This is a genomic window from Xanthomonas euvesicatoria (genome assembly GCF_013112235.1).
Classification (GTDB): domain Bacteria; phylum Pseudomonadota; class Gammaproteobacteria; order Xanthomonadales; family Xanthomonadaceae; genus Xanthomonas; species Xanthomonas euvesicatoria.
Map to the genome: position 1 here is coordinate 4762560 of NZ_JABFFS010000001.1, position 57671 is coordinate 4820230.

The following is a 57671-nucleotide window of genomic DNA, read 5'->3' on the forward strand; positions in this document are numbered from 1 at the left end:
GTAGCCTTGATATATAGGCAAAGCTACTGCGGCCAGTATTCCAATGACTGCGATGACGACCATCAACTCTATTAATGTAAAGCCTTTAGACGTGCTCATGATCGCCTCTCCCCCAGGGACATGCCACTCAACAGCCAATCACAATTAAAAAAGCCCCGATATACGGGGCTTTCTCTACATGATTTTCTATATCAGCTGCAGCCAGCCGGCTTGTACTTCGCGTCAACACTGCTGCTGCAAGCCCAAGTTCCCGTGCTAGCGGTACGCGTCAGTGTCACGTTCTTATCCTTGACCTTTGCCGCGTTTCCTTTAAGGTTGCAAACAATGGTAGTAGCGGAAACCGTGATGCCACAACGCGTGGTGGACGAGCTTAGACCAATCTGCGCGGGGGTGCTCATCGTGCTGCCTTCGTTGGTCTTAACTTCGAACTGAGTCTTGCCCGGGGTGATTTCGGCCAGACCAGCAGTCACCTGCGACTTGGCGACATAGTCCTGATACATCGGCAGCGCGATGGCGGCCAGGATGGCAATGATCGCGACCACGATCATCAGTTCGATCAGCGTAAAGCCTTGCTGCTTCTTCATAGGTATCCCCTAGAGTTGGTGAAGTTGTCCGCCCGCGGGCCACTCCCTTTGGGCGCCGCGCGGCGGGTGCCACGTGCAGGATTTGTAAAGCAAAATGCGTGCCAACGTCGCGGCGGCGCTGCCATTCAACTCCTGAGTCACAATATTGCCCTACTCTTGCGACGCAAGCATGCGGGTTGCTCTGATTTGAGACGGAGTTGCGCCAAGGCCCGCATGGGTCAATAAGTGACGCGGGGGGTCAGCCGCCTGCTCCCACTGGGAGCAGAGCGCCCATAGAGATGCCATAAGATGAAGAACCCGTTACCATCGCCTGGGTATCCGCCTGGGGATGGCGGATGGGGATCAGACATGTCGGCAGTCCGTAGCACCATCAAGAGCAAGCCAGCGGCCATTAGCGCCGATCAACAGATGAGCCCGTTCGTCTGGGAGGGGACAGACAAGCGGGGGGTAAAAATGAAGGGCGAACAGATCGCCCGCAACGCCAATATGTTACGGGCAGAACTTCGTCGCCAAGGCATCACGCCCAGCGTCGTCAAGCCCAAGCCCAAGCCATTGTTTGGCGCGGCAGGCAAGAAGATCACGCCTAAGGAAATTGCGTTCTTCAGTCGCCAGATGGCCACCATGATGAAATCTGGCGTGCCTATCGTTGGGTCGCTGGAGATCATCGGCAATGGTCACAAAAACCCTCGCATGAAACAGATGGTCGGACAAATCCGTACCGACATCGAGGGCGGTTCTTCTCTGCACGAAGCGGTAAGCAAGCATCCAGTGCAGTTCGACGAGCTGTATCGCAACCTCGTCAAGGCCGGCGAAGGCGCTGGTGTGCTGGAAACCGTCCTGGACACAATCGCGTCGTATAAAGAGAATCTGGAAGCCCTAAAGGGCAAGATCAAGAAGGCGCTGTTCTATCCCGCGATGGTCGTGGCGGTTGCCCTGCTCGTCAGCTCGATCTTGTTGATCTGGGTCGTGCCGCAGTTCGAGGATGTGTTCAAGGGGTTCGGCGCAGAACTGCCAGCCTTCACCCAGCTGATCGTCAATGCGTCCCGATTCATGGTCTCGTATTGGTGGCTACTGCTGCTTGTGATCGTTGGCTCGATCGTGGGCTTCATCTTTGCCTACAAGCGCTCGTTTGCGATGCAGCATGGAATGGATCGCTTGGTGCTCAAGGTGCCGATCATTGGCCAGATCATGCATAACAGCTCGATTGCGCGCTTTGCGCGCACTACCGCAGTGACCTTCAAGGCGGGCGTGCCACTGGTGGAGGCACTCGGCATTGTTGCTGGCGCCACCGGTAACTCAGTCTATGAGAAGGCCGTACTGCGTATGCGCGAGGACGTATCGGTGGGTTATCCGGTCAACGTGTCTATGAAACAGGTCAATCTGTTCCCTCACATGGTGATCCAGATGACAGCGATCGGCGAGGAAGCGGGCGCACTGGATGCCATGCTGTTCAAGGTAGCCGAGTACTACGAGCAGGAAGTAAACAATGCGGTAGATGCACTTAGCAGCCTCATCGAACCCTTGATCATGGTGTTCATTGGTACAGTAGTCGGCGGCATGGTCATCGGCATGTACCTGCCCATCTTCAAGCTCGCTTCGGTGGTTGGATAAGACGTAATGGCATTTCTCGACCAGCATCCCGGTCTCGGCTTTCCTGCCGCGGCCGGACTGGGACTGCTGATCGGCAGCTTCCTGAATGTGGTGATCCTGCGCTTGCCCAAGCGCATGGAGTGGCAGTGGCGGCGGGATGCGCGCGAGATTTTGGAGCTGCCGGACATCTACGAGCCGCCGCCGCCGGGGATCGTGGTGGAGCCCTCGCACGACCCGGTGACAGGCGACAAGCTCAAGTGGTGGGAGAATATTCCGGTCCTGAGCTGGGTCATGCTGCGCGGCAAGTCGCGCTACAGCGGCAAGCCGATCTCGATTCAATATCCATTGGTCGAGTTGCTCACCTCGATCCTGTGCGTCGCCAGCGTGTGGCGCTTCGGCTTTGGCTGGCAGGGCTTCGGCGCGATCGTGTTGAGCTGCTTCCTGGTGGCGATGTCCGGCATCGACCTACGGCACAAGCTGCTGCCTGACCAGCTGACTCTGCCGCTGATGTGGCTGGGCCTGGTCGGCTCGATGGACAACCTCTACATGCCGGCCAAGCCCGCCCTATTGGGCGCGGCGGTTGGCTATGTGTCGCTATGGACGGTCTGGTGGTTGTTCAAGCAGCTCACCGGCAAGGAAGGCATGGGCCATGGCGATTTCAAGCTACTGGCCGCGCTCGGCGCCTGGTGCGGGCTGAAAGGCATCCTGCCCATCATCCTGATCTCCTCGCTGGTCGGCGCCATCCTCGGCTCGATCTGGCTGGTCGCCAAGGGCCGCGACCGCGCCACCCCAATCCCGTTTGGCCCCTATCTGGCCATCGCTGGTTGGGTGGTGTTCTTCTGGGGCAACGACCTAGTGGACGGCTACCTGCACTTCGCGGGTCTGCGTTGACCCTGGCAGGACGATGAGTGATTTCATCGTCGGTCTTACGGGCGGCATCGCGTCAGGCAAGAGCGCGCTGGCGGTGGAGTTCGAGAAGCTGGGTGTACCGGTCATCGATGCCGATGTGGTTGCGCGGCAGGTCGTCATGCCGGGTCCTGTTCTCGATTGCATCATCGACTACTTTGGACCAGGCATCCTGCTGCCGGATGGCACGCTGGACCGCTCCGCGCTGCGCAAAATTGTTTTCGCAGATCTGACGCAACGCAAAGCGCTCGAAGCAATTACGCATCCGGCTATCCGTGCAGAGTTGCAGCGCGCGGCACAGGCGGCTGAAGGTCCTTATGCCATCGTCGCGATCCCTTTGCTCACCGAGGCGGGTGGCCGCGCAGCCTATCCCTGGTTAAATCGCGTGCTGGTGATCGATGCGCCAGTCGAACTGCAACATGCAAGATTGATGCGCCGCGATGGAAGCACGCCGGAATTGGCGGATCAGATGATCGCTGCGCAGGCGTCCCGCGAGCAGCGTCTTGCGCTGGCGGACGATGTCGTGGTCAACGATGGCCAGCCGGCACATCTGATTCGAGCGGCGCACGAGCTCGACGCGCGCTATCGCCAGCGTACGAATTAGCGCGTCCTTCCTGTAATTCCGCGCACCCACCGACGGGAGCACAAAACATGACAGGTCGCAATGCCGAACTAGCGATGAAACGCCAATGTCGCAATCACGCCCCGCTCCTGCCCTGGCCGTACGCTGACCCGCCAGCCGTAGAGGTCGCATAGCCGGCTGACGATCGACAAGCCGATGCCGCCGCCTTGCGAGTGGCCGGCATGGGTCCCGCGGTAGCCGCGTTGGAATAGTTTGGCGGCGTCTTCTTCGCTCAGGCCGGGGCCCGAATCGATCACTTCCACTGCATCGCCCAGCACGCGCACGCGCACCTGGCCATCCTGGGTGTATTTGACGGCGTTGCCGATCAGGTTGCCGAGCGCGACCGACAGGGCCGATTCCGGGGCATCGATGACCAGGTCACGCACGCCTTCCAGCACGAGCTCCAGGGGTTTTCCACCGAGCTGCGCGCGGTGCGAGTCGATCAGTTGTTCGGCCACCTTGGCGACGTTGCTACTGCCCTGCCCGCGCTCGTTGCGCGAGAGCAACAGCAACGAGCCGATCAAATCGCTGCATTGCTGCTCGGCGCGCTGGATGCGTTGCAGCCGCTGCAATACCTTTTCGTCCAGGTTCGGTTTGGTCAGCAGCAGCTCGGTAGCGCCGCGGATCACCGCCAGCGGCGTGCGCAGTTCGTGGCTCACGTCCGCGTTGAATTCGCGGTCGCGCTGCACCACTTCGGTCAGACGCGCCGAGTAGTCGTCCAGCGCTTCGGCCAGCTGGCCGACTTCGTCGTCCGGAAAATGCGCCGCCAGCGGTTTGGGTTGGCTAGTGCCGCCACGATAGGCACGCAGGCGCGCGGCCAGATCGGAGACCGGGCGCATCACCTTGGACGCGGACCACCAGCCGATCAGCAGCGAAAACCCGCTGAATACCAACACCGACAAGATTAGAGTGCGCTTGAGCTGGATCTCGCCCTTCAGCGCCTGGGTCATGTCATAAGCGAGGAAGAACCATTCGCTCGGTGTCTTGCGCACCGCAAGCTTGTACGAATAGGTATTGCCGCTTTCGTCCACGCCGGTGATGGTGTGGATGCCGTCGGGCAGCTGATACCACTCCGGTTGTTCGCGGCGTAGCGCTTCGAACTTGTCGCTTTTGACCACGCGCCCGCGCATCTGCTGCAACGGCAGATCGGGGTTGCGCATTGGATCGGAATAGAAGCGTTGCGCGAAGGCGTCGATGTTGCGATTCATCACGTCTTCCACCAACTGGTTTTCCACGCGCGAGCGCGCCCAGTTGGTGGCGAAGGCGAACAGCGTTGTCAGGCAGAAGCCCAGCAACACGAACGACAAGATGATGCGGCTGCGCAGGCGCCGCCGATAGCGGCCGCGCCGGCGCGCCGGCCGCGTCTCGCTCGTACTTTCAGGCATCGGGCGAGGCGATGCGGTAGCCGATGCCGTGACGGGTCTGGATCATCGGCACATCGAACGGCTTGTCGACCACGGCGCGCAGGCCGTGGATATGCACGCGCAACGAATCGGAGTCGGGCAGTTCTTCGCCCCACACGCGGGTTTCCAGTTCCTGGCGCGTAACCACCGCCGGCGAGGCTTCCATCAGCGCCTGCAGGATCTTCAGCGCAGTCGGGTTGAGTTGCAGCAGCTTGCCGCGGCGACGCACTTCCAGCGTATCCAGGTTGTATTCCAGATCGCCGGTTTCCAGCACGCGGGTGTGCACACCCTTGCCGCGACGCGACAGCGCGTTGAGGCGTACCTCCACTTCCTGCAGCGCGAACGGCTTGATCAGATAGTCGTCGGCGCCGGAGTCGAAGCCGGCCAGCTTGTTGTCCAGCGAGTCGCGCGCGGTCAGCATCAACACCGGGGTCTGCTTGCGCGCCTCGTTACGCAGCTTGCGGCAGACTTCGATGCCATCCATGCCAGGCAGGTTGAGGTCGAGCACGATGGCGTCGAACTCGTGCACCACGGCAAGGTGGAGGCCAGTCACCCCGTCGGCGGCGAAGTCCACCGTATGACCCCGGTCTTCGAGGTAATCGCCGAGATTTGCGGCGATATCGCTGTTGTCTTCAATTACTAGAATTCGCACTGGAACCTCGTTCGTTAAGCTGTTTTTAGCGCTGGCGCCGAGAAATTTCGTCTTGACTCACCGTGGTCTGACGGCGCCGCTGGGCAGCCGTCATGCACTGTTTCGTACTCATCTGCGACCCAGTCGCGCGCTCGCGCCGACAAATCAGCCGGCTATCTTCGCGTGCCTTGGTCAAAATTCGGGTGACGAGCTCCTGATCGTTGCGAACCGCTGCCAATTGCTCTGGCTGCAGTGCCTGGATATCTGGCTGCGTCTGGAATGCTGCTTCGATCCGATCCAGCGCAGCGTTCACCTTAGCGCGCTCATCCTGACTGATCTCGGAGTACTTCTCGCCGTCGGCAAGGTCGGTGCGGACCTGCGCCGCCTGAGGCTTGAACGGCTTGTCCAGATCGAGCACCACCGCCAATGCATGACCGCTCATCAGGCCCGTCGCGAGCAGCAGTCCCGTAACACTCCACCGTTTTGCCATGCGACGCCTCCTTGCCCGACCGATTTAACATTGGCGAATGTAGACGCGAACCCCTACAGCGGCAAGCCGTCCATAAAAAGGCCCAAGTGCGACACCGCACTTGGGCCAAAAGTTCATCCCGATCACCGTCACTGCCGAGAGCGGAGCTACGGTCGGGAGAGGCTAGCGAGGCCGTAATTAGATTTTCGTTAATTTTTTGGTAAAGCCGTTAGCCGGCCGATCGGCGGACGGACTGCTCAAGGTGCTGGACAATCGCCGCGGCGACGTCCACGCCGCACACGCCTTCCACTCCTTCCAAACCTGGGGTGGAGTTGACCTCCAGTACCAGTGGGCCGCGTTTTGACCGGATCAGGTCGACCCCTGCCACTGCCAGGCCCAAGGCGCGTGCCGAGCGCACCGCCACCTCCTGCTCCTGCTCGGTTGCCTCGGCCACGGCTGCAGTGCCACCCAGGTGCAGATTGGACCGGAAATCGCCTTCGGCCGCCTGGCGGCGCATTGCTGCGACGACCTTGTCGCCGACCACGAAGCAGCGCAGGTCGGCCCCTTCGGCTTCACCGATGAACTCCTGCACGATGAAATTGGCGTACAGCCCCCGCAGCGCTTCGACCACCCCGCGCGAAGCGCTGGCCTTTTCGGTCAGGATCACCCCGGCGCCTTGCGCCCCCTCGTTCAACTTCACCACATGCGGCGGCGGGCCGAGCATGGAGAGCAGGTCCTGGGTGTCGTCGGGGTTGTCGCCGAAGACGGTGACCGGCATGTCGATACCCTGCGCGGCCAACAATTGGTGCGCGCGCAGTTTGTCGCGCGAGCGCAGGATGGCGTCCGACGGGTTGGGCGTGTAGGTGCCCATGAACTCGAGCTGGCGCAGCACTGCGGTGGCATAGCGGGTGACCGAGGCGCCGATGCGCGGGATCACCGCATCGAAGCCGGTGATCGGCTTGCCCTTGTAGTGCAGGCTGAAGCCGTCGGCGGCGATGCGCATGTAGCAGCGCAACGGGTCGAGGATGCGCACGGTGTGCCCGCGCTTGCGTCCGGCTTCGATCAGCCGCCGGGTCGAATATAGCTTGCTGTTGCGGGAAAGGATGGCGATTTTCATCGCGGCAGGTACGCGGCGCGGCTTGGACATGGGCAGAGTCTGATGACGAAGTGACCCAAGTCCGTACAGTGCAGGCCGATTGCGCGTTCGCGGCAGGCCCGCGATGTACGCTGCGATCAGGCCGACTGCGACGGCCCCGAGAATGAAAGAGCGAAGTACCGCGACCAGTCCAACAACGCTGTGGCTGCACGGCCTCAACCGGATCGATGCTAGCAGGGCGTTGGCGCGTCGCTCAAGCAACGCAGACGCGTGTCGCGCAACGCACTTCGCGCGTGCCTTATCCAGATCGCAACCCGTCGGTGGCCTTGCCCGATTGCTTGCGCATGGCCGCACTGTGGCGCGCGTGCGCGCCGACGGGACGTTGCGAGGGCACGCCACGTCAACGGTTCCGACGGCCGCCCTCACGCCACACCCCTGTTGCCGTAACGCGTTTTGCACAGCTGTAGACGCAATGCTTGAGGCCCCTCAATGCCGGCGTGCCGGCGCATCCGAGACTCTCCATGCGACGTCCAGCAAGCGCGGCCTATGCCAATCCCTCCCGCATCCGTCAGGGGCGCCCGTTCCCACGCGGTGCCGTCTTCGACGGCAAGGGCACCAATTTCGCGCTGTTTTCCGCGCATGCCACGCGTGTCGAGCTGTGCCTGTTCGACGAACAGGGCAACGAAACCCGCGTCGACCTGCCGGAGTACACCAACGAAATCTGGCACGGGTATCTTCCCGATGCCAAGCCGGGCCAGCGCTATGGCTATCGCGTACATGGTCCCTATGCGCCGACCGAAGGTCATCGCTTCAATCACAACAAGCTGTTGCTGGACCCGTATGCGCGCGAGCTGGATGGCGACCTGATCTGGTCCGACGAGCTCTACGGCTACACGGTGGGTCATCCCGATGGCGACCTGAGCTTCGACGAGCGCGATAGCGCACCCTTCATGCCCAAGTGCGTGGTGGTCGAAGACACCTACGACTGGGGAGACGACACGCGCCTGCTCAAGCCGTGGAATGAGACGGTCATCTACGAAACCCATGTGCGCGGCTACACGATGCGCAATCCGCAGGTACCCGAGGCGGTGCGCGGCACCTTCGCCGGCCTGGCCCAGCCGCAGGTACTCCAGTACATCAAGGACCTGGGCATCACCGCGGTGGAGCTGTTGCCGGTACACGCCTACCTGGACGACCAGCATCTGCTCGACAAGGGGCTACGTAATTACTGGGGCTACAACACCATCGGCTTTTTTGCGCTGAAGTCGCGTTACCTGTCCAGCGGCCATCGCGATGAATTCCGCGACATGGTCAAGGCCATGCACAAGCAGGGGCTGGAAGTGATTCTGGACGTGGTCTACAACCACACCGCCGAAGGCAGCGAGCTGGGGCCAACCTTGTCGTTCAAGGGCATCGACAACGCCAGCTATTACCGCCTGGCCGACGACAAGCGCTACTACATCAACGATACCGGCACCGGAAATACGCTGAATCTGAGCAATTCGCGGGTGATCCAGTTCGTCAACGATTCGCTGCGCTACTGGGCCGGCGAGATGCATGTAGATGGCTTCCGCTTCGATCTGGCCACCATTCTTGGCCGCGAGCCGAGCGGCTTCGATCAACGCGGCGGCTTCCTGGATGCCTGCAACCAGGACCCGCTGCTGTCAGAGGTCAAGCTGATCGCCGAGCCGTGGGACTGCGGCCCGGGTGGTTATCAGGTGGGTCACTTCCCGCCGGGTTGGTCGGAGTGGAACGACAAGTTCCGCGACAATGCGCGCGAATTCTGGAAAGGCGAAGACGGCAAGCTGGCGGAATTTGCGACCCGCTTCACCGGTTCGGCCGATCTGTTCGATCGCCGCGGCCGGCGCCCGTGGGCGTCGGTGAACTTCATCACCGCGCACGATGGCTTCACCCTGCGCGATCTGGTCAGCTACAACGAAAAGCACAACATCGATAACGGCGAGGACAATCGCGACGGTTCGTCCAACGATGGCTCATGCAACTACGGCGAAGAAGGCGACACCGATAACGCCGAGGTGTTGCAGATCCGCGAGCGGCAGATGAAGAACCTGCTTGCCACGCTGCTGCTATCGCAAGGCACGCCGATGATGCTCAGCGGCGACGAGCGCGCGCAGACCCAGGGAGGCAACAACAATACCTATTGCCAGGACAACGAGATCACCTGGCTGGATTGGGAAAACGATCCCACCGACGGCCGCCTGACCGAGTTCGTGAAATCACTGACCCGTCTGCGCAAGCGCTACCCGATCCTGTCGCGGGGCCGCTTTCTCAACGGCCAATACAAAGAAGAAGCCAGTCTGCGCGATCTCACCTGGCTCAATCCGGGCGGCATCGAAATGGACGATGCGCATTGGACCGACCCCGCCGCACGTTCGGTGGGCCTGCTGCTGGAAGGCAAGGCGCAGACCTCGGGGGTCAAGGAACTGGCCAATGACGACACCTTGCTCATCGTCATCAATGCTTATCACGAGGGCGTGACCTTCACCTTGCCCTCCTCCGATGAGCCGGTGCACTGGAAGCTGGTGCTCTCCACCGACGAAGCGCTGGAAGTGGACATGATGCCGGCCGGTGCCAGCGAATTCCTGGCCCCGCCGCGCAGCGTCTCGGTCTTCGAGTGCAAGAGCGACCAGTAAAGCCGTCCCAGCAACGCGCACTCAGGAGCGATGCTTGCTTCCTACCGGCATCGGAGAGGCAGCAAGCGTTTTTGTTTCCGACGATGGAATGACGGAGGGGTCTTGCGTGCGCTACGCGGGTTGCGCGTGGCCAGGGTAATGGTGCCGATGGCAACACCCCAGCGAGTCTGTGCGACCTCTCACGTTGGGCCACGTCCTCATTGCCTGCTCCCTGGACCAGGAATCAGTAGGTCAGCATCCATCGCTGGGATTTGCGCGGGAACGGCGAATGCTTTCTCGCAATGATTGAGCGCGTGGGTTTTGCTTGAAATCGGGAATTGAATGCGTTGTTTGAAGACACGCAACTTGCGGCACTCGAGCGTTCATTCCACGGCCAAAAGCCAGCAGACGCCACCAAAAAATCTGCGGCCAACCGGACTTGAAGCGTGCAAACACCACAACATCTATCGCTGCCAGATCATCAAAAGTCCGGCTTGGCTCCGCAGACCACCGAAATCAGCCAAGTGTCTTGGAATAACAAGCGCAAAGCAGGGCGCTGTGCGCCAGACATTCACCAAAAGATCGAAGGCCAAAAGCAACGCCTTGCCCATTGCGGGCCTTCGACATCCCTTGTGGGGTGACTCAACCCGGATACAGCGGGAAGCGCTTGTCCGGATGATTGGCTTTCCACTCTTTATAAGAGCTGGTGCCTTCCCAGGCCTTGAAGGCGCGCGGCGTACGACCACGGCCGGACCAGGTTTCGCCGGAATGCGGAATCCAGTACTTGGCGACCACTTCGCCGGTGGAAGACAGCGGCCCCTTGGTCTTGCCGGTCATCGCCAGCGAGGCGATCTGGGATTTTTGCTTGGCATTGAAACGGTTGCCGAACTGGGTAAGCACCTCGATCACCTGGTCGAAGGCTTCCAGCGTCTGGGCGTATTTCAGCTGCGCTTCTTCCTGCTCAAGCTTGCGCAGCTCTTCCAGCAGTTGAGCCCGGGCGGCGGCGGTGGGTGAAGCGGGCGAATCCTGGCGCATTGGCAAAACATGAGGTATGGGCGGGTCAACGAGTATTGCCGCTGGGCCGCCCAGCGTAAAGCGCCCGGGCCCGTGCGGGTCTGCTGGCGCTCAGCGATGGCGCAGCAGGGCGTGCTCGCGGGCCATGGTCAGGACCGGGCCGATTCGCCCGGCGCGGATCAGTTCGCTGCAGTGCTTGCCGACGAATTCCACCCGCGGCGTGCGAAACCACTGCACCACCCGATCCAATTCGCCGGCATTGATCGACCAGGCGTGGTAGACCGCCTCGCCCAGCTCCTCCACGCCAATCAGCCCGAGTTCGCGGATCTGTTCGGGATCGAGCGCGAACATGTCCAGGACCTTGCCCGCATTGTCCGGCGTGACATGGCCGGTGCGCACGTGCCTTGCCAGCCCGGCGCCGTAGGCGATCGACGCCACCCACGCAGACTCGGCACGGCGCATCCCCTTGATCAGCGCGCCGACGAGTTGGGAATGGGTGGTCATGCCTGCACTATGCGGCGGCGCTAGAGCCGGCTCAATCGGGATCTCCCCGACTCTGCGCAAGAAAATTCAGAAGCCGGGAGGCCGGCGGGCCTCGGTGCGCCGCAGCGCCATCACCGCCGCGCCGGTCTCCACCCCGCAGCGGCCGCTTCATTCACCGAACAGAAGAAGCGCTCGCCCTTCGCCGGCGAGATGCGCGTCTTTGCATAATCGCGCTGGCCCGGCATATGAAAGATCTTCTTGCCATCACTGGAGATATTGCCCTTGATCCTGCAGTTGATTGGCGCCGATGCTGCAACCTGGCGCGTGGTTGCTGTCCGCGCCTTCTTGTCGCGGCGGTAGTCTGCCGGCATCTGAAACGCGCCCTGCCAGAGATTGCGGCGCTGCTGCTGCGCGAGGCGCTCGTCTACCTCGAACGCGGTAGCGTATTGACGATAGGCGACCGCCCAGCCAGAGCGCACCATCCAGGCATTGACGGACTGCCCCTGCACGAAGCATTCGGCGACCCTGCGGCCATAACGATCGGTATCTTTCGGCTGGCAATGCACGGTCTTGTCCAGCAGATAGCCATCCAATGCCGCTGCAGCGCGGCGGCCGCACGGCCAGGCGCTGCCATCGTGTGCGCTGCACTGTTGCGCGCTCTCCGGCGCATCGATGCCCCACAGACGGATGCGCTGATGGGCAACGGTGATGGTGTCACCATCGGTCACCGTCGCACGACCAACCAGCTCTGCAGCACTTACAGGTAAAGCAACAAGCACCAGTACCGACAACACCCAGCATTTCAACAACTTCAACAACTTCAACAGCCACTTCCTTTCCAATCGGCAGACTGCGCTCCGCGTGTCTTGCCTTAGTGCCACTGCAGCCGGTCGGCCTGGTCAAGCATTCCATCGAACCTGACATCTGCGCCGGCAACCAATGCCAGCGCAGGGGCGGGCACTGTATGCCAATCCATCCGCGATGCCCATCCTTTTTGCTCGTTCTTTGTGCAGGCTTCAGATGTCTTCCATGCGCAGAGCGGGCACGCAGTGTGATGGATGGCGCGCAGGCAGATAAGCGCGCTCTGTCGCTATTGATGACACGCGAAAATTCGCTGGAGGATATTCAGCCGAAGCAATGACCAGACGGGTGCCAGAGGCGAATTTGTTCAGCATGCACATTGCGCCGCTCGCCAAGCACGATGCGTCATGTACAGCGCGGGACGCTGCCAACACCGAACGCGCGATGACCAACGTCGATGCGCTGTGGCTCAGAGTGATGCGCAATCGCGTAGCGCCGATCACCTGATCACCGGCTGCATCAATCGGGGAGAGTGAACTGCGGAGCGATGCGCTCGGCAAGAAAACGTGCCGGATATGGAGCGGGCGATGGGAATCGAACCCACGTCAGTAGCTTGGGAAGCTACAGCTCTACCATTGAGCTACGCCCGCCTGGCGCTGACAGAGTTTATGCGGGCGCAGGTGTCTGGCGCAATGTGCACAGATAGAACGAGGGCCGGTTGCCCGGCCCTCAGATGTTGCGTGTGAGCTATCTGTGGCTTGCCGCGCCTCAGAAGTTGCCGCTGAAGTTCACGAACAAGGTCGCGTCGCGGGCACTGCGCTGGGCGGTGGTGGTGCTCAGGCCGATGTTGCTCTGCAAGCCCCACAGCCCGGTGCGGGCACCCAGGACGACAGTGGCGTAGTTGCGATCGAAGTTCTGACCAGGAACGGTGTACATGCCCACTTCCGGCATCGACTGCAGCCAGGCGCTGGCTTCGCCGCCGTCCTTGAACTCGTGGTCGTAGGTTGCCTGCAGGTACGGCTTGACCATGGCGCCGTCCAGACGCACCTGGAAGCCAACGCGGCCCACCAGCGAATCGATGTCCTGATTGGCGTAGCCCAGCGCGGTGGCGCTGTCGTTGCTTTCGGTATAGCCGTCGAGCTTGATCTTCTGCCAGGTCAGGCCGGCCACCGGGCCGTACTTGAGGTTGCCTTCGCCCAGCGAATACCCGGCGTTGAGCGCGGCGGTGAGGTTGCTGCCGTCCGGCGAGCCGCTGTGCACGCGGGTGGCCGGCCCGAGCTGCACTTCGCGGTCCACGTCGTAGCTCAGCCAGCTGTAGCTGACCTGGGCGTTGACCCACACCGGGCCGGTGTACCAGCCGAAGAAGCCGCCCAGGGTGGTGTCGTCCTGCTTGAAGCTGCCGTTGCGGTTACCGAAGTCGGCGTCCATGCGGCCGAAACCGGCAAAACCACCGAACACCAGGTCGCCTGCAGTCCAATCCACACCGAACAGGCCGGCCGGCGCCATGCCGTCGTACAGGTCCGCGTGGTCGTAACGCTGCATGTCGCCGCGCACGCTGCCCCACCAACGCATGCCGTCGGCGTCCGGCTTGCCGTCCAGATGCCAGGCCACCTGGTCGGCGCGCGCGCGGCCGCCGGCCTGCGCCGAATGCGTCAGCACCTGCTGCAGACGCGGCGCTTCCAGCAACGAGATGGCGTATTCGCCCAGGATCTGGTGCACCGCCGTGGTCGGGTGGATGCCATCGGCGAACACATAGGTGTTCTGCGCATTGGCGGCGACCAGGCTGGTCGGGTTACAGGCCGGCAGCGGCACGGCCGGGTTGCAGGCGGTGCTGGTGACATTGCTGAAACCATAGGTGCCCGGATTGGCGACGATTTCCTGCAGCATGTGGAAGGTGTCGACCGGAATCACGCGCAGGCCAGCGGACTGCAGGCCATTGAACAAGGCGGTGTTATAGGCCGTGGCCGCAGCGGTGCCCTGCGCCATCCCCACGGCGCCGCCGGCGCGGAAGCGCGGGGTGAGGCCGACGTCCGGAATGGTCGGCACCATGACGTAACGCGCGCCGGCATTCTGCAAGGTGGCCACGGCACCGACCTGGGCGGTGACTGCGCTGCCGATGATGGCCTGGGCCTGGGCCGGAGCGAGGGACGCGGCGAGCAGGTCGTTGGCGCCGCCCCATACGGTGTACAGCGCATTGGGGTTGGCACGGCCGCCGTTGGCGGTGAGATAGGTGTTGATCTGGCTGGTCACCGACGGCGCAGCGCCGAGTGCGCTGACCGAGCTGGCCTGGATGCGCGCACCGCCGGCAGCGTAGTTGTCGCCGGTCTGGCCGTTCCCGTTGGGCGCGGCATTGGTGCCGAAATGGTCGCCGACATATTCGGCCCACACCCAACCCGGGTTGGTGGTGAACTTGCCGGTGACCGCGCGCGAAGCGGCCGGCAGCAGCGGGTTGTAATACCCGCTGTCGGTGAGGCTGTCGCCGAAGAACACGGTCTGGTCGAAGGCCGACTCGGCCATGGCCGGGGCGGCCGCAATAGCGATGGCCATAGCCATCAGGGAGCGGATCGGGCGAAGTGTGGAAGCCATCGGAATGCCTGCTTGAAGTGAGTGGGACCGGACCGGCGTGCATACGTACGCTGGCGAATGGCACATGGTTTCACCCTGGCCGCCCGCGCTCACGCTGCATTGCCGCATAACGCAAAAACGCGCGCCGGAGCGGCACGCGATGCAACAATGATGACATGAACATCCAACTCAACGGCACCCCGCGCACGCTTCCGGACAATTTGCCGCTGGCCACCCTGCTGGAGCAGGAAGGCTTAGCACAACGCCGCGTCGCGGTAGAGGTCAATGGCGAAATCGTGCCGCGCGGACGGCATGCAGATCACGCATTACGCGAGGGCGATGTGGTGGAAATCGTGCACGCGCTGGGCGGCGGCTGATGCGCCGCGCAAGCCGGCGCATCCGCGTCCGATCGGTGATAATTGGCGCATGACGAATCCCGCCCCCTCTGATGCGCTGGTCATCGCCGGCAAACACTACCGTTCGCGCCTGCTCACCGGCACCGGCAAGTTCAAGGACCTGGACGAAACCCGCCTGGCCACCGAAGCCGCCGCAGCCGAAATCGTCACCGTCGCCATTCGCCGGGTGAACATCGGCCAGGACCCCAACGCACCCAGCCTGCTGGATGTGCTGCCGCCGGAGCGCTACACGCTGCTGCCCAACACCGCCGGCTGCTACACCGCCGAAGAGGCGGTACGCACCTGCCGGTTGGCGCGCGAACTGCTGGACGGCCACAACCTCACCAAGCTCGAAGTGCTTGGCGACGAGAAGACCCTGTACCCGGATGTGGTGCAGACGCTCAAGGCTGCCGAACAACTGGTCGCCGATGGTTTCGAGGTGATGGTCTACACCTCCGACGACCCGATCCTGGCCAAGCGCCTGGAAGAGATCGGCTGCGTGGCGGTGATGCCGCTGGCCGCGCCGATCGGCTCGGGACTGGGCATCCAGAACAAGTACAACCTGCTGGAAATCATCGACAACGCCAAGGTGCCGATCATTGTCGACGCTGGGGTGGGCACCGCCTCGGATGCGGCAATCGCCATGGAGCTGGGCTGCGATGGCGTACTGATGAACACCGCCATTGCCGGTGCGCGCGACCCGATCCTGATGGCCAGCGCGATGCGCAAGGCGATCGAGGCCGGACGCGAGGCGTTCCTGGCCGGGCGGATTCCGCGCAAGCGCTATGCATCGGCGTCGAGCCCGGTGGATGGTGTGATTGGATGAGTGGGCGGTCTGCGTTGACATTGCGGCCGAGGCGCAATGGTTGGCAGTGCGGAGTGCCGGATATGACCGCTGCCAGATCGCGCGTTGCTGCGAGCGCCCCCTCGCGCCGTACCCTCACCCCGACCTCTGCCCCGCTCCGCGCCCTGGCCCGTGCCTGCGTCGCGGGCGCTCCCAGGCACGCGCGCCCATGGCGCGCAAACTGTGCCTCCTCGCTCCGGTGGGAGAGGGGCTTTCGTTTTGCCGATGACTTAATTCATGACTGATCCTTTCACCAGCGACGGCGCCAAGATGCCGCCCAAGCCCTTCACCATCGAAGAGGGCCGCCGGCAGGTGCGCAGCTTCGTGCTGCGCCAGGGCCGTTTCACCCCCGCGCAGCAACGCGCCTTCGACGACCTGTGGCCGCGGTTCGGGCTGGACTACACCGGTGCGCCGCGCGATCTGGCTGCCACCTTCGGACGCGATGCGCACAAGGTGCTGGAGATCGGCTTCGGTAATGGCGCCGCGTTGCGCTTTGCCGCGCAGCAGGACCCAAGCCGCGATTACATCGGCATCGAGGTGCATGCTCCTGGCGTGGGCCGCCTGCTCAACGCGCTGGACGAAGACGGCAGCACCCATGTGCGCCTGTATCACCACGACGCGGTGGAAGTGCTGGAACACGAAATCGCCGACGGCGCGCTGGACGAAGTGCGTATCTATTTCCCCGATCCATGGCACAAGAAGCGGCACAACAAGCGCCGCCTGATCCAGCCGGCATTCGCGCAGTTGCTGGTGCGCAAGCTGCGCGAGGGCGGCCGCCTGCATGCGGCCACCGACTGGGCCGATTACGCCGAACAGATGTGGGACGTGCTCGATGCCACCCCGGGCCTGGTCAATCGCGCCGGCCCGCGCGGCCACGTCGAACGCCCGGCCTGGCGCCCGCAAACCCACTTCGAGACGCGCGGCCAGAAGCTTGGGCACGGTGTGTGGGATCTGCTGTATGACCGGGATTCGGGAATCGGGAATCGGGAATCGCAAGGGCAACTGCCCGCGTCGCCCGGATAAACCACAGCGCCCGCAATTTTCGCTCTGCCAATTCCCCATTCCCGACTCCCCATTCCCGGCCCCCAATGGACACCGCGCTGACGCTGACCAACGATATGAAGCTCGTCCTCGGGCTGGTCGGTTTCACGATGGCGATGTTCCTGTTCGAGCGCATTCGCGCCGACGTGGTGGCATTGATCGTGCTGGTGGTCTTGGGCGTCACCGGGCTGGTGGCGCCGGAAGAACTGTTCGGTGGGTTTTCCGGTAATGCGGTGATGAGCATCATCGCTACCACCATTCTGGGCGCGGGGCTGGAGCGCACCGGTGCGTTGAACCGGTTGGCCACCTGGTTGTTGCGGCGTTCGCACGGCAGCGAGCAGCGCCTGATGATGATGACGCTGGCCATCTCCGGCTTGAACTCCTCGTTCATGCAAAACCCCTCGGTGATGGCGTTGTACCTGCCGGTCGCCTCGCGCCTGGCCGCACGCACCGGGCTCACCTTGCAGCGCATGCTGCTGCCGATCGCCGCGGCCATCGTGATGGGCGGCGCGCTCACCATGGTGGGCAATTCGCCGCTGATCCTGCTCAACGACCTGCTGGTCTCGGCCAACAACAACCTGCCCTCGGGCATGGCCAGCATCGAGCCGTTGACGATGTTCGCGCCGCTGCCGATCGGCGTGGCGCTGCTGATCGCCGCACTGCTGTACTTTCGCTTCTACGGCGACCGCAAGCTGATCGAAGAAGAACGCCTGATCAACGAAGGCGTGACGCCCTCGCGCACCGAAAGCTATTTCGCCAAGACCTACGGCATCGACGGCGATGTGTTCGAGCTGACCGTCACCGCGGAAAGCCCGCTGGTGGGCATGACCCTGGGCGAGGCCGAAGCCTTGCACGATGCACCGTTGCTGCTTGCGCTCAAGACCGGTAACGACACCCGCCTGGCACCGCCGGCCGATATGCGCATCTGGGTCGGCAGCGTGCTCGGCGCGATGGGCCCGCGCCAGGAAGTGGCCGACTTTGCGCAAAACCAGTTCCTGCGCATGTCCTCGCGCCTGCGCAACCTGGGCGATTTGTTCAATCCCAGCCTGGCCGGTATTTCCGAAGCGTTGATTCCGCCGAACTCGCGGTTGATCGGCAAGAGCGCCGGCGAATTGCGCTTGCGCAAGCAGGCGGGCATCAGCCTGTTGGCAATCAACCGCGACAAGCAGGTCATCCGCGAAGACGTGCGCAACGTGCCGCTGCGCGCCGGCGACATGCTGGTCTTCCACAGCATCTGGCAGGACCTGGCCCAGGCGGCGGAAAGCCGCGATTTCGTGCCGGTGACCGACTTCCCCAAAGGCGAGCAGCGTCCGCACAAGTTCAAGATCGCGATGGCGATCTTCGCCTTCACCATCCTGATCGCACTGACCTCGCGCCTGCCGGTGGCGCTGACACTGATGACCGGCGTGGCCTGCATGCTGGTCAGCGGCGTGCTGCGCATGGACGAGGCCTACGCCTCGATCAACTGGAAGACCATCTTCATGATGGCCGGGCTGATTCCGCTGGGCTGGGCCATGGACAGCAGCGGCACCGCGGCCTGGGTTGCCGGCCACACCATCGACCGCCTGCCCGAAGGCGTGCCGGTGTGGGCGCTGGAAATCAGCCTGGCACTGTTGACCACAGCTTTTTCCTTGGTGATCAGCCACGTGGGCGCGACCATCGTGATGGTGCCCATTGCAGTCAATCTGGCGCTGGCCGCCAACGGCAACCCCACCGCCTTCGCGCTGATCGTGGCGTTGTCGGCGTCCAACAACCTGATGACCGCGTCCAACCCGGTGATCTCGATGGTGGCCGGCCCGGCCAACTATCAACCGCGCGAGTTGTGGCGCGTGGGCGCACCGCTGTCGCTGATCTACATCGTGGTGATGGTATCGGTGATCAACCTGATGTTCTGGTGGGCGGCGCGCTGATCCGGCGTTGCGCTTTTTTCGAGCGGCCGACAAAGCGTCATCGGCAATCGTTGCTGGCGCTTACCCCAGCAGCACCTGCTCATCTTCAACCCGCACCGGCACCGCAAACAACGATTGGCCGCGGCATGGGCCGCTGACGCATTCGCCACCGCTGAGTTCGAAGGCCGCACCGTGCGCGGCGCACACCAGCTGCCCTTCCTTGGTCTTCAGGAACTGCCCCGGCGCCCAGTCCAGCCGGCGGCCGGCATGCGGGCAGATGTTCAACCACGCACGGACCTGGGTGCCTTCGCGATACAGCACCAGCGATTCGGCACCGCTCTCCAGCAGTGCTTCCACTTCCAGAAACCCGGCATCGGGAATCTGCATCAACGTGGCAAGCGTGGTGGGCGATGGCAACGACATGCAGGGGACCGGGCAACGATGGCAATGGGCCTGGATTGTGGCATGCGCGCCTGGCCAGCACGGGGAGCCCCAGACGGCGACTGCGGGACAACGCCATTGCCCAGCCAACCGGCCACAACTGGCCGTATACGCCGTCATCGACGCCTGCCGCACGTGATCGCCTTCGCAAATTGCAGTGTCAATTAACGAACTTTTCACTCAATGACATGAAACCGCAACGATACTGCGCGCTCGTTTCCTGCCCGGCAGCCCACCGCCATGCCCGCACGCCTCTTCCAATTCGGCAACTTCCATCACCTGTTTGCGCCGCGCAAGCCGCGTCACCCATTGGTGCGCGTTGCCGCCGGCCTGGCCGGTCTGGTGATCCTTGCGGTGCTGATCTTCTTCAGCGTGTTCGTTGGCGCAGCGATGATCCTGGGCGGCATCGCCTGGAAGCTGTTGAGCAAGTCGAACCGCCGCACGCCGCAGCAGGCACGCGTGGTCGACGCCGAGTACCACGTGGTGCGCAAGCCCGCGTTGCCGTTGTCGCACTGACACCTGGCTGACTGCATCGCTGCGCCGCGGTCTCGGTCTGCGCAGCAGGTGCGGGGGTTGGCCGATGCCTGCATCGATGATGATTTGATTCCAGCACGCCACACCTGGCGTGCGATGGCTTGCCGCGCGTTGCGCAGTGCCATGTCGCCGGGTGCTGCGCTGCGCTGATGGGCCACAGGCGCATTGGGTGCTGCTTCGAGCACCAGTTCACCGCCCTGCGCGCACGTCTTGTCACTGCCGCATCAATGCACACCGCGCTCGCATCGAACGCCAGCGCCGCACTGCCAGCTCTGTAGTGGGTTCGCAATCGTCTGGTTGTACCCATTGCCACTCACGCGTCGACGCTTCAGAGGCCTCGCAGCGCTGCCAGCCCGGCCATGTCATGCACTGGATGCAAGCGTCATGGTTCCGTCGTACACAGGCGAACCGCTAGACTCACCTGCCCGTATGTTGAGGATGCGCGCATGACCCACGATGTGATTCCCGCCGCCGATGTTCCGCGCATTCCTGTGGTGGGTGGTGGCAGTTTTCCGGTGCATCGCATCTACTGCGTGGGGCGCAACTTTGCCGACCATGCGCGCGAGATGGGCGCCACCGCACCAGCCTCCAAGGCCGAGCGTGGCCAGCCGACCTTTTTCATGAAGCCTGCCGATGCCATCGTGGTCGGCCACGGCGACCACATTCCCTACCCGCCCGGCACCAAGGAACTGCACCATGAAGTGGAACTGGTGGTGGCGCTGGGCAGCGATGCGCCGGCCGGCGAGTTGCCGGTGGAACAGGCCGAGCGCCTGATCTACGGCTACGGCGTGGGCCTGGATCTGACCCGTCGCGACCTGCAGGCCGCGGCCAAGGCCAAGGGCTTGCCGTGGGATATCGCGAAGGGCTTCGATCACTCCGCACCGATCAGCGAGCTGGTGCATGCCGGCGAAGTCGGCGCGCTGGAGGCGCTGAATCTGTCGCTGGAGGTCAACGGCCAGGTGCGTCAGCAGTCGTTGCTGGATCAAATGATCTGGAACGTGCCGGAGATCCTGCATGAGCTTTCCAAACTCTACGCACTGCGCGCAGGCGACCTGATCTTCATGGGCACGCCGGCCGGCGTCGGCCCGTTGCTGCCGGGCGACCAGTTCAGTGCGCGCCTGGAGAACGTCGCCGAGCGCCACGGCATCATCGCGGGCTGACATCGAGCCGGCTACGATCGGGCTGCGGCAGTTGGTCCGCGACCGCAGTTGGAGTGCACTATGGGAATGGTCAGCGAATTCAAGCAATTCGCAATGCGCGGCAATGTCATCGACCTGGCGGTCGGTGTGGTCATCGGTGCGGCGTTCGGCAAGATCGTCACCGCGCTGGTGGAGAAAATCATCATGCCGCCGATCGGTTGGGCCATCGGCAATGTGGATTTTTCGCGCCTGGCGTGGGTACTCAAGCCGGCCGGCGTCGATGCCACCGGCAAGGAAATCCCGGCCGTTGCCATTGGCTACGGCGATTTCATCAACACCGTCGTGCAGTTCCTGATCATCGCTTTCGCGATCTTTCTGGTGGTCAAGTTGATCAACCGCGTGACCCACCGCAAGCCGGACGCGCCGAAGGGCCCGAGCGAAGAAGTACTGCTGCTGCGCGAGATTCGCGACGCGCTCAAGAACGACACGCTCAAGCCGCCGGGCGCGCTGTAAGCGGGCACAACCAACTGGCGCATCCTGTGGCGCAACTTCGCGCAGAAGGATGACCTTTCGCACGCAGACGGGGGACCTGGCGCTGATAAGCTCGGGGTCCCCTTGTCGTTGGAGCCGCCCTGCATGCGTCGTCTCGCTGTTGCCATCTCTGCCCTACTCGCCTGCTCCTCCGCACTCGCCGCGCAGACCAGCATCCCCGACAGCGCATTGCGTACCGCAGCGCAGCTACGCGAGCAGGCGCTGGCCGATGACACCGGCTTTTCGGTGGTCCAATCGTTGACCACCGAGGTGGGCCCGCGCATTGCAGGTGGCGAAGCAGACCCGCGTGCGGTGGCCTGGGCCAAGGCGAAATTCGCTTCGCTGGGTTTCGACAAGGTATGGACCGAGCCGGTGACCTTTCCGAAATGGGAGCGTCGCAGCGAACACGCTGTCGTGATCGGGGCGCATGCGCAGCCGTTGACCATCACCGCATTGGGCGGCAGCCCGGGCGGCACTGTCGAGGGCGAGGTGGTGCGTTTCGAAACGCTTGCTGCGTTGCAGGCCGCGCCAGCCGGCTCGCTGGCCGGCAAGATTGCCTTCGTCGATTACCAGATGGTCAAGGCGCGCGACGGCAAGGATTACGGCAATGGCGGCGCCGTGCGCAGCAAGGGGCCGTCCGAAGCGATCCGCAAGGGTGCCATTGGATTTGTCATGCGCTCGGCCGGCACCGACTCGCACCGCGTGCCGCATACCGGCATCACCCGTTTCGATGAGGGCCTGACGCCGGTGCCGGCTGCAGCGCTGTCGGTGCCCGATGCCAACCAGCTCGCGCGGCTCACCGCACTGGGCAGCACGCGCGTGCGCCTGAAGTTGGATTGCGGCTGGGACGGCACGGCCACCTCGTACAACGTAATCGGCGAAATCACCGGGCGCAGCAAGCCCAAGGAAGTGGTGGTGATCGGCGGACATCTGGATTCATGGGATCTGGGCACCGGCGCCATCGACGACGGCGCCGGCGTGGCGATCACGATGGCTGCCGGCCACCTGATCGGCCAGCTCAAGCAGCCACCCAAGCGCACCATCCGCGTGGTGGCCTTCGCCAACGAGGAGCAAGGCCTGTACGGCGGCAAGGCGTATGCCGCCGCGCATGGCACCGATGCCAAGGACATGGCACTGCACCAGATCGGCGCGGAAAGCGATTTCGGCGCCGGGCGCATCTACGCGTTCAACACCGGTGCGGCCGCACCGGAAGACTCGCGTGCAGCGACCAGGCAGATTGCCGAGGTGCTGGCACCATTGGGCATCGCGTATGAACCGGGCAAGGGTGGCCCCGGACCGGATGTGGGGCCGATTTCCGCCAAGGGTGGCGCTTGGGGGTGGCTGGCGCAGGATGGCACCGACTACTTCGACCTGCACCACACCGCCGACGACACGCTGGACAAGATCGACCCCAAGGCGCTCGCGCAGAACGTGGCCGCCTACACCGTGTTCGCGTATCTCGCCGCAGAAGCCGATGGCGATTTCGGCAGCCGCGCGAAGAGCGTGCAACCGCCGAGCGAGTGAATGGCCAGGATGATGCGGGGCATGCGCCGAACGCTCGATTCGGCCGTGATTTGCCGGTTTTCAAGCGCCAGGCGCATGCAGGAATCGCACGATGCCTGGCGCTGCTGCTTGCGCAGATCGGCGCGTTCGTCTGGCAAGTGCGCAGTTGCGATGAAGCGGCTGCCACTGGCCGCGGGTCGTACCGGGTAGAGGCACATCACTTGCTCGGCAGCGGTGCGTAGGCGGTGGATTCGGCGATGACCGGCAGCCGCCGCTGGTACTGCGTCAGGTGATGGGTCGGTTGTTTTTCGTGGTCGCTTCACACGTCGAACCGGTAGCGCGCGCATTCGCTCTTACTCCAGGATGAGCACACACAATGGTGGCCAAGCGCCAACGCAGTGCGAACAATGCGGCGACGTTGTTGGATGTCGCCAAACACGCCGGCGTCTCGCCGATGACCGCTTCGCGTGTGATCAACCGTCACCCGCATGTGGGCGAAGCGATGCGCGCGCGCGTGGAGGCCTCGGTACAGGCATTGGGCTACCGGCCCAACCTCGCCGGCCGCTCGTTGCGGACCAGCGGGCTGCTGCGTATCGGCGTGCTGTACAGCAACCCGAGCGCCGCATACCTCAATCAATTCATGCTCGGCCTGCTTGAGCAGAGCAGCCTCACCGGCAGCCAGGTCATGGTGGAGAAGTGCGGTGCCATCCGCAGCCAGCGTGCGGCCACCGAGCGCCTGCTCGCTGCCGGCGTCGATGGGGTGATCCTGCCACCGCCGTTATGCGACTCGCGCCAGACCATCGCCGAACTCGATGCGCGCGGCATTCCGGTCGTGGCGGTGGCCAGCGGCGCACCGATGGCGCAAATCAGCTCGGTGCGGATCGACGACTACCAGGCCGCACGCGCCATCGTCGACCACCTGATCGAGCTCGGGCATCGTCGCATTGCGTTGATCAAGGGCGACCCCAAACACACCCCGAGCGCACTGCGCGCCAACGGCTATCTCGACAGCCTGCATGCTGCCGGCGTGTCGGTCGCAGATGGCTTGATCGCCGAGGGCCTGTTCACCTATCACTCCGGTCTCCTGGCCGCACGCAGCCTGTTGGCGCAGCGGCCACCACCCACGGCGATCTTCTGCAGCAACGACGACATGGCGGCCGCAGCGGTGGCGGTCGCGCACGGACTGGGCTTGCGCGTGCCCGAAGATGTCTCCATCGCCGGCTTCGACGATACGCCGGTGGCCACCACCATCTGGCCCGAACTCACCACCGTGCACCAACCGGTCACTGCGATGGGTCGTGCTGCTGTGTCACTGCTGGCCGACGCGGTTCGTCAACGCCGCAAGGGCGACACCGCGCCCGGCGTGCATCAGGTGATGAAGTACACGCTGGTCAAGCGTGGCTCGACGGCAGGGCCGCCGAAGACATAGCGCCACAGCGCGCCATCACCATCCCGGGTCGGCATAGACGCAGCACCTCAATCTGTGCGCACGCTGCGCCGTCGCGGCCGACCGCTGCCGTTTCAACAGCAATCAGACTGACAGTTGCAGCATTCAACTGCCGGCGTGATTGCGCAGACGCCCGCCCAACCACGCAAAAAAACGGCCACATCGCTTCCCGACGATGTAGCCGAATGGGAGGGTATTCGACGTCACCGCCGAACGTACTGCAGCGCCGTATCAAACGGCGACGGGAAGAACGCGCAATGACCGCTTGGAGAGGAACGAGGACAACCGCATGTGCAGCACGGCGCGGGGACGCACCGTGCCGCACATCAGTGTCTTGCATCAGTGCATGGCATCAGAAGCGCAAACGCAGACCCGCGTAGTAGCGACGCTCGAAGATGTTCTGGTCGAAGTAGTGATTGGTCCACTGTGCGTAACGGCGTTCGCTTTCGCCAGTCAGGTTGGTGGCCTGGGCGTACAGGGTCAGGTGATCGTTGACGTCGTAGCTCAGCGACGCGTCCAGGTAGCCGACGTCGTCGTTCCAGATCGCCAGCTCGTCGCCCCATGCGGAACTGTTGACCTGACTGAAGCGCTTGCTGCGCCAGTTGTAGGCCACGCGCGCCTGCAGCTTGTCCTTCTGATACCACAGCACCGCGTTGGCCTGGTGTTTGGAGTTGTCACCGATCGGCAGCGTGTTGCCGTCGATATCGGTGTTGTCGGTATCGGCATCGGAGAAGGTGTAGTTGATGTTGGTGCCGAAGCCGCTCAGCCAGCCCGGCAGGAAATCGAAGGCCTGCTGGTAGCCGATTTCAAAGCCCTTGATCTTGCCTCCGCCGCCATTGACGATGCGCTCGACCGGGCCGCCCGCGCGCACGACGCCATCGGCATCGGGCAAGGCTTCGATATTGGTAACGGTGGTGGGGAACGACTTCACGTCGATCAGAAACGCACCCACGCTGATCAACGAGGCATCGGCGAAATACCATTCCCACGAGGCGTTGTAGTTGGTGGCGCGGTACGGATCCAGATCCGGATTACCCGAACGGCCATTGAGGAACAGCACCGCATCCGATGGCAGCGACGGATTACGCGGCGGCGTGCCATTGACCGCATAGAAGCTCACCAGACCACGGCCCAGATCGGGCAGGTCCTGACGCGCAACCGCCTTGTTGTAGGCGAAACGCAGCTTCTGCGCGTCGGTGACGTCCAGCGACAGGTTCGCGCTGGGCAGCACATCGGTGTACTGGCGATTGAGACGGTTGGTGCCGATCGCGGGACTGACGCCGTTCCATTCGACATTGCCGATATAGACGTTGCCGCTGCTCAGGTACTGGTCGATCGCCAGCTTGGTCTGCACGATGCGCGCGCCGATGTTGGCCGTCCACGGCACGCGCGTGCCGGTCCCGCCTTCCAGGTTGGCCATGAAATAGGCCGAGCTGGTTTTTTCGGTGACCTGGTAGGAATCGGCTGCCTGCTGATACGCCACGTTGCCCGGATACAGGCTGTTGAGATAAGCAACCGGGTCTTTCATCGCCTGTGGGTTGATCGCCGGTAGGCCCTGACTGCGCAGGCCGGTGACCTTGAGCGGATCGAAGTCGTTGAAATACGCCCAATAGCCGGGAATCGAATTGAACGGCAGCAAGCGCGCTTCGGACACGCCGCTGCAGGTATCGACGATCAGCGGATCCTTGTAGTAGTACAGCGAACGGTTCGGGTCGGCACAGCTGGACGACACCGGCGACAGATACCGATAGGTATCGAGCTTGAAATCGCGCTCACCGTAGCGAATGCCGAACTGGAAGCCGCGTACCACGCCCTCGTCGAACTCGAAGGTGCCATCGGCGCGGAATGCGTCCATCTTTGCGTCGATCTTGTTGCCCTGCGCCCAGGTGGACATCAGCTGCCAATTGTCTGGATTGGACACATCGGTCGCGAGGTTGACTGCCGGGTAGGTGCCGCGGAAATCCACCGATGCATCCACGGCGGGCAGGCCATTGACGTTGGCCCACTGGGTCACGCCGCCGGCACGTGGGATCTGGTCGCCGCGCGTCACTGCTGCATCGGCACGCGCTTCGTCGTAGGTGCGCTGCGCATCGCCATGCACCCAGCGGAACGAGGCACGGAATGGGCCGCCGTCGTCGTAACGCAATTCCAGATTGGTATTGAGCGCATCCGAATCCGCCACCCCGGCCATCGAATGCGCCTGAAAGCGGTTGTAACGAAAATTGCCGTACTCCAACACGCCGTTGGGATCGACCACAGATCCCGGCTGCAACTGATTGGTCGCCCAACCGGTGTGCAGCTGCGCGGCAACCGAGGTGTCGTGGTCTTCGAGCTTGGTGTAGGCCGCGTCCGCCAATACGGTCCACGAATCGTTGATGTTGAACTGGAACGAGCCATTGATGCCGGTGCGCTGGCGATCGGTGCTGCGGTTATCCAGCTCGGTCGCCACCCAGTTGTAGAAGTAGTCGCGCGGCAGATTGCCCGGATCGGTATTGCTGCCGATACGTCCATCGCCGTTGAAGTCGAAGCCGACATTCTGTTCGGTGGATTTCTGTGCGCCGTTGGAATACACGCTGGGGTGCTTGTTTTCCAGCGTGGCATCCGAATACGACACCGCCAGCAACGCGCCCCAACGCGCGGTGCGAAAACTGGCCAACCCCGAATACAACGCGTTGGCTTTCTGCACGCGGTCGCCGTACGAGCCTTCGGCCTGGCCGCTGAAGGTCCAGCCTTCCGGCAGATCGAATGGGCGCCGCGTCTTCAATGAGACCGTGCCGCTGACGCCGCCATCCAGATCGGCGGCAGTGGGCGATTTGATCACGTCCACGCCACTGAACAGCGTGGGTGGAATGTCCACGAAATCCGGCTGCGCGCGGCCGATGTTCGGCTGACCATATTGATCGCCGCCGCCTGCACTCAGGTACAACTCGCCGTTCATGGTGGTCTGCACCTGCGGCATGCCGCGGATATTGAGCTGCGAACCTTCGCCGGCCGAGCGCCGGATCTGCACGCCAGGCACGCGCTGCAACGAATCGGTGATGGTGACGTCGGGCAATTTGCCGATGTCTTCGGCAGAGATCGAATCGATGATCTGCGCCGCGCTGCGCTTGTTCTCGATGGCTTCGGCCTGCGCGCCGCGCACGCCCTTGACCATCACCTTGTCCAGTTCGGTGACGCCTGGAGCGGTGGCGGTGTCTTGCGCGCTTGCGCCGCCGGCAAGCAGGGTGAGCGCAGCCGCGAGCGCGGCGGCCAACGGGGTATGGCGGGTATTCGAATGCAGCTTGTTCATGGTCCCCTCCCAGGGATGACAAATCCACGACCGTTTCGACTGGCATTGCCGGCACGGCAATGCGGTATTGGCTGACGTACCAGACGGTGCGTCAGTGCGAGGCACCGTGCATGGCACGGCGCGGCAACACGCAGACGTCGCTACGGAGCCCCGTTGGCGACGCCTGTCGATGGTTCGGCATTCCAGCCACGCAGTTGCAGCGTGGCGTTGCGCAAGGTGGCAGCGGACGGCCCGCGAATTTCCACCACGCGCTCTTCGCCTGGTACCAGGCTCAGATAGTTGTCGCTGTAATAGGCCGGCAGGATGCGTTGGCCTTGCGCATCCACCAGGGTCAACTTGGTGTTGAGGGCCACCTGCTGCGACCGGTTGCGGACAGTGGCGCGCAGCACGGCCTCGTTGCCCTGCTGCAATTGCGTGGTGAGCTGCAACGGCACCTTTGCGAGCGCATCCAGCCCACGCATCGCCACCGCATCGCGCGCCACCCAGTAGAAGTTGCGCGAACGCACCACCGCGTCGCGGTCGAGCAACTGCAGCCGCACAAAGCCCAGCCCGTTGGTGTCCTTCAGCAACGGCGCCAACTGCAGCACGGGTGCCGACACTGCCACTGCCGCGGCGTCCAGCGGCTGTTCGCGCTGTTGCAGCAGCTTGCCGTCGTGTGCGTACACCTGTGCACGCACACGCAATCCACGCTCCGGCGTGGCAGCGTTGTTGACCACGACCACTTCGTACCCCGGCAGATTCATCTGCACATGCAGCGTCTCGGCTGCAGTGCGCACGCCGTAATACGCGGCGTGGGTGTCGTAATCGTGGCTATACACCTGCCACATGTTGCTCGGCCAAGCCGGATGGCTCATCCACAGCAGGCGGCCGCTGTTCTTGCTCCACAGTTGCGCGTTGAAGCCTTCGAAGATGGCGCGATGGGTTTCGTAATTGAGCAGCTGCGCCTTGCGCTCGAAATCCTCTAGGCTGGTCGGCGCGCCCAGCTTGTCGGTCAGCGTGCGCATGAAACTGTTGGTATCGCCATTACCGGACTGGTGCCAATCGTGATATGCCCAGGCGTCGCTGATTGGCCATTGGTCGCCAACCGCTGGCACCGAGGCCTTGAACGACTCCAGCGTGGAGAACGATGGCGTGCCCACTTCCACAGAGAAGCCCTGCGCCAGCTTGTTGAAGTAGGCCACCGGCTCGCGATAGTTGTACGGCCCACTGCCTTGCAAATTGATCTCGTTGGAACTGCCGGTGTACCAGCGCGTGCCGTCGAGTTCGGCGACCAGCTTGTCCAGGCCTTCGTTGAGGATGGGGGCCGGCACGCCTTCGTTGCGCCCGAACCACAACACGATGGACGGATGATTGCGGAAGCGCTTGATCACCTCGGCCGCGTTGTCCAGGAACAGCGCCGCGTCGGCCGGTTCCATGTTGTAGTTCTGCGTGGACTGCCAGAAATCGTTGAGCACCAACATGCCGTATTCGTCGGCCAGCTCGAAGAAGCTTGCTTCGGTGTTCTGCCCCACCCAGTTGCGCACCACATTGAAGTGCGCATCGCGCTGCAGGCGAAAGTACGGCTCCAGCCGCTCACGCGACACGCGCTTGCGCCAATCGTCCATGCCCCAGTTACCGCCCTTCACCGCAATGCGCACACCGTTGATGCGGATGACCAGGTGCGGGGCCAGCGTGGAATCGTCCAGCTGCTGAACTGCCGGCGAGCCCAGCGCACCGGGATACAGCGACTGCGCGTTGCCGCCGGGTACCGGCCGGATCGCCGCATGGCGTACATCGACGATGCGTTCGCCACGCTGGCGGGCCTGGTTGAGATCGACCAGCACACGGCGCAATGCGCCCTCGTCGTCGAATAACGACAGCTCGTAGGTCACTTCGCGAATACCGAAGCGCAGCTGCTGCGCATCCGAGCGCGCGCCTTCCACATCGACGCCCACTTGCAGCGTGTACAGCGCAGGCTCGCCGTAGCCGTTGGGCCACCACAGCCGCGGGTTGACGAGGCGCAACTGCGGCGTGTCGGCCGCAGTGAACTTCAGCGTACTGCCGCCGGCCGGCACCGTGACCTGGCGCTGGATGGTCACATCGCCGAAGGCCAGCTGCACATTGCCCTGCACTGCGGCAGGCGTGTCGTTGCGCAGCGGCACATTGATTTCCAGTTCGGCGCGTTGATGATCCGGCGCCAAGCGCGCGGTCAGCACCTGGATGTCGCCAAGTGCGAGCGGGCCGCTGGCGTGCAACTGCACGTCCTGCCACAGACCGGCATTACGGTCGCGTACCGCGGGAATCCAGTCCCAACCCTCGCTGGCGATAAAGGTCGGCCCATCCAGGGCCTGCATGCCGCCGTTTTCGCCGACGCCTGCGCGCATCGATTGTTCGTGCGCAATGCCCGGATGCGGTGGCGGCGACACCCGTACCGCAATGACGTTGCGACCTGGCTTGAGCTGCCTGCTGACATCGAAACGACCGCGTGCGAATGCGCCGCGCGTGCGCCCGACCTGCACGCCGTTGACCCAGATTTCGCCGGCATAGTTGATGCCGTTGAACAGCAGTTCCAGACGCTTGCCTTGCGCGGCGGCAGGCAGATCGAAACTGCTGCGATACCACCAGTCCTGACGGCTCAACGCTTCGGGAATGGCCATATTGTTCAGGCCGATGTCCGGATCCGGATACACGCCACGGTCGACCAGCGTGGTGAGCACGGTACCGGGCACGGTCGCCACATGCCATGACGCATTGCCGGTGGTGTCATCACGACGCGACAGCGTGGCGCCGGTCGCTGCACAAAGCTCCGGTGCTGCGGCCAGTTGCCATGCATCCACGCGCCAGGATGTGGCATCCAGCGATTGCAGCGCAGGCGCATCCGGTACTGGCTGTGCAACCGGCGCCGAGAACGCTGCGCTGCTGCGCGGCAACGTCGCGGCCGGCTGCGGCGCAAGCTGGCCGGCCATCTGCTTGACCTGCAAACGCCAGCCTGGCGATGCGTCTTCGAAGCGCTGCAGTGCCGGATCCGGCGCGTTTGCGGCAAGCCGTGCAATGGCCTGTGCATCCAGCGCGCCCGCCTGTGCGGTAAAGCCCGCGATATCGCCGCCGAAATGTTGCGTATACGCCGCAGGTTGCTGGCGTGGACCGAAGACGAGCGTCGGCGCGATGGCCGTCCGTTGCACACGACCGCTGGCGACCTTGCGGCCGTTGGCGTACAGGGTCAGGCGTTCTCCCTGGGCAACTGCGGCCACTTGCGTCCAGCTGCCTGCACGCAAGGTCTGCGTACTGCGCAGCACATTGTCGGCGCCCTGCGCAAAGCCGAGTGTGCCGCCATCGATTGCGAAGTACCGGCCTGCGCCTTGCGGATCGCCGACGCCTGCAATCAATGCAGGACCTGTAATCGAACGTGATGGGCGCACCCATCCAACCACGCTCCAGTCCGCATCGGCAGACAACCACGGCGTCTGGGCGGCGAGCTTCTTGGTCAGCGCAACGCCACCGGCAAGCACGCGCACGTCATACGGACCGGGCGGATCGTCGGCAGGCGCTGCCTCCACTGCAGTCCAACCCATGCAAGCACACAACACCCACAGCGCTCCGCGGCGGAACGCCCTGCGAACCATCAGCATTAGAGGCCTCTCCCAAGCTCTACTGCCACACAACGGTGCACACCGCTTCGATGCAATCGGCAACCCGTCGTGCAGACGTTCTGCGTCATGACCTCCGTGATGCCGCCCGTGGCTGCCGCCCCTGTTTCAGCGGCCATGGTGCGAGGTAACGTTACCCCAGCTGGATATCGACAACAACCTTTCTGCGTTAGGGTTGGCAATCCCAGGAGGAGGGAATCATGCGAAACTTGATCCAGTCCGCAGTCCCCGCGGCATGTGCATTGTTGTGTTTGATCGCTGCACCCGCTGCAGCACAGAGCTTGCGCGTACAGTCGCCCGATGCACGCACGCAAGTGGAATTCACGCTGCGCGACGGCGGCGTGCCCAGCTATCGCGTGCTGTATCGCAACACGTTGGTGCTCGACGATGCACCGCTCGGGCTGGATCTGGGCCGAGGCAACAAGCTCGGCCGTGACATGACGCTAGAAGGCAGCACGACCGAACTGCACGACAGCCGCTTCACCTTGGCGGTGGGAAAGACGCGACAGGCACGCGACCACTATCGAGAACTGCGCGTGCAACTGGCCGATACGCAACGCCGCAAGCTCAACATCGAACTGCGTGCGTATGACGACGGCATTGCGCTGCGTTACGTCTTGCCGGATGCGGGCCAGGTGCGCATTCGCGACGAACTCACCAGCTTTGCATTCCCCCACGATTACCGCTGCTGGAACTTGAATCTGGGCCGCTTCGGAACCAGCCACGAGGGCGAATACGATGCAATCGCCGCATCCAGATTGCGCGCGCATCATCTGCTCGAGTTACCGCTGGTGTGCCAGACCGATGCCAACGGCACCACGCTTGCGATCGGCGAAGCGAATCTGCGCGATTACGCCGGCTTGTATCTCACCGGTCGTTCCGATGGCGGCCTGGGCGTGTCGGCAAAACTTTCGCCGCGCTTGGACGACCCCACGGTGGCGGTCAGCATCGATGCCAAGGGACGCGATTTCGCCACGCCATGGCGGGTGATCATGCTGGCCGACAACCCCGCGAGCCTGATCGAATCCAATTTGATTTCCGCGCTGAACCCGCCACCTGCCTTCGATGCGAGTTGGGTGCGCGCGGGCAAATCGGCGTGGGATTGGTGGTCGGGCAGCCTGGCCAGCGGGGTGGCGAACCCGGGCATGAATACCGCCACCATCCAGCGCTATATCGATCATGCGCGGGATTTGAAGCTGCAATACATGCTGATCGACGACGGCTGGTACTACGGCAGTACCGGCGATGGCCAGTACAACGCCGATGCAGACATTCTCCGCCCGGTCGAGCAACTCGATCTGCCTGGCCTGGTGAACTACGCACGCAAGCGCCATGTGGGGCTGTGGCTGTGGGCGCACTGGCGCGCGCTCGATGCGCACATGGACCAAGCGCTCACCTGGTACCAGCAGCTGGGCATCAAGGGCATCAAGGTCGATTTCATGGACCGCGACGACCAGCAGATGGTGGACTTCTATCATCGTCTGCTGAGCAAGGCCGCCGAGCACAGGTTGCTGGTGGATCTGCACGGTGCGTATCACCCGACCGGGCTGACCCGCACCTATCCGAACTATCTCACCCAAGAGGGCGTGCTCGGCGCCGAGTACAACAAGTGGAGCGCACGCATCACCGCGACCCACAACCTCACCTTGCCGTTTACGCGCATGTTGCTTGGGCCGATGGATTACACCCCTGGCGGCTTCCGCAATGTCCGCCCGGCCGAGTTCAAGCCACAGCACTTCGGGCCGCAGGTGATGACCACACGCGCGCAGCAATTGGCGATGTATGTGGTCTACGAGAGTCCGTTCGCGGTGGTTGCCGACAGTCCCGAGCAATATGAAAACGTGCCCGCCGCGCAGTTCCTGCGCGATGTGCCTGCAAGCTGGGACCAGACGCGCGCATTGGATGGCGCCATCGGCGAGCACATCGCACTGGCGCGGCGTAGCGGCAAGGACTGGTATGTGGGCGCGATGACCAACGAGCAGGCGCGCACGCTGACCCTGCCGCTCTCGTTCCTGGGCGAAGGCAGCTGGACCGCCACCATCTATACCGATGGAGAGACCCCGAGCGACGTACGCATCGACACACGCAGGCTCACACGTAACGACACATTGCAGCTTGCGCTTGCTGCAGGCGGCGGCGCTGCAGTGAGGCTGCAAAAAAAGTAAGAGCAGCCATGCTGATAGTGGAGTGAACTGGCACACCTTTGCGCAATAGCAAACGCCGTACGCAAAGGTGTGCATGACCATTGACATGGCATCCGCTTAGCGCATTGCGCTTGCTTCGTGCCTGATGTCACGCAATGCATTGTTGCCCATCCAGTTGTTTTTTGCGCAGCTAGACTGCGCACGCCTTCAACGCAGGCATGCGCCCCGAACGGACCTCGGAATGCACCTGCGGACTGAAGCTGCTGTCCTGCATGGTACGCCGTGTGCAGGCAGTTTCATTCCGGCGCCAACGGACAACACATGACCTTCCGTTCTCATCGGCCGATATCGATCAGCCACGCGATTGCTGCGCTTTGCGTTTTTGCACTGGCTTCCACAGCCGGCGCTGCCACGCTGCTATCGCCATCGATTTCGACGACCAGCGACCGCAGCATCGATACACTGATGCCACCCTTGCTTCGTACACCGGCCACCGTAAGCGTCGCACCTACCCAACGCGACGCGCTTGGCACGTCGCTGGCTGCATCGCGGGCATTCCCGCAGGTCACGCGCGACTTCAAGGCGTTTCTGGATGCGCAGGCGCAGCTCAGTTACGCAACACGTGGTGCTGCGGCCAAGGTCAGCGATCCCACCGCCTTCGCCGAAATGCAGCGTTATCTGTTCAATCGTTACAACGGTCTGACCGTGCTGCGCAGCGTGCAACAGGACGGCAAGGTGTTCGATTGCATTCCAAGTGCGCAGCAACCTGCCTTGCGCGATGGCAGCACGCCGGCGGCACCCCCCTCCCTCTCAAGTAACAAGGGGACGGTGGCGCCGGTCAACCCGGGTCAACGTTGCGACACCGGCAGCGTGCCGTTCGAACGCATCGGCTTGGCCGAGATGAGCAAGCATGCGAATCTGCGTAGCTTTCTACGCGGCACAACCCCGCGCGCGATTGCTCCCAGGCAGGCTGACGCTGTGCCGGCGGTGCAGGAAGCGGCGCCGGTAACGCATTACTACTCCCTCGTCTTTCTGGATACCGCCGGCACATCGGTCACAGGCGCAGGAGCCGACATCAATCTTTGGGCACCCACGTTACGCTCCACCAACGAGAAACAAACCATCAGTCAGATATGGATCGTTGGTGAAAGCGCAAGCGAGCAAGTGCAAACACTTGAAGTGGGCTGGGAGATCCAGCCAGACGCAGGCTGGGGCAACAAGCCGATCGTTTTCATTTATTCCACCCAGGACGGTTACGTCACTACAGGTTGTCATAATCTGGATTGCAGCGATTTCGTGCAGACCAGCACGCGACATGTCCTGGGCGCTCAGCCGGCCGCAGGATTCAGCATTGCAGGCGGCAAGCAGACCCTGCTGGGTGTCGAATTCCAGAAGAATACCGACGGCAACTGGTGGCTGCGCCTGGACGGCGAATGGATCGGTTACTACAAGGCATCACTGTATTCGGGCGATCTCGCCGATGGACGCGTTGCGTACGTGAGCGCAGGCGGCGAGGTCTCGACCAACAGCGGTGTAGCCAGCACACGCATGGGGAGCGGTCAGTTCGCAGCGGCCGGCTATCGCCAGGCCGCATTCCAGGCCAACCACTTCTACCGCGATGCGGCGATGGTCACCCATCCCGTGCAGCGCCTGTCATCGCTGAGCGTGGAGCATCCGTCCTGCTACACGCTGGCGATGGCCGGTTACAGCTATCCGTATGCCTTGGATGCCGGCGTCACCCGCACCGGCTTGTCGCCGGAAATGCAGAATGGTGGTTTCTATTTCGGTGGGCCGGGCTGCGAACGCTGAATCGAGTTGCGTTGGGTCGATCGCGCGCACCGTTTGGTGCGCGCGATCGATCAGGGCAAGTCCACGCCTGCACATACCGCCGGACGCGCGTGCTTGATGGGTTGCACGCCACGCGCATCGAACTGCAGCCCCGCCTGTGCCGGCGCAAATGCCGGCCAGGCCGGCAGGCCCTTGGCATTCGGATTGCCCTGCTGCACGAACGCGGCCCAATAGCGCTGCAGGGACACCGGCGGCTGGCCGATCGGCAGATTCTTGAACAGGAACGGCAACTCGGCGCTATGTGTCACCTGCCCACCGGGCACCGCCGTATCGAACACGTAATGCCACACCGGCACGCCCAGCGCAGCCTGGCGTTGCGCCACGGTCACCGCCGGGCAGCGGAAGGTGAGATCGGTGGACAATTGCATGGATGCATTGCCTTGCCGCGCGGCGCGCTGCGCGATAGCGGCACGATGCGTTTGCAGGATGGTGTCGGCGTGGTCGGGATAGTCGCGGCGCACCCGCTTCTCGGCGCCGTCCTCGCCGCCATAGCGCAGTTCCTGCACCACGTAACCGATCAACAGTGGCACCTTTGCCTGCGCGCCGGCAGCCAGCAGTTCGGCCGGCGCACGTGGCAGCACGCGCCCGTCGACCACCGCCTGCAACCAGATATAGCCGTCGTCATCCAAGGCCGGCACATCCACGCCCTGCGCGGCCTTGAGCAGTTGGTCGGCCGGCAACGCGCGTAGTTGCGCCAGCCGTGTGGCCGAATCGTCGATGCCGGCACGTTTGGCAATGCTCACACCCAGCGCGCGATTGTCTTCCAGGCTGCGCGCCGGCAGGCCGAAGCCGGCAGTGCCGCTCTGTTCGATGGCTGCCGAGAACAGGCCACGTGCGAGCGGGCTGAGCATCAGCAAGCCCACGTCCTGGCCGCCGGCCGACTGCCCGGCAATCGTGACTCGCGCGGGGTCGCCGCCGAACTGCGCGATGTTGTCGCGCACCCATTGCAGCGCCGCGATCTGATCGAGCAAGGCGACATTGCCGGCGGCTTCGTTGTCGCCATCGGTCAGCTCCGGCAACGACAGGAACCCCAGCGCGCCCAGCCGGTATTGCAGCGTCACCACCAGCATGCCCTGCGCCACCAGGTTGGTGGGCAGATGTCCGTCGGCGCCGCCGGCCACGTTCGCGCCACCGTGGATCCATACGAACACCGGCAGCGGCTTGGCCGGATGCAACTGCGGTGTCTGCACTTCGACATAGAGGCAATCTTCGGTGCCGCGCCTGGCCATGGCGTTGTTCCAGCCCAGCGCCGGCTGCACGCACGGCGTGGCGGCCTGAGTGGCGTCGCGCACCTGCGTCCATGCGGCGACCGGTTGCGGCGGGCGCCAGCGCAGCGCGCCCAGTGGCGGCGCAGCGAAGGGGATCGCGCGGAAGACCGCACTGCCGTCGTCCTGCCATTGGCCACGCACCACAATGATCGGTGCGCACCTCGGGAGGTGCCGCCGGCGTGGCGGCAGACGCGTTGGCACTGAACAGGCAACCGGTCGCAAGCAACAACGCACAAAAACGCACCATCAGTGTTCTCCGTTGAGCACGCGCGCGTGCCAGGCGGCCTGGAAGACCGCAGTGGCCGAGGCGACGTTGAGACTTTCCACCTTGCCGCTGCCGCGGATCGACAACTGCAGATCGCAATCGCGCGCGAAGGCGCGGTCCATGCCTTCGCTTTCCGCGCCCATCACATACACCAGGCGCTGCGGCAGCGCGGCGGCGAAGACGTCCTGGCCACCATCGACCAAGGTCGCGGCAATCGCAAAACCGGCCTGGCGCAGCTGCGCCATCGCCGTTGCAGTGTCGGGCAGTTGCACCAGCGGTACCGCTTCGGCGCCGCCTTCGGCCACGCGTGCCGCCGCGCCCGACAGGCCCAACGTGGAGCCGGCCGGCAACAACAGACCGGCCACACCGAAGTGCGCCGACGAGCGCAATATCGCCCCGAAGTTGTGCGGGTTGCCCACCCCGTCCAGCCACAGCGCCAGCACCGGGCCCTGCGGCAACGCTGCCAGCCATTCCTGCAACGGTTGCGGGGCGACGCGCAGCACCTCGGCGACGATGCCTTCATGGTGCGCACTGGCAGCGAGCTTGCTCAGATCGGCCTCGTCCACCACCCGATAGCCGATGCGCTGGGTCACGCACCAGGCCAGCAGCGCCTTGAACTGCGGAATGCGCGCCTCGCTCAGGTACAGCTTGCGCAGCGCCTGCGGGCGCGCCTTGAACACGGCCTGCACGGCGTTGATGCCGTACAGCCGCACCTCACGCGCGTTGCCGCTTGCTGCAGCGGCAGGTGGCGTGACAGCGGAAGTGTGCTGCGCTGGAGCGCGGGGTGCGGCACTGCGCGGTGCAGGTGTGCGCGGCGCAGCGCGGCCCCACGGGTTGTGCGAGGGGCCGGAGCCGCCGTCGCGTGGCGGCCGTCCGCCGCGTCCATCATGCTGTGTCATTGTCGGATCCAGGAGTTCGAGTTGCTTGCAGTGCGGAACGGCTGCTTCCGGCCGTTTCGCCGTCTGCGTGTCGATCGTGTTGCAGCGCCGGAAGGCCGCTGCCGCACAGGCAGTGACGCCGATGGTAAGCCACAGGCGCGATGGTCCGTACATGGCGGCTGCGCTGAGGCATGTTGAACGTCGTGCCGCCCGGCAGGAGGCGTCGACGCGACCCGAAGGCCAGCAGCATCTGCAAGACTCCTGCGGCGGCCATTTCTCGTCCTGCAGCTGGCCATCATGTGCATGCAATCACGCAGGGGCGGATGCGCACACCGGCACGCCAATCGCAACGGGTGGATTCACCCGGGCGAACACACGCAGATCGTGCAGCCCATCCGGCTTGAGCAGCGCACAGCGGCTGACGCCTTCTTCGACGAAGCCATTGCGCAGCAACACCGTGGCCGATGCAGGATTGCGATCGAGCACGGTGGCCTGCACACGATACAGCGGTCGTGTCTGCATCGCCCAGGCGACATACGTGCCCACGATGCGTGTCATCCAGCCGCGGCCCCAGTACGTGCGACCGATCCAATACCCCAGCTCGGCCGAGTAGCGACGTTCGCCCTGCCCTGGGCGCACTGCGATCGTGCCGCAGGCCCGGCCATCGATCTCGATGGCCAGCACCGGGTCTCGCAAATCGACAACCCTACCCGCTAGGAACGCTTCGCCATCGGCACGGGTATATGGGTGAGGGAATCGCTCGCTCAATCCGCGCGGCACCAACGGGTCGTTGGCATGCCGCACCAAGGCATCCAGGTCGTCTGCACGCCAGCGGCGCAATACGAAGCTCTCGCCTCGCAGGTGTATCGCCTGATCCATACCGGCACTCGCGGTGGCGGACGCGTCATGCTGCTCCCACCGCCGCGAACGCGCATTCTGCGCTTGCGTGCCTGCGCGCGAGCGGATCGATTCGCCAGAGCCGACAGCCGTGCCTGCATTGGCTTGAGGTGTGTGGCTGCTCCGACACCTGAGTCGATCAAGCTCCACGCAGACCACCTGCGCGCCGCGTTTTGAGACGACTCGCTGCAAGCGCCCATTCGTCTCGGTACGAGAACTAAACGGGGTTAAATATGCGAATGCGATACAGCGCATGCTTGTCGAAAGTATGCGTATTTGAGCGCTTAATTCGACGAAAAACCACAAGCGGAACTTTCATAGCCCGGTCATCTTCAGCGCCCCTTTGGCCGCATAGCAATCATCTCGACGAACAATCATCCATTCCCCCCGTCTACATCTCGCGACTGTGCCAGGCCGATGTGCATTCGTGTGCATAGCTCTGGCGGCACAGCTCGACTTCTCAACTTTTTTAACTCGCTTTGGAGAGGCTCTTGAATTCCGAATCACCGACCCAGCGCTCCGCGTCACGCCGTTATGCGAGCGCTGCAGCGCTTCTGTTTCTAACTCTGGTTGGCATGAGTACTACCGGCACCGCGTTTGCGCAGACCCAGGCGCCGGACGCACGACTCACGCGCGTGGCCAATCTCGCCGGCCAGCACAAGCCTGCTGGTGTCCCGCAGGACTATGTGCAGACGCCGTTCGGTTATTTCGCGCCTGCCTGTGTTCGTCATATTGGCGCTAGCGAACGTATTCTTGCCGACGGCACGCTGCAAAAAGCCAATGGTATCCAGGAACAATCTGCGCGCTGCAGCCAGGATAATTTCACCTCCAACGGCGTTCGGGTACGGCCCAATGGTCTTGGTCTGGACGGTCAGGAGGTCCGCCGCGGCGCGTCCAGCGCTGCCTTCAAAAAGCGCAGCCCCGTCCCGGCTGCCATCGACCACGCCTACATCAGCTCAGCCGGGTACTACAGCGGGGTGTCGCCCGGACGCATCGTGGCGAATTGGAAAGTGCCGCCGAACCCAACCAACGTGGCGAGGCAGACGATCTACTTCTTTCCGGCATTGCAAAGCGATACGCCTGTCATTCTGCAACCGGTACTGGGTTACCGCGGCGAAAGCAACAGCTGGGACCTGAGCAGTTGGAACTGCTGCAAGGAGGGCGTGGTCTGGTATAGCGATTTCATTCCAGCCAAGAGCGGCGACCAGATCAACGGGGACGTCTATGCGACATGTGCTGCCGGAAGCGTCTGCTCAAGCTGGAACATCGATACCCGCAATGTCACCAGCGGACGCAGCGTAAGGCTCAGCACTACCTCCTATGGCGATCTGACCCAGATCATGGCGGGCGCACTGGAGGTGTACTCGGTGGACAGTTGTGACGAGTATCCGGCGAGCGGCAATATCACGTTCACCGGGGTGGCCGTATACGACTACCGGATGAAGCAGGTCAGGTCGCCGCCGTGGGAGGAGATCATCGATAACTCCGGCCTCGATTTGCAATGCAACTACCAGTTGGACACTACCTCCACCACGGCAACCATCCACTACTAAAAGCGTAATTTCGCGCCGCCGCTAGAAACCGGCGGCGCTTCACGCTCGCAGAGAAACCGAGGGATGGCAACGCCGCAGGTCGTGCGGTCCTATAGCTGAGCCGCTTGCTGCATCGCCAGTGGCGGCCTTGGCTAACATCGGCTCGGCATGAGGAAGCAATCACTCCAACCTGGCACGTTGTTGTGGCGCCCGTGCCACATCAACGCGTGTAGCACTTTCGCCTGCGGCCGATGCAGTAGAACCAACCTCACTGGATGAGTGATGATCCCGAGTCGCTCACGCCAGGCCGGTGGGATCTTGCGTTGCCACCGGAGCGGATGGCCTTTAACGCTTGCGGGCCTGCGCCTGCCGTAGCGCAGCGCACAGGCGGATGGTCTCGCCGGTCTGCGCCAGGCCACGGTCGGCGCCACTGAGCTTGGCCAGGCGCGGCTTGAAGAACGCATCCAGGCGATCGGCCTCGTCCACGCTGCAGCCACCGGAAGCACCCAGCGCCGGCAACCCGCCACCATCGAACGAGCCACTGCGTTGCACGATGCGGTCGAAGTTGGCGGTGAACCAGGCCCACATCGACTCATGCGAACGCTCATCGCTGTGCCCGCGCATCAGCAGGCTTTTCATCTCGCCCACCTTGATCGCGTCGGTCAGCGCGAAATCGCGCACCTGCTTCAGCAGCGCCGGGTCCTGCACCGCACCCAGTGCGGCGATCATGGCGTTGCGCTGGGCCGGGTCGGCATGCGTGCGCAATGCATCGATCAGCGCCTGCACTGCCGGTGCGCCGCGTTCCTGGACAGTCACTGCCAGCACGGTGCCGAGCAGGTCCGGGTTGGCGGCGGAGAAATCCAGCGCACCCTTGCCGCCGGCCAGCACCGCATCGCCTTGCGCCAGCAGGGCCTTGCGGACCTCTGCGTTCTGCAGACGCAAGGCGAACACACTGGCCAGCGACGTGCGCAGTGCGGTGTCGTCGATCGACTCACCGCTGCGCCGCGTGTAGCCCAGCGCACGCAGACGCGGCAGGTACGCCTGTTCGGCGGCCTTGCGCAATGCGCCGCGCTGCGCCTCGGTGGTGGCCTGGTAACGCCAGATCCACCCGAAGCGGTCCAGCAACGCGGTCGACACATCGGCCGATGCCGACGGCGCCAACTGCGCGAGCGCTGCCAGCACGGCCGCGTTGTCGGCATCGCCGTGACGGTACGCCGCATTGATCGCATCGGCGTAGGCGAGCTGTTCGTTATCGTCCAGCTGGCCGACCTGCTTGCCCAGCGCCGCCAACTGCTTGCTGGGCAGCGAGAAACGGTAATAGCCGGCGCCACGCGCATTCGGGAACACCCAGGTGTTCTTGCCGGCGCCTTCCAGCACGATGCTGCCGCTGCCGCCCTCAAGCAACTGGCAGGCGGTGCCAACCTGGTTCTTGCCCTTGCCGTACTTCACGCACACCGGCACGCCCCACTGTTGCGCGGCAGAGCCGCTGGAGCCCAGCGGCAGGTAGCGTTGCTGCTGCAGCTTGACCACGGTCTTGCCGCCTTCGCGCGCCACCTGGGTCTGCAGATACGGCACGCCCGGCTGGTTGAGGAAGCTGCGGAATGCGGCCTTGAAATCATCGCCCTTGCCGGCCGCTTCTGCGATTGCATCGACCAGGTCATCGGCGGTGGCGTTGCCGAACTTATGCTTGGCGATATAGGCGCGCATGCCCTGGCGGAACACGCCTTCGCCAACGAAGGCTTCAAACATCGCCAGCACCGCCGCGCCCTTCTGGTAGGTGATGCCGTCGAAGGCGGTTTCGATATCGCCATTGCCGGTGATCGGCTGGCGAATCTTGCGTGCGCTCACCAGGCTGTCGTTTTCCATCGCATGCTGCGCACCGCCGATACGGTCCAGATTGGCGTGGTATTCCGGATGCAGCTGCATGGTGATCTTCTGCTGCATCCAGGTCGCGAACGCTTCGTTGAGCCACAGGTCGTCCCACCACGCCATGGTCACGGTGTCGCCGGTCCACTGATGCGCCAGCTCGTGCGCATTGACGTTGAAGGAACGCTGCACGTTCTCGGCCGGCGAATCCTTGTCCAACAACAGCAGCCAATCGCGGAAGGTCACAAACCCCGGGTTTTCCATCGCGCCGGCGCTGAAGTCCGGCGCTGCGACCAGATCGAGCTTGTCGAACGGATAACCGAAGGCGTAGTAGTCCTCCAGCGCGGCGATGATGGCCGGGGTCTGGTCCAGTGCGGGGGTGATGCGCGGGCCCTGGCCCTTGGCGGCAATGCCGCGCAACGGCGTGGCGTTGGGGCGCTGCGGGGTGGCCGGCATCGGCGCCACATCCACCACGTCCCACGGGCCGGCGGCGTAGGCGACCAGATAGGTCGGCAGCGGCACGGTCGGGGCGAACGTCACCGTCTTCCAGCCCTTGCCGGCCGGCTTGGTCGAGGTCGCGATGGTGTTGGCCAGTGCCTGGTCATCGCTGGGCACGGTCAGGCTGATGTCGAACGGCGTCTTGAACGCCGGCTCGTCGAAGCCGGGGAACGCGTAGCGCGCACTGATCGGCTCCATCTGCGTCATCGCATACGCCTTGCCCTGGTATTTCACCTGGTAAAGGCCCTGCAGCTGTTGGTTGAGCGGCGCGCTGTAGGCGATCTCCACGGTAAGCGTCTGCGGCGAGAGCGTGCGGCCGAAATCCAGCCTTGCCACGCCGGTTTGCGCATCGGCTTCCACGTAGCGTGCAGTCAGCGCCTTGCCCTTGCCGGGCTTGACGGTGACCTTGCTGACCTTCAATTCCTTGCCGTGCAGCCAGAGATGGTCGGACGCCTGCTTGAGCTGCACGCGGATGGTGGTGCGGCCGCTGAATTGCGTCTGCTCCGGGTCGATCTTGAGCGCGAGGCTGTAGCGCTCCGGTACTGCCCAGGTCGGCAGACGACCATTGGGAACCGGCTCGCCGGACGACTGTGCCAGCACGTTGCCGCAGCACAACGCGAGAAGGGAAGGAGCAAGCAGGCAGGCAAGACGACGCATCGACAACTCCGGGGATGGCAATCGTCGAAGTGCACCATATCCATCCGTGACTGTCATGGGCCATTGGTTGGCGACTGGCGCGCACCCGTGCTGTGCCGCGCCCACAGGACCGGCCACAATGCGCGCCCGTCCTGGCTGGGCACCGTTATGAGGCTCGCAGCGACGGCCTACCGTGCACAACCATATGAGACGTATCGCAGCGCGCGGCATCGCCGCCGCATGCAACGTACCGCGCAGCGCAGCGACACCGGCCGCTCAGATGGACGAATGCACATACCGGCCCAGCACGTCGATGGGCTGACACCTTCCCCGCCTCGACGGACGCCGGCAGCCGTTGCGCTGCCGGCCGCGTTCACGCATGCCCACCCACCGACGGCGTCTGCGCTTCCAGGGTTTCCAGCTGGCGTGCCACCGCTTCGGGCGACTTGGTAAACGGCGCGATCAGGCTGTAGAACGCCGGCACCACGTACAGCGACAACAACGTGGACAGCGAGACGCCGAAGATCACCACCACGCCGATGGTGGCGCGGCTGGCCGAGCCAGGCCCACCGGCCACCACCAGCGGAATCGCGCCGACCACCGTCGCAATGGAGGTCATCAGGATCGGGCGCAAACGCACCGATGCCGACTCCACGATGGCCGCATGCACACTGCGCCCTTCGTCGCGCAACTGGTTGGCGAATTCCACGATCAGGATGCCGTTCTTGGCCGCCAGCCCCACCAGCATCACGATGCCGATCTGACTGAACAGATTGAGCGTGCCGCCGGTCAGCCACAGCCCCACCAGCGCGCCCAGCACGGCCAACGGCACGGTGAGCATGATCACCAACGGGTGCGCAAAGCTTTCGAACTGCGCGGCCAGCACCAGATACACCACCAGCAGCGCCATGCCGAAGGTCAGCAACACCGCACTGCCCGATTGCTGGTACTCGCGCGATTCGCCTTTCCAGTCCACCTGCGCATATTCGGGAAGTTCTTCCTGCGCGGCCTGCTGCGCCCAGGCAATGGCATCGCCAAGCGGGTAGCCCGGGGCCAGGCCGGCGGTGATGGTGATCGCACGCAGGCGATTGAAGCGATTCAAGGTGCCGGCTTCGGCCACTTCGCTCAATGTCACCAGGTTGGAGAGCGGGATCAGTTCGCCACGGTTGGAACGCACGCGAATGGCGGTGAGGTCTTCCGGCGACATGCGGCCTTCGCGCCCGGCCTGCAGCATCACGTCGTATTCCTCGCCGTTGTCGACGAAGGTGGTGACGCGGCGCGAGCCCATCAACGCTTCCAGCGCCCCGCCGATGGCAGTGACCGGCACGCCCAGATCGGCCGCGCGCAGGCGGTCGATATTGACGCGCATCTGCGGGCGGGTTTCCTTGTAATCGGAGTCGGGGCCGACCAGACCGGGGTTGGCTTCCATGCGCTGCAAAATGCGGTCGCGCCATTGCGCAATCTCCGCGTAATCCGGCCCGCCCAGCACCAGCTGGAACGGTTGTCCACGGCTACGCACCAGCCCGCCGCTCACCTGCGTGCGCGCACGCACGCCGCTGAGCACATTGAGTTTCTGCTGCACCTCATCGGCCACTTCGGTGGTGGGGCGGGAGCGCTTTTCCCAATCCTGCAAGAACACGCTGACCCGGCCGGTGTGCATTTCCTCGCTGCTGCCAAAGCCGCCGGGCACGCGCGGGTTGGCGCGCACGATGGGTTTGTCCGGCCCCACGAAGGGGCGCAGGATGTCTTCCACCTGATGCATCTGCCCCACCGTGTAATCGAAGCCGGCACCTTCCGGGCCGTCGATCATGATCTGGAAATTGCCGCGGTCTTCGGCCGGCGCCAGTTCGGAAGGAATGCGGCCCATCAGCCATGCGCTGGCGCCCAGTGCCAACAGCATCAACAGCGCAAAGATCCAGGTGCGGTGCACATGCCGCTCCAGCGAGCGCCCATACGCACCGGACACCGCCTGCATGCGCCCATCGAACCAGCGGTGGAAGCGATTGGGCTTGGCCTGCCCATGCGCGCGCAACAACTTGGACGACATCATCGGCGTCAGCGTCAGCGCCACGAAGGCCGAGATCGCCACTGCCGCCGCCAGCGCCACCGCCAATTCGCGGAACAGCCGCCCGGTATTGCCTTCCAGAAAACCGACCGGCAGAAACACCGCCACCAGCACGGCCGTGGTCGCGATCACCGCGAACGCCACCTGCCCGGTGCCGCGCTTGGCGGCCACCAGCGGCGGTTCGCCCAGATCGATCCGGCGCTGGATGTTTTCCACCACCACGATGGCGTCGTCCACCACCAGGCCGATACACAGCACCAAGGCCAGCAGGGTGAGCAGGTTGATCGAAAAATCGAAGGCGTATAGCGCAATGAACGCGGCAATCAGGCACACCGGTACCGTCACCGCAGGAATCAGCGCGGCACGCGCGCTGCCCAGAAACACCCAGATCACCACCAGCACCAGCACCACCGCTTCCACCAGCGTGTGATACACGCGCTCCACCGCCGCATCGATGAAGGTGGTGGTATCGAAGGCAACGAAGATGTTGGTGCCCTTCGGGAGCGACTTCTGCACTTCTTCGGCTTGCGCGCGCGCTTCGCGCGCCACGTCCAGCGCATTGGCGGTGGAGTTGCGCACGATGCCCAGCCCCACGTTGGGCACGCCATTGCTCTGGAAATAGGCGCGCCGCTCGGCCGAGGTCAGCTCCACCCTGGCCACATCGCCCAGCCGTACCACGTAACCGCCCTCGCCCTTGTTCAACGGCAACTTGGCGAAGTCTTCGGGCTTGAGATAACTGCGCTCCACGCGCAAGGTGAAATCGCGCTGCGCCGATTCGATGCTGCCGGCGGGCAGCTCGACGTTTTCGTTCTGCAGCGCCGCTTCCACATCGGCCACGGTGAGTTCGCGTGCCGCCAATTGGTCGCGGTCCAGCCAGATACGCATCGCATAGCGCTGGCGCCCGCCGATCCGCACCTGCGCCACGCCATCCAGGCTGGAGAAGCGGTCGACCACGTAGCGCTCGGCGTAGTCGGACAGCTGCAGCGTGTCCATCGTGCTGGAGCTCATGTTGAGCCACAGGATGGGGTCGGCGTCGGCTTCGACCTTGGAAATCTCCGGTGGACGCGCCTGGTCGGGCATGCGGTCGGACACCCGGCTGACCGCATCGCGCACGTCGTTGGCGGCCGCTTCCACATCGCGCGATTGCACGAACTCGATACTGATGTCGGAGGAGCCATTACGGCTGCGCGCCTCGATGGTGGAGATGCCCTCGATGCCGGCCAGCGCGTCTTCCAGCACCTGGGTGATGCGGCTTTCCACCACTGCGGCAGAGGCGCCGGTGTATTCCACATCCACCGAGACGATGGGCGGGTCGATGGCCGGCAACTCGCGCAGCGTGAGGCGGGTGAACGACATCACCCCCAGCACGATCAGCAGCAAACTCATCACCACCGCCATCACCGGGCGGGTGATCGACAGGTCGGAGAGTTTCATTGTGCGGCCGCCTGCGGGCGTGGCGCTGCGGGCGCGGCCTGATCGGCAACCTTCAGGCCCGGGCGCAGCTTGCCGGTGCCATCGACCACGATGCGCTCACCGGCCTTGATGCCTTCGAGGATTTCCACCTTGCCGTCGCGACGCTCGCCCAGCCGCACATCGGCGCGCTCCACGGTGCTGTCGGGCTTGACCCGGAAGACGTACGATTCGCGCCCCACCTGCACCACCGCAATTTCCGGAATCACCACCGCCTGCCGCGCCGGCTGGAACAGCCGCACATCCAGCAGCATGCCCGGACGCAGCCGGCGATCGTCGTTGGGGAAATCCGCACGTACCGTCACCGAGCGCGTGGTCTCATCGATCCGCGAATCGATGGTCACCACCTCGCCCTGGAACTGCGCGCCCGGATACGCCGCCGCGCTGCCGCTCACGGCATTACCGAGTTGCACCAGGCCGAACTGCGATTCCGGCACCTGGAAATCCACATACATGCGCGCCACATCGTCCAACGTGGCGATCACCGTGCTGGAGGTGATCAGCGAGCCAGGGCTGATCTGGCGGATGCCCAGCACGCCGGAAAACGGCGCGCGCACTTCGCGGTCGGTGATTTCCGCGCGCATCTGCTGCACGCGCGCCTGTGCGGCATCGCGCAGCGCGCGCTGCGTGTCCACGGTGGACTTGGCCACCAGTTGCTGGCCAACCAGACTCAACTGGCGGCGGTACAACTGGTCGGTCTCTTCGAAGGTGGCCTGTGCGGCGGTCAGTGCCGCCTGCTGCGAATTGCCGCGCAGACGCAGCAGCAATTGCCCGGCCTTGACCTCGTCGCCGCTGTCGAAATACACCTGCTCCACCACATCGCTGACCGCGGCGGTGAGCGCCACCGATTCGCGCGCACGCACGGTGGCGATCGACTGCACGGTCGAGTTCCAGGGTTGGGTGGCCACCGCCTGCACCGAGACCGGAATGGGTTTGGCGGCGGCCGGCGTGCTGGCCTGACGGCTACAACCGGCCAGGACAGCGGCCAACAAGAGCGCGGCGCAAACGCGCGCGCTGGGCAGAACAGGCATCAGAACATCCTGGCGGGGTACGTCGAAAGTTTACCGACCAAGCCGCCATGAATTGACAGAAAGGGCGCGCTTTGCACCATGACCAAAGACCCTTGCTGTCCTTGGCACGATGCGCTGGTCAGCGCGGCCAGCACCTGGCCGCGCATTCGCCAGACGGGCGCCGCCGGTATGCACTAACGGCGTGTATGGGGTCATACACCGCCGCTGCGTACACGCACCGCGTTTGCCTGACGACCGCATGCCCTGTCGTGTTCGCCGCCCTTAGAGCGGCGAACAAAACGTAGCGAGCAGTCAGGTGGGTGCGGACGGCGCACTCAGAACCGGAGTGTACGAGTGGCACATGCCGATTCCGAGCACCGGCCGCGCCCGCCTGGCGGCTGCGCAGGAGTTTTACTAGCCGCGCTTAGCGTTCCAGCCCCAGATATTCGAGCACATGGTGCGCCAGCGCCTCCACATTCTCACCATCGGCGTGAAGATGGATCTCCGGGTTCTGGGGTGCCTCGTACGGCGAGTCGATCCCGGTGAAATTGGGAATCTGCCCGGCGCGCGCCTTGCGGTACAGCCCTTTCACATCGCGCGCTTCGGCAACGGCCAGCGGCACGTCCACGAAGACCTCGACGAACTCGCCCTGGTCGAAGCGTTCGCGCGCCAGCTGCCGCTCGGCACGGAATGGCGAAATGAAACTCACCAGCACGATCAGGCCGGCATCGGCCATCAGCCGGGCCACTTCGGCCACGCGACGGATGTTTTCCACGCGGTCTTCGTCGGTGAAGCCCAGGTCGCGGTTGAGCCCGTGGCGCACGTTGTCGCCGTCCAGGATGAAGGTGTGATAGCCCAGCGCGTGCAGGCGCTTGTCGACCAGGTTGGCGACCGTGGACTTGCCGGCCCCCGACAGCCCGGTAAACCACAGCACGCATGGCGCTTGGCCCTTGATGCGCGCACGTGCGCTGCGATCCACGTCCAGATGCTGCCAGTGCACGTTGCCGGCGCGGCGCAACGCGAATTCCAGCGTGCCGGCGGCCACGGTGGCATTGCTTTGGCGGTCGATCAGGATGAATCCGCCGAGCACGCGGTTGCGCGCGTAAGGCGAGAACGCGATCGGTTCGTCCAGTGCCAGGTTGCAGTAACCCACCTCGTTGAGTTCCAGGCGCTTGGCGGCCAGCCGCTCCTGCGTGTTCACATCGACCTTGTGCTTGATCTCGCTGATGCTCACGGTCACGGTGCGGGTGCCGATCTTGAGCCAGTACGGGCGGCCGGGCAGCAACGCAGCATCGTCCATCCACAGCAGATGCGCGGCGAACTGGTCGGCCACCTCCGGCGGGTCGTCGACGGCGGCAATGATGTCGCCACGGCTGATGTCGATCTCATCGCGCAAGGTCAGCGTCACTGCCTGTCCGGCGCGTGCGCTGTCGACCTCGCCGTTGGCATCGCGCACGCTTGCCACCTGCGTGCGGCGCCCGGACGGCACGACCACCACCGCATCGCCCGCACGCACCTGGCCGGCGGCAATCGTGCCCGCATAGCCACGGAACTGCGCGTTGGGGCGGTTAACCCATTGCACCGGCAGGCGCAGGCCGCTACCAGCGTCCGGCGACTCCAACTGCACGGTGTCCAGGTGCTGCAGCAGATGCGGGCCGCCGTACCACGGCATCTGCGTCGAAGCGCTGGACAGATTTTCGCCCGCCAGCGCCGACAGCGGAATGCACTGCACCTGGGCGATGCCCAGCTGCGCGGCAAGTGCGGCGTAGCCTTCTGCGATGTCGGCGAACACCTGCGCGTCGTAGTCCACCAGGTCCATCTTGTTGACCGCCAGCACCACATGCCGGATGCCCAGCAACGACACGATGTAGCTATGCCTGCGGGTCTGCGTCAGCAGGCCCTTGCGTGCATCCACCAGCACCACCGCCACATCGGCGGTCGACGCACCGGTGGCCATGTTGCGCGTGTACTGCTCGTGCCCGGGGCAATCGGCCACGATGAATTTCCGCCGGTCGGTATCGAAATAGCGGTAGGCCACATCGATGGTGATGCCCTGCTCGCGTTCGGCCGCCAGCCCGTCCATCAGCAGGGCATAGTCGATGCCCCCGCCCTGGGTGCCATGCCGTCGGCTATCGCTTTCCAGCGCGGCAAGCTGATCGTCGAACAAGCGCTTGCTGTCGTAGAGCAACCGCCCGATCAGCGTGCTCTTGCCGTCGTCCACGCTGCCGCAGGTGATGAAGCGCAGCAGCGGCTTGGATTCGTGTTGCTGGAGGTAGGCGCCGATGGTGCCGGGAATCGGGAGTCGGGAATCGGGAATCGCAAAAGCGTTCTCCGCCAACGTGACGTCTTCCGGCAACCGCTGTTGCGATTCCCCATTCTCCATTCCCCATTCACTGCCCATCAGAAATATCCCTCAAGCTTCTTCTGTTCCATCGATGCGCCCGGGGCGTGGTCGATCATGCGGCCCTGGCGCTCGGAGCTGGTGCTGACCAGCATTTCGGCGATGACCGCTTCCAGCGTGTCGGCATCGGAGTCGATGGCGCCGGTGAGCGGGTAGCAGCCCAGCGTACGGAAGCGCACCGAGCGCAGTTGCGGGGTTTCGCCCGGGCGCAGCGGCAGGCGCGCGTCGTCGACCATGATCCAGGCACCATCGCGCTCCACCACCGGGCGCGGGGCGGCGAAGTACAGCGGCACCACCGGAATCTTCTCACGGTAGATGTACAGCCAGATGTCCAGCTCGGTCCAGTTGGAGAGCGGAAACACGCGCACGCTTTCGCCCGGACCGGTGCGCGCGTTGTACAGATTCCACAACTCCGGGCGCTGGTTCTTCGGGTCCCAGCGGTGGCGTGCGGTACGAAACGAAAAGACGCGCTCCTTGGCGCGCGATTTCTCTTCGTCGCGGCGTGCCCCACCGATCGCCGCATCGAAGCCGCCGTGCTCCAGGGCCTGCTTCAGGCCCTGGGTTTTCATGATGTCGGTGTGCACGGCGGCACCGTGGCTGATCGGGCCAACGTCCTGCGCAACGCCGTCGGGGTTGATGTGCACGCGCAGGTCCACGCCGGTCTCGGCCGCGCGGCGGTCGCGGAAGGCGATCATTTCGCGGAACTTCCAGCGTGTATCGATATGCAGCAGCGGGATCGGCGGCCGCGATGGCGCGAACGCCTTGAGCAGCAGGTGCAGCAGCACCGAACTGTCCTTGCCCACCGAATACAGCATCACCGGAGCCCGGAACTCGGCGGCGACTTCGCGCAGGATGTGGATGCTTTCGGCTTCGAGCCGGTCGAGATGGGACAGCGGCGGCAGGGTCATCGGAATGTCGTGGGTGTCGGCGGGCAGACCAGCCGATGGTAGGGCAAGGCGCTGCAGTGTGTGCCGCCCCGATGACTGCGCGAAATAAGCGCCCGGCATAACGCGATAACGGCAATTCCTTTCTGGTGGGCGCAACGCTTCCCTAACATCGTCCCTCTCATCAAATCCCCCGGATCCGAATGACCGCCGCCAGTTCCGCGCTACCGCCCAGCCCCTTGCCCGACGAGCGCAAGGCGCTGCTGGACCGGTTGGTCGACGGCCTGGATACCGCATCGCTGTGGTGGCTGTCCGGTTACACCGCCGGGCTGGCGCAGGGCCATCCGCCGCGCGCGCTGGCCGTGTTGCCGGGCGGACAAGCACAGGCAATCGCCCTGGACGGCCAGCGCCTGACCGTGGTGTACGGCAGCCAGACCGGCAACGCGCGTCGCCAGGCAGAGCACCTGGCCGCCGAGGCCGAAGCCGCAGGTCTGAGCGTGCGCCTGTTGCGCGCCGACGCCTACCCCACCCGCGAGCTGGCCAGTGAGCGGCTGTTGTATGTGGTGATCAGCACCCAGGGCGAAGGTGACCCGCCAGACGATGCGATCGGCCTGGTGGAATTCCTGACCAGCCGTCGCGCGCCCAAGCTGCCCGAGCTCAAGTACGCAGTGCTGGGGCTGGGCGATTCCAGTTATGCCGATTTTTGCGGTATCGCCCGACGCATCGACGAGCGCCTGGCCGAACTGGGCGGCCGCCGCGTGCAGCCGCGCGGCGAAGCCGATCTGGACATCGACAGCGTCGCCGTGCCGTGGCGCGCGCAGGCGCTCACGCATGCGCGCGAGCAACTCAAGGGCGGCCTGCACTCGGCCACGGTCACGCCACTGCGCAGCACCCCGGCCACGCCGGTGTGGTCGCAGCAGCAGCCGTTCGCCGCCGAGCTGTTGTCCAATCAGATCATCAGCGGACGCGATTTCAAGGGCCCGGGATTTCGCGTCTACGCGGTCCCCGGCAAGCGCGTGCGGCATCTGGAATTTTCGTTGGAAGGCAGTGGCCTGAGCTATGAGCCGGGCGATGCGCTGGGCATCCGCCACCGCAATCCGCCTGCGTTGGTCGATGCGGTGCTGCAGACATTGCGGTTGGACGGCAACGCCGTCGTCACCGTCGGCGAGCAGACACTGGCAGTGCATGCATGGCTCGCCACCCAGCGCGAACTGACCAAGCTGTCGCGGCCGTTTCTCACCGCACATGCCGAGCGCGCAGGCGCGCAAGAACTGCAAGCGCTGCTCGCCCCCACCCAGACTGCCGGCCTGGCGTCGCTGCTCGCCGATCATCAGGTGATCGACGTGCTGCGCCGCTGGCCGGCGGATTGGGACCACGCCGGCCTGCTCGCCGCGCTGCGTCCGCTCACCCCGCGGCTGTATTCCATCGCCTCCAGCCGCAAGCGCGTGGGCGATGAGGTGCATCTGGCGGTGGACGAGGTCGCCTACCAGGCGCATGGGCATGCGCATCTGGGTTCGGCCAGCGGCTTTCTGGCCGCGCTTGCCGAAGGCGACACTGCGCCGGTGTACATCGAACCCAACCACCGCTTCCGCGTGCCGGCCGATACCGATCGCGACATCCTGATGATCGGCCCGGGCACCGGCGTGGCACCGTTCCGCGGCTTCGTGCAGGAGCGTGCGGAAACCGGCGCCAAGGGCCGTAACTGGTTGTTCTTCGGCGCCCAGCATTTCAATACCGATTTCCTGTACCAGGCCGAATGGCAGCTGGCCCTGCAACGCGGCGAGTTGCACGCGCTGGACCTGGCGTTCTCGCGCGACCAGGCCGAAAAGCTCTACGTGCAACACCGCCTGCGCGCGCGTGGCGCCGAGGTCCATGCCTGGCTGCAAGGCGGCGCGCACGTGTATGTGTGCGGCGCCACCCGCATGGGCAAGGACGTGCACGCCGCCCTGCTCGACATCGTCGCCACTCACGGCGCCCTGGATGCCGAGACCGCCGCCGCGTATCTCACCCAATTGCAGGTGGAGGGGCGCTATGCGCGGGATGTGTATTAGTGCCGGGAATCGGGAGTGGAGAATCGGGAATGGGAACAGCCCATGTCCGAGGTGTTCCGACCAACTGCGCCGCATTTCACGATTCCCCACTCCCCATTCCCGATTCCCATGAGCCACTCCGTCGAAGACATCAAATCCGAAAGCCGCCGTCTGCGTGGATCGTTGCAGCAGAGCCTGGCCGATGCGGTGACCGGGGCGTTGCGTGAGGACGATCAGACGCTGATCAAGTACCACGGCAGCTACCAGCAGGACGACCGCGACATCCGCGATGAGCGGCGGCGGCAGAAGCTGGAGCCGGCGTACCAGTTCATGATCCGCACGCGCACGCCGGGCGGAGTGATCACGCCCACGCAGTGGCTGGCACTGGATGGCATCGCCACCCGTTATGCCAATCATTCGCTGCGCGTCACCACGCGCCAGGCCTTCCAGTTCCATGGCGTGATCAAGCGCGAATTGAAGGCCACCATGCAGGCCATCAATGCCACCTTGATCGATACGCTGGCCGCCTGCGGCGATGTGAATCGCAACGTGCAGGTGGCCGCAAATCCACTGCTGTCGCAGGCGCATGCCACGCTGTATGCCGATGCGGCGCGCGTGTCCGAGCACCTGCTGCCCAACACGCGGGCGTACTACGAAATCTGGCTGGACGAAGAGCGCGTGTCCGGCTCCGGCAGCGAGGAGGAGCCGATCTATGGCGAGCGGTATCTGCCACGCAAGTTCAAGATCGGTTTCGCCGCACCGCCGCTCAACGATGTGGACGTCTTCGCCAACGATCTGGGCTTCATCGCCATCCTGCGCGATGGGCAATTGCTGGGCTACAACGTCAGCATCGGTGGCGGCATGGGCGCCTCGCACGGCGATGCCGAGACCTGGCCGCGGGTCGCCAACGTGATCGGCTTCGTCACCCGCGACCAGTTGCTCGATATCGCCACGGCCGTGGTCACCACGCAGCGCGACTTCGGCAACCGGGCGGTGCGCAAGCGCGCACGCTTCAAATACACCATCGACGACCACGGCCTGGACACCATCGTGGCCGAAATCGCGCGCCGCGCCGGCTTCGCATTGCAACCGGCGCAGCCGTTCGCGTTCGACCACAACGGCGACCGCTATGGCTGGGTCGAAGGCGAAGACGGGCGATGGCACCTGACCCTCTCCTTGCCGGCCGGCCGCATTGCCGACACCGACACCGCTGCGCATCTGAGCGGGTTGCGCGCAATCGCGCAGTTGAACGTCGGCGAATTCCGCATGACGCCCAACCAGAACCTGGTGATCGCCGGCGTACCGGCCAGCGAGCGCGCACGCGTCGACGCGCTGGTGGCGCAGTACGCGCTGGATGCCGGCAACCGCGCCGCCACCGCCCTGGCGCGCGGCGCAATGGCCTGCGTGGCGCTGCCCACCTGCGGCCTGGCGATGGCCGAGGCCGAACGCTACCTGCCCGATTTCAGCGCCGCGCTGCAGCCGCTGCTGCAACAACACGGACTGGCCGACACGCCGATCGTGCTGCGCGTGTCCGGCTGCCCGAACGGCTGCTCGCGCCCGTATTTGGCCGAAATGGCGCTGGTCGGCAAGGCCCCCGGGCGCTACAACCTGATGCTGGGTGGCGACCGCCGCGGCCAACGCCTCAATACGCTGTATCGCGAAAACATCACCGAGCCGGAGATCCTGGCCGCATTGCAACCGCTGCTGGCGCGCTATGCCTCCGAAGGCGACCACGCCAACGATGAAGGCTTCGGCGATTTCCTGCATCGCGCCGGCGTGATCGCGTTGCCACCCTACCCCACGCACCGTCGCCTCGACCTGGAATTGCTCGCATGACCGCGCTGCCTGCTGCATCGATTACCTCTTCCGCGTTCGACGATCTGGACGCGCTCAATGCGCAGCTGGAAGGGCTGCACGCCGACCAACGCGTGGCCTGGGCGCTGCAGCATGGCCCGCAGAACGCGGCCTTGTCGTCCAGCTTCGGCGCGCAATCGGCCGTCACCTTGCATCTGCTCAGTCAGCAACGCCCCGACATTCCGGTGATCCTGATCGACACCGGATATCTGTTTCCGGAAACCTACCGCTTCGCCGATGCCCTGACCGAGCGACTCAAGCTCAACCTCAAGGTATATCGCCCGCTGGTCAGCCGCGCCTGGATGGAAGCGCGCCACGGCCGCCTGTGGGAACAGGGCATGGTCGGCATCGACCAATACAACAACCTGCGCAAGGTCGAACCGATGCGGCGCGCCCTGGACGAACTCGAGGTAGGCACCTGGTTTACCGGCCTGCGCCGCAGCCAGTCCGGCGGCCGCGCGCAGACGCCGATCGTGCAGAAGCGCGGCGAGCGCTACAAGATCAGCCCGATCGCCGACTGGACCGATCGCGATGTGTGGCAATACCTGCAAGCACACGATCTGCCGTATCACCCGCTCTGGGAACAAGGCTACGTGTCCATCGGCGATTTCCACACCACACGTCGCTGGGAGCCTGGCATGCGCGAGGAAGACACGCGTTTCTTCGGCCTGAAACGCGAGTGCGGCATCCACGAAGATATCTAGCGGCAGCGGTCACGTGCACTTGTGCAGGTGACGCTTGACCAGCATGTGCTGCAGTTGCATGGGCAGGCTGCATCCAGGATGCAGCGGCGGTGCACTGCGCGCTGTGCTCATGCACCGACGCGCCCGTCACCGCGCCGAGGCACCGGCGTGCGTGCGCCGCATCCAGTAACGATCGAACGCCCACATCAGCAACAACGACAGGCCGACCAGCGGAAAGATCAGCCCGCACAGCACCAGCAGCACCATCAAGCCGCGTAGCGTGCGCGGGTCGGCCGGCAACGGCGGTACACCCAGGCCCCCGCTGGGGCGGCGCTTCCACCACATCACCGCCGCGCTGACGCACAACAGCACAATGGCGATGCAGGCGAACAACAGGATCAACTGGTTGGCAGTGCCGTATTGCTGCCCCAGGTGCACGTTGATGCCCCATTCCAGCAGCTTGGCCAGCGGCCCGTAGTCGCGGTAACGCATGTCCAGCAGCACCGCACCGCTGTATTGATCCAGGTGGATCACGCGCTGCCGCTGCAGATCGGCCGGGTACACCGACGCGGTATAGACCCCGGTCGCACCACGCGGCGGCGCCACGCTATATCCCGGCTGGATGCCGCGGGCCTCGAAACGCGCCATCGCTGCATCCAGACCGATCGCGCCGCGTCCTGGCGCAGCGAATCCAGCGGAATCGCCGTGATCGGCATGCGCGTTGTCTGCCGAATGCGCGTGGTGGGCCGCGTGCTCCGCCTGGGCCAAGTGCCCTGCGTGTTCTTCATGGCCTGCATGCGCTGCGCTTGTCGGGAGCGCTCCCTGCCGGGAACGCTCGGGATGCTCGTCGCCCACCTGCAACGCACGTGCGTGCTCGCCATGCGCGTGCTCATCCACCGCGCCAGTTGGCTGTGCAGGCACCACAGATTCCGGCAGGCGCGCCTGCCGCAACGACCATGCCGGCTCGCCGCTGTCGGTCAAGCGCTGCTGCGACATCGGCTGCTGCACGCGCAGCCCGGCGGGATAGCCGAAATCATGCCCATTGACCCAGCGATTGACCTGCGCACCCCACAGCCACGACCACGGCATGCCGGTCAGCGCCAGGAACAGCAGGATCGCACCAACCCCGGCACCGGTCACTGCGTGCAGGTCGCGCCAGAACAGCCGCTGTGTCGACTTGCCGCGCACGCTGATCACGCCGCCGCGTCGCCCGCGCGGCCACCACAGATACACGCCCGTGAGCACCAGCACGATGGCCCATCCGCCGGCCATTTCGATCAGGCCGCGGGCATATGGCCCCACCAGCGCAAGACTATGCAGCCGGCGGATGGTCCAGCTGAGCGTGCCGTGCTCGGGCAAGGCGCCCAACACCCGTGCACTGTACGGATCGACATACACCACCTGCCGCACGCCGTGCGCATCCACCAACCCGATCTCCGCGCTCGCATCGGCGCGTTTGGGCGTGGTGTACACGAACAAGCGGCCGCCATAGCGCCCTTGTGCAGCGGCAACCAACTGCTGCGCGGGCAGGCGCGCATCGCCTACCGGCACCACCTTCAACCCGTGGTGCACGCTGCGGTCGATGGCGTCCTGGTACAGGAACGCAGCCCCGGTCACCGCCAGCCAGATGATGAAAGGCAGCACAAGCAGCCCGGCATAAAAATGCCAACGCCACACCGCGCGATAGAAGCGCCAGCGGCTGGCTTGGCGCGACTCGTCCACGCCACCGTGGTCAATCGTTGCATGCATCAGAAGCTCCAATCCCACGACACCGACAACGCACGCCCATCGCCGGGCGAGTAACCGGAGCTGCTGCTGTCGTACCAGGCGTACACATACGCGCGATCGGTGACATTGCGTAGCTGCAGGCTGAGCGCATTGCGCGCGTCCACCGCCCAGCGCGCGCCCAGGTTGAGCAAGGCGTAGCCACCGGTGCGGCCCAACGTGTTGGTGCGTTCCAGGTAGT

The 57671-nt window shown here is 64.3% G+C and carries 41 protein-coding genes, 1 tRNA gene, 1 other RNA gene and 1 pseudogene (2 of these 44 cut by a window edge); 19 read left to right on the forward strand and 25 right to left on the reverse strand.

Translation table 11 applies throughout. The annotated features are described in order from the left end of the window. Positions 1 to 99, reverse strand: the beginning of a protein-coding gene (locus tag HLH45_RS20335; protein WP_033479197.1) for a pilin. Its footprint begins 321 nt before the window's first position; 99 of the gene's 420 nt are visible here — the first part of the coding sequence; the start codon lies at positions 97 to 99; its stop codon lies off the left edge, out of view. 92 nt (positions 100 to 191) lie between these two features. Then, the gene (locus HLH45_RS20340) at positions 192 to 584 is read right to left on the reverse strand and encodes a pilin (protein WP_008576871.1); all 393 of its coding nucleotides are present in this window, start codon (positions 582 to 584) and stop codon (positions 192 to 194) included. 348 nt (positions 585 to 932) lie between these two features. Between HLH45_RS20340 and HLH45_RS20345 the strand changes: the two genes are divergently transcribed. From HLH45_RS20345 to coaE, 3 genes are read left to right on the forward strand one after another with little or no spacing between them, the layout of a single operon-like run. Further along, positions 933 to 2195: a type II secretion system F family protein gene (locus tag HLH45_RS20345; protein ID WP_033479185.1), complete on the forward strand. Its 1263-nt coding sequence runs from the start codon at positions 933 to 935 to the stop codon at positions 2193 to 2195. Between the two features lie 6 nt (positions 2196 to 2201). After that, entirely contained in the window at positions 2202 to 3065 is an 864-nt protein-coding gene (locus tag HLH45_RS20350; RefSeq protein WP_008576868.1) for a prepilin peptidase, read from the forward strand. Positions 3066 to 3078: 13 nt separating this feature from the next. After that, on the forward strand, positions 3079 to 3684 hold the full coding sequence (gene coaE, locus HLH45_RS20355) for a dephospho-CoA kinase (RefSeq protein ID WP_008576866.1): 606 nt from the start codon (positions 3079 to 3081) through the stop codon (positions 3682 to 3684). A 68-nt stretch (positions 3685 to 3752) separates the two neighbouring features. Here the strand turns inward: coaE and HLH45_RS20360 are convergent, their stop codons facing one another. The 4 genes from HLH45_RS20360 to rimK all read right to left on the reverse strand — a co-directional run bounded on the left by HLH45_RS20360 (position 3753) and on the right by rimK (position 7322). Continuing rightward, on the reverse strand, positions 3753 to 5087 hold the full coding sequence (locus HLH45_RS20360) for a sensor histidine kinase (protein WP_008576864.1): 1335 nt from the start codon (positions 5085 to 5087) through the stop codon (positions 3753 to 3755). After that, the gene (locus HLH45_RS20365) at positions 5080 to 5757 is read right to left on the reverse strand and encodes a response regulator transcription factor (RefSeq protein WP_003490678.1); all 678 of its coding nucleotides are present in this window, start codon (positions 5755 to 5757) and stop codon (positions 5080 to 5082) included. Before HLH45_RS20365 ends, HLH45_RS20360 begins: the two co-directional genes overlap by 8 nt. Positions 5758 to 5782: 25 nt before the next feature. Beyond that, complete coding sequence (locus HLH45_RS20370) at positions 5783 to 6226, reverse strand: hypothetical protein (RefSeq protein WP_008576857.1); 444 nt, start codon at positions 6224 to 6226, stop codon at positions 5783 to 5785. A gap of 208 nt (positions 6227 to 6434) precedes the next feature. Then, entirely contained in the window at positions 6435 to 7322 is an 888-nt protein-coding gene (gene rimK / locus HLH45_RS20375) for a 30S ribosomal protein S6--L-glutamate ligase (RefSeq protein WP_029820072.1), read from the reverse strand. A 500-nt stretch (positions 7323 to 7822) separates the two neighbouring features. On the opposite strand from rimK, the gene glgX reads away from it, so the two are divergent. After that, the gene (gene glgX, locus HLH45_RS20380; protein ID WP_008576849.1) at positions 7823 to 9955 is read left to right on the forward strand and encodes a glycogen debranching protein GlgX; all 2133 of its coding nucleotides are present in this window, start codon (positions 7823 to 7825) and stop codon (positions 9953 to 9955) included. 621 nt (positions 9956 to 10576) lie between these two features. Here the strand turns inward: glgX and HLH45_RS20385 are convergent. The 5 genes from HLH45_RS20385 to HLH45_RS20405 all read right to left on the reverse strand — a co-directional run bounded on the left by HLH45_RS20385 (position 10577) and on the right by HLH45_RS20405 (position 14785). Next, positions 10577 to 10969 carry an H-NS histone family protein gene (locus tag HLH45_RS20385; protein WP_008576847.1) on the reverse strand — a complete coding sequence of 131 codons (393 nt, stop codon included), beginning with the start codon at positions 10967 to 10969 and terminating at the stop codon, positions 10577 to 10579. A 90-nt stretch (positions 10970 to 11059) separates the two neighbouring features. Continuing rightward, positions 11060 to 11452, reverse strand: a complete 393-nt coding sequence (locus HLH45_RS20390; protein WP_008576845.1) for a hypothetical protein — start codon at positions 11450 to 11452, stop codon at positions 11060 to 11062. A gap of 110 nt (positions 11453 to 11562) precedes the next feature. Continuing rightward, entirely contained in the window at positions 11563 to 12255 is a 693-nt protein-coding gene (locus HLH45_RS20395) for a thermonuclease family protein (protein WP_033479183.1), read from the reverse strand. Positions 12256 to 12808: 553 nt separating this feature from the next. Then, positions 12809 to 12882: transfer RNA gene (locus HLH45_RS20400), tRNA-Gly, on the reverse strand. A 118-nt stretch (positions 12883 to 13000) separates the two neighbouring features. Beyond that, positions 13001 to 14785: an autotransporter domain-containing esterase gene (locus tag HLH45_RS20405; RefSeq protein ID WP_014090904.1), complete on the reverse strand. Its 1785-nt coding sequence runs from the start codon at positions 14783 to 14785 to the stop codon at positions 13001 to 13003. A 188-nt stretch (positions 14786 to 14973) separates the two neighbouring features. Between HLH45_RS20405 and thiS the strand changes: the two genes are divergently transcribed. The 4 genes from thiS to HLH45_RS20425 all read left to right on the forward strand — a co-directional run bounded on the left by thiS (position 14974) and on the right by HLH45_RS20425 (position 18987). Further along, the gene (gene thiS, locus HLH45_RS20410; RefSeq protein WP_008576838.1) at positions 14974 to 15174 is read left to right on the forward strand and encodes a sulfur carrier protein ThiS; all 201 of its coding nucleotides are present in this window, start codon (positions 14974 to 14976) and stop codon (positions 15172 to 15174) included. Positions 15175 to 15223: 49 nt separating this feature from the next. Further along, positions 15224 to 16018, forward strand: a complete 795-nt coding sequence (locus HLH45_RS20415; RefSeq protein ID WP_011348384.1) for a thiazole synthase — start codon at positions 15224 to 15226, stop codon at positions 16016 to 16018. 255 nt (positions 16019 to 16273) lie between these two features. Further along, entirely contained in the window at positions 16274 to 17059 is a 786-nt protein-coding gene (gene trmB / locus HLH45_RS20420; protein WP_008576835.1) for a tRNA (guanosine(46)-N7)-methyltransferase TrmB, read from the forward strand. A 65-nt stretch (positions 17060 to 17124) separates the two neighbouring features. Then, entirely contained in the window at positions 17125 to 18987 is a 1863-nt protein-coding gene (locus HLH45_RS20425) for an SLC13 family permease (RefSeq protein WP_008576832.1), read from the forward strand. Between the two features lie 60 nt (positions 18988 to 19047). Here HLH45_RS20425 and HLH45_RS20430 read toward each other — a convergent pair whose 3' ends face one another. Then, entirely contained in the window at positions 19048 to 19389 is a 342-nt protein-coding gene (locus tag HLH45_RS20430; RefSeq protein ID WP_008576830.1) for a Rieske (2Fe-2S) protein, read from the reverse strand. Positions 19390 to 19647: 258 nt separating this feature from the next. On the opposite strand from HLH45_RS20430, the gene HLH45_RS20435 reads away from it, so the two are divergent. The 5 genes from HLH45_RS20435 (at position 19648) to HLH45_RS20455 (ending at position 24543) form a co-directional block, all read left to right on the forward strand. Continuing rightward, positions 19648 to 19923: a hypothetical protein gene (locus tag HLH45_RS20435; RefSeq protein WP_008576828.1), complete on the forward strand. Its 276-nt coding sequence runs from the start codon at positions 19648 to 19650 to the stop codon at positions 19921 to 19923. Positions 19924 to 20387: 464 nt separating this feature from the next. Then, complete coding sequence (locus tag HLH45_RS20440; protein WP_008576826.1) at positions 20388 to 21101, forward strand: fumarylacetoacetate hydrolase family protein; 714 nt, start codon at positions 20388 to 20390, stop codon at positions 21099 to 21101. A gap of 60 nt (positions 21102 to 21161) precedes the next feature. Further along, positions 21162 to 21593: a large-conductance mechanosensitive channel protein MscL gene (mscL, locus tag HLH45_RS20445; RefSeq protein ID WP_003487203.1), complete on the forward strand. Its 432-nt coding sequence runs from the start codon at positions 21162 to 21164 to the stop codon at positions 21591 to 21593. Positions 21594 to 21716: 123 nt separating this feature from the next. Continuing rightward, entirely contained in the window at positions 21717 to 23135 is a 1419-nt protein-coding gene (locus tag HLH45_RS20450; RefSeq protein WP_008576824.1) for a M28 family peptidase, read from the forward strand. A gap of 355 nt (positions 23136 to 23490) precedes the next feature. Next, complete coding sequence (locus HLH45_RS20455; RefSeq protein WP_008576822.1) at positions 23491 to 24543, forward strand: LacI family DNA-binding transcriptional regulator; 1053 nt, start codon at positions 23491 to 23493, stop codon at positions 24541 to 24543. A gap of 370 nt (positions 24544 to 24913) precedes the next feature. Here HLH45_RS20455 and HLH45_RS20460 read toward each other — a convergent pair whose 3' ends face one another. Together HLH45_RS20460 and HLH45_RS20465 are read right to left on the reverse strand one after the other, a co-directional pair. After that, the gene (locus HLH45_RS20460) at positions 24914 to 27850 is read right to left on the reverse strand and encodes a TonB-dependent receptor (RefSeq protein WP_008576821.1); all 2937 of its coding nucleotides are present in this window, start codon (positions 27848 to 27850) and stop codon (positions 24914 to 24916) included. A gap of 140 nt (positions 27851 to 27990) precedes the next feature. Further along, positions 27991 to 31458 (reverse strand): glycoside hydrolase family 2, encoded by a 3468-nt coding sequence (locus HLH45_RS20465; protein WP_033479179.1) that lies wholly within the window; start codon positions 31456 to 31458, stop codon positions 27991 to 27993. Between the two features lie 218 nt (positions 31459 to 31676). On the opposite strand from HLH45_RS20465, the gene HLH45_RS20470 reads away from it, so the two are divergent. Beyond that, positions 31677 to 33641, forward strand: a complete 1965-nt coding sequence (locus HLH45_RS20470; RefSeq protein ID WP_033479178.1) for a glycoside hydrolase family 97 protein — start codon at positions 31677 to 31679, stop codon at positions 33639 to 33641. A gap of 300 nt (positions 33642 to 33941) precedes the next feature. Next, complete coding sequence (locus HLH45_RS20475) at positions 33942 to 35429, forward strand: neprosin family prolyl endopeptidase (RefSeq protein WP_174555060.1); 1488 nt, start codon at positions 33942 to 33944, stop codon at positions 35427 to 35429. A gap of 50 nt (positions 35430 to 35479) precedes the next feature. Here HLH45_RS20475 and HLH45_RS20480 read toward each other — a convergent pair. The 3 genes and pseudogenes from HLH45_RS20480 to HLH45_RS20490 form a co-directional block, all read right to left on the reverse strand. Further along, positions 35480 to 36983 (reverse strand): annotated as a pseudogene (locus tag HLH45_RS20480) (carboxylesterase/lipase family protein). Continuing rightward, positions 36983 to 37900 carry a TrmH family RNA methyltransferase gene (locus HLH45_RS20485; RefSeq protein ID WP_033479195.1) on the reverse strand — a complete coding sequence of 306 codons (918 nt, stop codon included), beginning with the start codon at positions 37898 to 37900 and terminating at the stop codon, positions 36983 to 36985. Before HLH45_RS20485 ends, HLH45_RS20480 begins: the two are co-directional and overlap by 1 nt. A 288-nt stretch (positions 37901 to 38188) precedes the next feature. After that, positions 38189 to 38758 carry a GNAT family N-acetyltransferase gene (locus tag HLH45_RS20490; protein WP_008576814.1) on the reverse strand — a complete coding sequence of 190 codons (570 nt, stop codon included), beginning with the start codon at positions 38756 to 38758 and terminating at the stop codon, positions 38189 to 38191. Positions 38759 to 39351: 593 nt separating this feature from the next. On the opposite strand from HLH45_RS20490, the gene HLH45_RS20495 reads away from it, so the two are divergent. After that, entirely contained in the window at positions 39352 to 40329 is a 978-nt protein-coding gene (locus HLH45_RS20495) for a hypothetical protein (protein WP_008576809.1), read from the forward strand. A 324-nt stretch (positions 40330 to 40653) separates the two neighbouring features. Here HLH45_RS20495 and HLH45_RS20500 read toward each other — a convergent pair whose 3' ends face one another. The 6 genes from HLH45_RS20500 to cysD form a co-directional block, all read right to left on the reverse strand. Next, entirely contained in the window at positions 40654 to 43329 is a 2676-nt protein-coding gene (locus HLH45_RS20500) for a M1 family metallopeptidase (RefSeq protein ID WP_033479175.1), read from the reverse strand. A 352-nt stretch (positions 43330 to 43681) separates the two neighbouring features. Beyond that, positions 43682 to 46807, reverse strand: a complete 3126-nt coding sequence (locus HLH45_RS20505; RefSeq protein ID WP_011348407.1) for an efflux RND transporter permease subunit — start codon at positions 46805 to 46807, stop codon at positions 43682 to 43684. Continuing rightward, entirely contained in the window at positions 46804 to 47874 is a 1071-nt protein-coding gene (locus HLH45_RS20510) for an efflux RND transporter periplasmic adaptor subunit (RefSeq protein ID WP_008571895.1), read from the reverse strand. The genes HLH45_RS20505 and HLH45_RS20510 overlap by 4 nt, the downstream gene beginning before the upstream one ends. A 268-nt stretch (positions 47875 to 48142) precedes the next feature. Continuing rightward, positions 48143 to 48216: non-coding RNA, sX9 sRNA (locus HLH45_RS20515), on the reverse strand. A 61-nt stretch (positions 48217 to 48277) separates the two neighbouring features. Further along, complete coding sequence (gene cysN / locus HLH45_RS20520) at positions 48278 to 50236, reverse strand: sulfate adenylyltransferase subunit CysN (RefSeq protein WP_372387513.1); 1959 nt, start codon at positions 50234 to 50236, stop codon at positions 48278 to 48280. A gap of 17 nt (positions 50237 to 50253) precedes the next feature. Further along, complete coding sequence (gene cysD, locus HLH45_RS20525; RefSeq protein WP_011348410.1) at positions 50254 to 51162, reverse strand: sulfate adenylyltransferase subunit CysD; 909 nt, start codon at positions 51160 to 51162, stop codon at positions 50254 to 50256. 179 nt (positions 51163 to 51341) lie between these two features. Here cysD and HLH45_RS20530 point away from each other — a divergent pair, with 179 nt between their 5' ends. The 3 genes from HLH45_RS20530 (at position 51342) to HLH45_RS20540 (ending at position 55726) form a co-directional block, all read left to right on the forward strand. Beyond that, complete coding sequence (locus HLH45_RS20530; protein WP_008574498.1) at positions 51342 to 53189, forward strand: assimilatory sulfite reductase (NADPH) flavoprotein subunit; 1848 nt, start codon at positions 51342 to 51344, stop codon at positions 53187 to 53189. Positions 53190 to 53297: 108 nt separating this feature from the next. Further along, positions 53298 to 55004 carry an assimilatory sulfite reductase (NADPH) hemoprotein subunit gene (gene cysI / locus HLH45_RS20535; protein ID WP_029820156.1) on the forward strand — a complete coding sequence of 569 codons (1707 nt, stop codon included), beginning with the start codon at positions 53298 to 53300 and terminating at the stop codon, positions 55002 to 55004. Then, positions 55001 to 55726, forward strand: a complete 726-nt coding sequence (locus HLH45_RS20540; RefSeq protein ID WP_008571174.1) for a phosphoadenylyl-sulfate reductase — start codon at positions 55001 to 55003, stop codon at positions 55724 to 55726. The genes cysI and HLH45_RS20540 overlap by 4 nt, the downstream gene beginning before the upstream one ends. 126 nt (positions 55727 to 55852) lie before the next feature. Here HLH45_RS20540 and HLH45_RS20545 read toward each other — a convergent pair whose 3' ends face one another. Then, a complete protein-coding gene (locus HLH45_RS20545; protein ID WP_008571175.1) occupies positions 55853 to 57454 on the reverse strand; it encodes a PepSY-associated TM helix domain-containing protein in 1602 nt (533 codons plus the stop codon). After that, positions 57454 to 57671: the end of a TonB-dependent receptor gene (locus HLH45_RS20550; RefSeq protein WP_046932534.1), read on the reverse strand. 1786 nt of this gene lie beyond the right edge of the window; only the last 218 of its 2004 coding nucleotides appear in the window; its start codon lies beyond the right edge, outside the window — the gene reads right to left on this strand; its stop codon occupies positions 57454 to 57456. The genes HLH45_RS20545 and HLH45_RS20550 overlap by 1 nt, the downstream gene beginning before the upstream one ends.

Bases quoted from the DNA above. Each gene is read 5' to 3' on its own strand.
- HLH45_RS20340 (WP_008576871.1), bottom strand. From the start codon at position 584: ATGAAGAAGCAGCAAGGCTTTACGCTGATCGAACTGATGATCGTGGTC.
- HLH45_RS20345 (WP_033479185.1), top strand. From the start codon at position 933: ATGTCGGCAGTCCGTAGCACCATCAAGAGCAAGCCAGCGGCCATTAGC.
- HLH45_RS20350 (WP_008576868.1), top strand. From the start codon at position 2,202: ATGGCATTTCTCGACCAGCATCCCGGTCTCGGCTTTCCTGCCGCGGCC.
- coaE (WP_008576866.1), top strand. From the start codon at position 3,079: ATGAGTGATTTCATCGTCGGTCTTACGGGCGGCATCGCGTCAGGCAAG.
- HLH45_RS20360 (WP_008576864.1), bottom strand. From the start codon at position 5,087: ATGCCTGAAAGTACGAGCGAGACGCGGCCGGCGCGCCGGCGCGGCCGC.
- HLH45_RS20370 (WP_008576857.1), bottom strand. From the start codon at position 6,226: ATGGCAAAACGGTGGAGTGTTACGGGACTGCTGCTCGCGACGGGCCTG.
- rimK (WP_029820072.1), bottom strand. From the start codon at position 7,322: ATGAAAATCGCCATCCTTTCCCGCAACAGCAAGCTATATTCGACCCGG.
- glgX (WP_008576849.1), top strand. From the start codon at position 7,823: ATGCGACGTCCAGCAAGCGCGGCCTATGCCAATCCCTCCCGCATCCGT.
- HLH45_RS20385 (WP_008576847.1), bottom strand. From the start codon at position 10,969: ATGCGCCAGGATTCGCCCGCTTCACCCACCGCCGCCGCCCGGGCTCAA.
- HLH45_RS20390 (WP_008576845.1), bottom strand. From the start codon at position 11,452: ATGACCACCCATTCCCAACTCGTCGGCGCGCTGATCAAGGGGATGCGC.
- HLH45_RS20405 (WP_014090904.1), bottom strand. From the start codon at position 14,785: ATGGCTATGGCCATCGCTATTGCGGCCGCCCCGGCCATGGCCGAGTCG.
- thiS (WP_008576838.1), top strand. From the start codon at position 14,974: ATGAACATCCAACTCAACGGCACCCCGCGCACGCTTCCGGACAATTTG.
- HLH45_RS20415 (WP_011348384.1), top strand. From the start codon at position 15,224: ATGACGAATCCCGCCCCCTCTGATGCGCTGGTCATCGCCGGCAAACAC.
- trmB (WP_008576835.1), top strand. From the start codon at position 16,274: ATGACTGATCCTTTCACCAGCGACGGCGCCAAGATGCCGCCCAAGCCC.
- HLH45_RS20425 (WP_008576832.1), top strand. From the start codon at position 17,125: ATGGACACCGCGCTGACGCTGACCAACGATATGAAGCTCGTCCTCGGG.
- HLH45_RS20430 (WP_008576830.1), bottom strand. From the start codon at position 19,389: ATGTCGTTGCCATCGCCCACCACGCTTGCCACGTTGATGCAGATTCCC.
- HLH45_RS20435 (WP_008576828.1), top strand. From the start codon at position 19,648: ATGCCCGCACGCCTCTTCCAATTCGGCAACTTCCATCACCTGTTTGCG.
- HLH45_RS20440 (WP_008576826.1), top strand. From the start codon at position 20,388: ATGACCCACGATGTGATTCCCGCCGCCGATGTTCCGCGCATTCCTGTG.
- mscL (WP_003487203.1), top strand. From the start codon at position 21,162: ATGGGAATGGTCAGCGAATTCAAGCAATTCGCAATGCGCGGCAATGTC.
- HLH45_RS20450 (WP_008576824.1), top strand. From the start codon at position 21,717: ATGCGTCGTCTCGCTGTTGCCATCTCTGCCCTACTCGCCTGCTCCTCC.
- HLH45_RS20455 (WP_008576822.1), top strand. From the start codon at position 23,491: ATGGTGGCCAAGCGCCAACGCAGTGCGAACAATGCGGCGACGTTGTTG.
- HLH45_RS20460 (WP_008576821.1), bottom strand. From the start codon at position 27,850: ATGAACAAGCTGCATTCGAATACCCGCCATACCCCGTTGGCCGCCGCG.
- HLH45_RS20465 (WP_033479179.1), bottom strand. From the start codon at position 31,458: ATGCTGATGGTTCGCAGGGCGTTCCGCCGCGGAGCGCTGTGGGTGTTG.
- HLH45_RS20470 (WP_033479178.1), top strand. From the start codon at position 31,677: ATGCGAAACTTGATCCAGTCCGCAGTCCCCGCGGCATGTGCATTGTTG.
- HLH45_RS20475 (WP_174555060.1), top strand. From the start codon at position 33,942: ATGACCTTCCGTTCTCATCGGCCGATATCGATCAGCCACGCGATTGCT.
- HLH45_RS20485 (WP_033479195.1), bottom strand. From the start codon at position 37,900: ATGACACAGCATGATGGACGCGGCGGACGGCCGCCACGCGACGGCGGC.
- HLH45_RS20490 (WP_008576814.1), bottom strand. From the start codon at position 38,758: ATGGATCAGGCGATACACCTGCGAGGCGAGAGCTTCGTATTGCGCCGC.
- HLH45_RS20495 (WP_008576809.1), top strand. From the start codon at position 39,352: ATGAGTACTACCGGCACCGCGTTTGCGCAGACCCAGGCGCCGGACGCA.
- HLH45_RS20500 (WP_033479175.1), bottom strand. From the start codon at position 43,329: ATGCGTCGTCTTGCCTGCCTGCTTGCTCCTTCCCTTCTCGCGTTGTGC.
- HLH45_RS20505 (WP_011348407.1), bottom strand. From the start codon at position 46,807: ATGAAACTCTCCGACCTGTCGATCACCCGCCCGGTGATGGCGGTGGTG.
- HLH45_RS20510 (WP_008571895.1), bottom strand. From the start codon at position 47,874: ATGCCTGTTCTGCCCAGCGCGCGCGTTTGCGCCGCGCTCTTGTTGGCC.
- cysN (WP_372387513.1), bottom strand. From the start codon at position 50,236: ATGGAGAATGGGGAATCGCAACAGCGGTTGCCGGAAGACGTCACGTTG.
- cysD (WP_011348410.1), bottom strand. From the start codon at position 51,162: ATGACCCTGCCGCCGCTGTCCCATCTCGACCGGCTCGAAGCCGAAAGC.
- HLH45_RS20530 (WP_008574498.1), top strand. From the start codon at position 51,342: ATGACCGCCGCCAGTTCCGCGCTACCGCCCAGCCCCTTGCCCGACGAG.
- cysI (WP_029820156.1), top strand. From the start codon at position 53,298: ATGAGCCACTCCGTCGAAGACATCAAATCCGAAAGCCGCCGTCTGCGT.
- HLH45_RS20540 (WP_008571174.1), top strand. From the start codon at position 55,001: ATGACCGCGCTGCCTGCTGCATCGATTACCTCTTCCGCGTTCGACGAT.
- HLH45_RS20545 (WP_008571175.1), bottom strand. From the start codon at position 57,454: ATGCATGCAACGATTGACCACGGTGGCGTGGACGAGTCGCGCCAAGCC.